Here is a 57671-nt window from a genome sequence, read left to right as displayed (position 1 = left end):
GCAGCGCGTCCGGGTCGTACCAGCCGCGCCGGGTGAAGAAGCCCAGCATCATCACGACCATCCACGGCGTGGTGCACGTGATGATCATGGTGGCGAACGTCGAGATCGACTGCACCAGATCCAGCCCGAACCGGCCGATGAAGATGAACGCGATCGACAGCACCCCGACCAGCACCGTGGCCTGCACCCGCGACAGCCGCGGGAACACGGATGAGAAGTCGAGCCCGGTGCCGTACAGCGAGGTCGTCCCCGTCGACATGCCGCCGATCACCGCGAGCAGACACACCGGCAGGAAGTACCAGGTCGGCGAGATCGCAAGCAGCCCGCCCACGAAGTCGGGGGCCGCCGGATCGACGTACTTGGGCGCCTTCGCGGCGATGATGCTCGCGGTCGCCAGGCCGAAGACGAACGGCAGCAGCGTCGCGAGCTGCGACAGGAACGCCGCGCCGACCACCCGGCGGCGCGGGGTGCTCGCCGGGATGTAGCGCGACCAGTCGCCCAGGAACGCCCCGAACGACACCGGGTTCGACAGCACGATCAGCGCCGCGCCGATGAAGGAGGGCCAGAACAGCGACTGCGTCGCCGCGTCCGCGGAGTCCGTGAAGACACCGGCGTACGACGGGTCGAAGTCGCCGCCGAAGGCGATCGCGCCGAGCAGGAAAAGCACGGTCGCCGACGTCACCGCGACCTTGTTGACGAACAGCATGAACCGGAAGCCGTACACGCACACCGCGAGGACCAGCCCGGCGAACAGCGCGTACGCGACGACGTAGGAGAGGTTCGAGCGTTCCAGGCCGAAGAGCCGGTGCGCGCCGCCGACCAGGGCGTCGCCGGAGCTCCACACCGAGATGGAGAAGAAGGCGATCGCGGTCAGCAGCGACAGGAACGAGCCGACCACACGGCCGTGCACCCCGAGGTGGGCGGACGAGGACACCGCGTTGTTGGTGCCGTTGACCGGGCCGAACACCGCCATCGGGCACAGGATCAGCGCACCTGCGACCACCCCGAGCAGCGTGGCCGCGAGGCCCTGCCAGAAGGAGAGCCCGAACAGGATCGGGAAGGCGCCCAGAACGCAGGTGGAGAAGGTGTTCGCGCCGCCGAAGGCGAGCCGGAACAGGTCGAGCGGGGTGGCGGTGCGGTCGGCGTCGGGAATCCGCTCGACGCCGTGCGCCTCGACCTCGGTCAGGGCCGGCGGCGGCGTGGCGGGGGAGGACTGCGGGGGTTGCGAGGACAAGGGGGCTCCAGCGGGGACAGGGCGGTGGAGCGCGGGGTGGCGCGGTGGCGGTGTCGACGGCCGGTCGTCGTCGCGGGGGTGTGCGGGCGGACCGGATGCCGTCCTCTTGCGGGTCTGCCGACGGTACGGCGCGATGCAAGACCCGCACCAGAGGACGGTTCATCCATATCTCGCGCCCTGGGTGTACGAATCCTCCATCACTCCTCGTCCGTCGGCGCATCCTCCGGCTCCGCGTCCGGGCCCTGCGCCCGCACCCGCTGGACGTGTTCGAGGGACTCCCGCAGTTCGGTGAGCCAGTCGTCGGTGTGGCGCTGGACCAGGCGCACGCACCAGGCGAGGGCGTCGCTGCGGCTGCGGGCCACACCGGCGGCGATGAGGGTGTCGAGGACCTGGCGCTCGGGCTGGCGCAGCCGGGTCATCACGGGCGCGGCGACATGCGTGTACAGGGCGCGCTCGCCGCCGCACACCACGCCCCAGGAGACCTTCCGGCGGAACCGGTGTTCGGCCTCGCGGGCCACCTCGATCCGTGCCTCCCGGGTGCGCTCCCGGAACTCCTGGACCCGGCCCTGTATCGCGGCCTCCCGCTCGGCGTCCGAGGCGCCCTCGGCGAGCCGCGGTTCGGGGATGCGGCCGATCACGGTGATCTCCTCGCGGTCCACCGTGAGTTCGACCAGTTCCTCGAAGAGGTCGTCGGGCAGCCGGCCCGAGAACCAGCCGCGCAGCTTCTCTTGTTGCTCTGTCGTAATCATGTAATGACGATTACTCGCCTGCATCATGAACACAAGGGGGTGCGGAGGAGTCAGCCGACAGCTCAACCGGAATGTTTCAGGCCTATTAACGAGGCGGGGAGAACCGGCCACTTGGCTGCTTCGAGCGATCAAGAACCGCTCAGTTCCGGGGTTCGGACGTTCGAACTCCGTAACTTCACGCCACTGATTCAATACGCAAGGTTACTGAAACGCATGGGGTCGAGGTGTGTTTCCGCAGCGGACTCGGCAGACTCGCGCTCGCCGGTCCGGCACCAACCCGTCACGGTCCGGTACACCCTCGATTCCTTGCGGAAGGATGCACACAATGCGGAACACCGCGCGCTGGGCAACCACCCTCGCCCTCACGGCCACCGCCGTCTGCGGACCCCTGACCGGGGCCGCCCTGGCCGGACCGGCGGGCGCCCCCGCCTCCCTCTACGCCCCCTCGGCCCTGGTGCTCACCCTCGGCCGCGGCGACAGCGCCGCCGTCGCGACCCCGCAACGCGCGGTCACCCTCAGCTGCGCTCCGACGGCCTCCGGCACGCACCCGGCGGCCGCCCTGGCCTGTGCGGAACTGCGGGGCGCCGGCGGCGACTTGGAGGCGCTGACGGCGAGAGACGACGTCTCGTGCACCAAGGAGTACGACCCCGTCGTCGTCACGGTCGACGGCGTCTGGCAGGGCAAGCGCGTCTCCTACGAGCGGACCTTCGGCAACGAGTGCGTGAAGAACTCCTACGGGATGAGCGTCTTCACGTTCTGAGGGACCGGGATCGCGCGGTCCCCGTGCGCATCTGGTGAGGCCCGCAGATGGGGAGTGCGAGCCCCTGTCGCGGGGTACCCGGCGATCTCGCACCAGGGGTCGGCAGGGCGGAGTGGGGCCGCCCGCCGACCCCTGGCATCACTGCCGCCCCTCCCCGGGAAGCCCGGGGAGGGGCGGAAAGCGGTTCAGCAGCCCCGCGCCGGTCAACAACCGGCGGATGGGCGGCCCGACGGAGACGATCCGAAGCCGCCCGCCGCGCTCCCTGGCCCGCGCCTCGGCCCGGCACAGGGCACGCAGGCCGGAGCAGTCGAAGAACTCGACCGACCGCAGATCGACCAGCACGTCCGGCCGCGCCGGCGCGGTCGCCGCGTCCAGGTGCTCCAGGAGGAACCCCACGGTGGCCAGGTCGATCTCGCCCGCGACCTCGACCACGGTGAACCCGCCGTCGGCCCGGGTGCGGGCGTGAGGGTTCGCCGCGGGTGGCTGCGTTGCGAGGTCCTCCGCATCCGGCGTCATGTCCGCTCCACCTCGGCAAGGGGCGCATTCGATCTCGGTAGTTACCCCGGCGCGCCGGGGAACATCCCCGACGCGCCGCGCACAAGATCTGATTCACCCGACCTGGTGAATTACGGGTCCAAGCCTTGACTTTCGTTCATGCTGGACCGCAAGCGCGGTCGCGGTGACTCGTGTCGCACCAGGGGAATCGGCGACTGCGGCGACAGGTGCACAGAGCGACGCGGAAGCGGTCGGAGGCGACCGTGGTGCCGTCCTCCAGCTCCACCTCCACGGGGCCCTCCACGAGCAGCGGGCCCCGGCGCTGCACCTTGATCCGCCGGGGTTCGTCAGACGGGGACTTCGGCACGGACGATCACCAGCTCTTCCTTGTCGTCGGTGGAGGCCAGCAGGCCCCGCTCCCGCAGCCAGCCCGCGCGCTCCCGCAGCACCGGACCGAACGCGATCCGGCGCCGCCGTGTCACGGCCGCCATCAGTCCGGCCGAGTGCAGATGGCCGAGTGTCCGGTCGGGCCCGCTGAGCGCGGAGTGGACCATCAGCAGGACACCGCCGGGGCGCAGCAGGGCAGGGGCCTCGCGGCAGATGCGGTCGAGGACCAACCGGCCGTCCCCGCCCGCGTCCCAGGCCCGGGCCGCCCCGGACGGCCGGGCGCCGCCGTCCGGCGTCGGCACGTAGGGCGGGTTGGAGAGGATCAGGTCGAAGCGCTGGCCGCGCACCGGCGCGAACAGGTTCCCCTGCCGGATCCGCAGCGGCAGTCCGGCCAGCCGGGCGTTCGCGCGTGCCGCGCACACCGCGCGCCACGACACGTCCACCGCCGTCACATGCGTACCGCGCCGGGCGGCCTCGAGTGCCAGCACGCCGGATCCGGTGCCCACGTCGAGGACGCGCGCACCCGGGGTGAGCGGCTCCTCGGACAGGGCTCCGGTCAGCAGGTCGGTGTCCTCCTGCGGGGCGTACACACCAGGTGGGGCCAGAGGGTTCACCCGCCTCAAGTACCCGGGCGTTCAGGAAATATGGGAGATTTCAGAAAGAACGGGCGTCCTGAGTGACGATCGGCCCGCTTGCCAGGCGCTCAGCAGACGGGCGGCGAGGCGGTCCTCGAGGTGGCCGGTGGCGTCGATGCCGAACACGACGTCGGGGGCCAGGTGCGGCTGCTCGGCCAGCAGACCGCCGATGACATCGTGGCGTACGACCTGTTCGTGTACGGCGTCGGCCTCGACGTGCTCGTCGTAGAAGTGCTCGGCGGCCGGCCCCGCCCCGGTGCGGCGCATCGCCTCGGCGAGCCGCCGGGAGCCGGGCGAGGAGGTGATCTCGACCGCGGCGAAGTGGCCGACCAGGGCGCCCCGCAGAGCGCGGTGCAGGCCGAAGAGGGACATCAGGTTGACGGTGGCGAGCACCTCGGCGGTCGCCGCGTCCAGGTAGCGGCCGTACGTCGTGTCCAGGCCGAGGTCCGTCATCAGGTCCGCGAACAGGCGCGCGTGCAGCCGATCGGGGCGGCCGCCGCCGTACTCGTCGAACTCCACCGCCGCCATGGCCGCCTTGGCCCGGCCGGCGAGCCGCGGCAGCACCCAGGCGTGCGGGTCGGCCTCCTTGAGGTGGTAGAGCGAGCGCTGGGCGGCGTACTCGCGCAGCTGCCACAACTCGCCCTCGGCGCACAGGAAATGGGTGACGCCGGTGCCGCCGACGGGCTCCACGAGCAGTTCGGCGAGCGCGTCGTCGACGGTGTCGTGGACCGGGGTGTCCGCCCGCAGCGCGATCAGGAAGCGGTGCTCCAGCGCCGCCCGGGTGCGCAGCAGGTCCGGGTCCCACTCGTGGTCCGCGGCCACGCCCGCGAAACCGCGGTAGTGCAGCTCGTAGCAGAGGTACAGGGCGAGCTGGAGATCGTCTCCGTACGCGTCCGCGCCCGCGACGACCTCGGGACGCGGAAGCGGGCCGGCACCGAGGAGGCGGCCCTTCACGGCGGCCGAGATCGGGCCCCGCGGGGAGGGGAGCCGCGGGCCCTCGTGGTCGTGCGTCATGGGTGCCGGGTACCCGGGCGGCGCTGGGTCACCCCCCCGGGCGGTTTTCCCAGGTCCGCCGCCTGCTCGCCGCCCGGCCGGGGCCCCGCGGGGGTCACTCGCCCTCGGACTCCTCCTGGGCGCGCGTGTTCGGGGTGATCGCGTCGGCGGCCTCGCCCTTGCGCCGCCGTTCGCCGGCCGGGTCCCCGGGGCGGCGCTCGGCGTCCTCGATCTCGCGCAGGACTTCGTCCAGGGCGGTTCGCGGCTCTTCCTCGGCGTGCTTCCTGTCGTCGGACACGGGGGCTCCTTCCTCCGTTCAGTTCGTCGCGGTCGCGATGTGCAGCGGCACCGGATCCGGGGCCGAGGGGGCTTCGTTGAGGCGGTTGACCTCCGCCCACCAGGACGCGCCGTCCTCGATGTGGCGCAGCAGGACGCCTTCGCGGATCGCCCACGGGCAGATCGTGACCGCCTTCAGGCCGGTCAGCTTCATCGCGGTGTGGGCGACGACCGCGCCGGCCAGGCTCTGCTCGGCGCGCGGCGCGGAGATACCGGGCAGCCGGGCGCGTTCGGCGGCCGGCAGGGCGGCCAGGCGGTCGATCGCCGCGCGCAGATCGCAGCGTTCCAACTGCCGCTGCACGAACGGGCCGTGGCGACCGGCTGCCGCCCCGCACAACCGCCCCAGCTGCTGGAACGTGCGCGAGGTGACCACCGCCGTACGCGGTCCCTCCCAGCGGATCCGGGCGGCGACGTCCCGCAGTTGGTGTCGGACCTTCCGCCGCAGCGCCCGCATCTGGTCCGTCGCGGGCGGGTCCACGCCCTGGAGGAACTCATGGGTCAGCCGTGCCGCACCGAGCGGCAGCGAGGCGACGAAGTCCGGCAACCGGCCGCGCCCGAAGGCCACTTCGAGCGAGCCGCCGCCGATGTCCATCAGGGCGAGCGGTCCCGAGCGCCAGCCCATCCAGCGCCGCGCCCCGAGGAAGGTGAGCTCGGCCTCGACCTCACCGGGCAGCGTGCACAGGGCCACCCCGGTCCGGGTCCGGACCGCGCGCAGCACCTCGAGACGGTTCGGGGCCCCGCGCACCACGGCGGTGGCGAAGGCCAGCGGACCGGCCGCCCCCCACCGCGTCGCGGTCCGGCTCGCCTCGGCGACCGCATCGACGAGCCGGTCGACGTCCTCCTCGGGAATGTTGCAGCCCGGCTTCACGTGCTCGGACAGCCGCAGCCGCCACTTGGCCGTGTGGACCGGCAGCGGCACCCCGTCCTCCGCGTCCGCCACCACGAGCCGGACCGTGTTCGACCCCACATCCACCACGCTGATTCGCATGGGCCCGTGGGTACCCACTTCCGGGCACATCGACCCCTCAGCCGCCGCGCCAGGGCCTCAGCCGCGGCCACCAGCCCGGCACCGCCTGCCGGTAACGGGTGTAGTCGGCACCGAACCGGCGGGTCAGCGCGGGCTCCTCGTACCACTTCGCGAAGGCCCACATCGCCGACCCGGCGCAGGCGGCGTACCCGAACAGGACCGGCCGGGCGAGCAGCAGGCCCTGACCCGCGATCGCCGCGACCACGGCGACGTACATCGGGTTGCGCACATACCGGTAGAGCCCGCCCACCACCAGGTGTTCGGGCGGCGCGACCGGCGCCGGGGTGCCCAGCCCCTCGACCACGAACCGCACATAGGCCGACAGCAGGACGACGGCCCCGGCGGCCAGCGGGACCAGACCGAGCGCGCGCAACGGTGGCCACCAGTCCCCGGCCCGCCATCCGGTCAGCCACCACGGCAGCAGGACGACCACGCTGCCGGGCGCGACGAGCAGGAAGACCGTGGTGCCGAGTGCCGCCGCCTCCTTGCGCATACGGCCACCATGGCAGCGCAGAGGGGCCGCCGTCTCCCTGCGGACGGCGGCCCCTCGGACCAGGTGCGGCTCAGGCCGGAATGATCACACGCGTAGGACTCGCGGCGATCACATGTGGACGACCGGTGCGGCCTCCGGGTCCTGCTCCGGCACCCCGCGGCGGAAGAGCAGGAAGGCGATCACCGCGCCCGCGGCGAACAGGCCCGCCGACCACCAGAAGGCGGTGGTGTAGCTCTCGATCGTCGCCTGCGCCTGGACCAGCTTGTTCCTGGCGTCCTTGCCGGCCAGGTAGTCGGTCGCGGCGCTCGCGGCGAGGGTGTTCAACAGCGCCGTACCGATCGAACCGCCCACCTGCTGCATGGCGTTGACCGTGGCGGAGGCGACGCCCGCGTCCTCGGCCGCCACCCCGCCGGTGGCCAGCTGCATGGCCGCCGGCATCACGAGGCCGAGGCCGACACCGGTCACGATCAGCTGCGGCAGCACCGCGCTCGCGTAGCTGGAGCCGACGCCGATCCCGGTCAGCCAGGCCATGCCGGCCGCGGAGATCGCGAAGCCCAGCGGGACGACGACCTTCGGCCCGATCCTCGGCACCAGGACCGTGGTGCCGACCTGTGCCGCCACCATCAGCGCACCGACCATCGGCAGGAAGGCCACACCGGTCTTGGTGGGGCTGAAGCCGAGGTTGAGCTGCAGGTAGTAGGTGAGGAAGAGGAACACGCCGAACATGCCGCCGCCGGAGATCAGCACGGCCAGGAAGGAGGCCGCCCGGTTGCGGTCCAGCAGGATGCGCAGCGGCAGCAGCGGGTGCGCGGCCTTGGTCTGCCACCAGGCGAAGGCCGCCAGGAGCACGCCGCCCGCGATCAGGAAGCCCCAGGTCAGGGCCGAATTCCAGTCGTGCGTCTCGGCGTTGGAGAAGCCGTAGACGAGGGAGAACAGACCGGCGGCGACGAGCAGCGTGCCCGGCACGTCCAGCTTGGAGTTCTCGGCGTCGCGGTGGTTCGTCAGCAGGAGCCAGCCGCCCGCGAAGGCGACGAAGGCGATGGCGACGTTGACGTACAGCGTCCAGCGCCAGTCGAACGCGTCGGTCAGCACGCCGCCGAGCAGCAGGCCCACCGCACCGCCGGCACCGGCGATGGCGCCGTAGACGCTGAACGCCTTGGCGCGTTCCTTGGCGTCGGTGAACGTCGTGTTCAGCAGCGACAGCGCGGCCGGTGCGAGCAGCGCGCCGAAGGCACCCTGCAGGGCGCGCGCGGTGACCAGCATGCCGAATCCGTTCGCGGCACCGCCGAGTGCGGAGACGCCGGCGAAGCCGACGACACCGACGAGGAAGGCCGTCTTGCGGCCGAAGAGGTCGGCTATCCGGCCGCCGAGCAGCAGCAGGGACGCGAAGGCCAGCGCGTAGGCCGTGACGATCCACTGCCGGTTGCCGTCGGAGAAGCCGAGGTCGGCCTGGGCCGAGGGCAGGGCGATGTTCACGATGGTGGCGTCCAGGACCACCATCAGCTGCGCGACGGCGACGACCGCGAGGATCCACCATCGCTTCGACGAGGCGGCGGGCGCTGCCTCGACGGCACCCTTGGAGGTGCTGTCGGTGAGGGTCTTCTGTGACATGCGAGAACCACTCCAGGGAAGTCGTTCGGGGCTGTGGAACGACGAAACCAGGAACGAAACGGTTTCGTACACCTGCAGACTAGACCCTCCGTGAGCGAAACGGCAACGTTTCGCTTGATGTGGTGTCCGTCTCTTATTCCTTGACTGGAATATAACCACTGAGGCATATTGAACCCATGTCCGACGCCGCGCTCTGGACCGCTCTCGCCGAGCCGCACCGGCGGGCCATCGTCGCGCTGCTCCTGGAGCGGCCGCGGCCCGTGGGGGAGATCGTGCAGGCGTGCGGTCTGAGTCAGCCGAGCACCTCCAAGCATCTGAAGGTGCTGCGGGAGGCGGGTCTGGTCCGGGTCCGGCAGGACGCGCAGCGCCGCGTCTACGCCCTCGACCCGGCCCCGATCGCCGAGCTCGACGCTTGGCTCGCCCCGTACCGCAGGCTGTGGAACCGCAGCCTGGACGCGCTGGGCCGCCGCCTCGACGAGACGGCGCCGGACGATCCCGAGGAACCCGCCCCGAAGGACTGATCCACCATGGCCGCTGATCTCACCGGCACCTATCTGACCCTGGACGACGGTCGCCCGGCCGTCCGCTTCAGCCGTACCTACGACCATCCCGTCGAGCGCGTGTGGCAGTTCGTGACCGACGCCGACGAACTCGCCCAGTGGTTCCCCTCCCGCGCCGAGATCGACCTGCGGCCCGGCGGTGCGATCGTCTTCAGCGGCGATCCGAACATGCCGGAGTCGACGGGACGGGTGATCGCCGTCGACGAGCCGCGGCACCTGTCCTTCAGCTGGGGCGGCGACGAGCTCCACTTCGATCTCGAGGCGCTCGACGAGAAGCGGACCCGCTTCACCCTCACCAATGTCCTCGAGGAGCAGAACACCGCGGCCCGCAACGGCGCCGGCTGGGAGGTCTGCCTGGCCGCCCTCGACGCGAAGGCCCGAGGGGAGGGCTTCGAGGGGCCGCACGCCGGTGCCGAGGCGCCCTGGAAGGAGATCTACCAGGCGTACATCGACGCCGGGATCCCCTCCGGGGCGCCCGTCCCCGGCATGGACTGAGTCACGCCATCTGCCGACGCACCAGCTCGTGCAGCCGCCCGTTCGTGTCCGCGAGCAGCTGTGCGGGCGGGCCCTGCTGGGCGACCTTGCCGTCCTCCATGACGATGACGCGGTCGGCGTCCAGGACCGTCGAGAGGCGGTGGGCGATGACGATGCGGGTGGCGTTGAGGGCCTTGGTGGACTCGATCACCGTGCGCTGTGTCTCGTTGTCGAGGGCGCTGGTCGCCTCGTCGAAGAAGAGGATCCGCGGCCGGCGGATCAACGCCTGGGCGATCATGAGGCGTTGACGCTGGCCGCCGGAGACGGCACCGCTGCCCTGGACGATCGTGTGCAGGCCCATGGGCATCCGCTTGATGTCCTCGGCGAGCCCTGCCATCTCGGCGGCCGCCATCGCCTCCTCCGGGGTGTACGGCTCGGTGCCGCAGATGACGTCCAGGATGGAGCCGGTGAACGGCTGCGCGTGCTGCAGCACGACACCGCACTGGCGGCGTACGGCCGACTGGTCGAGGGCGGCCAGGTCCTGGCCGTCGTACAGGACGCTGCCCGAGACCGCCTTGTCGAAGCCGATCAGCAGCCTGAGCAGCGTGGACTTGCCGCAGCCGCTGGGGCCGACGATCGCCACGAACTCGCCCGGGCGGATGTCGAACGACACGTCGTCCAGGACCAGGGGACCGTCCTCCGAGTACCGGAAGGACAGCCGCCGGGCCTCGATCGCACCGGACAGCGGGCCCGGCCGGGTGCTCGCCGTGCGTACCTCCGGCGTGGCCTCCAGCACCGGCTTGATCTCCTCGAACAGCGGCAGCGCCGCGACAGCCGACACGAACGCGCCGGTCAGCGAGGTGACCGAGGTCAGCAGCATCGTCACCGAGGTGTTGAAGGTGAGGAACGCGGCCGCCGACATCACCCCGCGCGCCGGGCCCGCAAGGAGCATGAACATCAGGAGCGTGCACAGGGGCAGGTACACCGCACCCATGACGGTCGTGAGGTTCTTGATGCGGCCGACCTTCTGCTGCAGTTCCCGGCTGCGCGCGAACTCCGAGGCCCAGGCCGCGTACGCGTAGTTCTCGGCCGCCGCCACCCTGAGCTTCGGCAGGCCGCGCAGGGTCTGGAAGGCCTGGTTGTTCAGCTTGTTGTTGAGCACGACCAGCTTGCGCTGCCAGCGCACCTGCCACAGCCCGAGCGCCAGGAAGGCACCTGCGATGACGACGAGCATGCCGATGGCCGCGAGAGCCATCGAGGGGCTGTACCAGAAGAGCAGGCCCAGGTTCATCGCGCCGACGGTCACCGACTGGGCGACGACGGGCCCGACTCCGGCCATCAGCCGGCGAATCGAGCTGATGCCCATGGCCGCGCTGGCGAGTTCGCCGGTGGAGCGCTCGGTGAAGAACTTGGTCGGAAGCCTCAACAGCCGGTCCCAGACGGCCGGTTGGAGCGTGGCTTCGATCCGGCCCTCCAGCCGGAGGATGGTGAGGTTCTCCAGCAGCATGAAGGCCGCCGCCACGATGCTGGTGAGCATCACGGCCAGACAGACCTGGGCGATCAGCCCCGTCTGCGCCTTCGGGACGAACTCACCCAGCACCTTGCCGGTCGCGATGGGCACGAGCGCACCGATCGCGACCGTCACCAGGCCGCTGATCAGCAGGCTGCTGAGATCGCCGCCGGTTCCCTGCATGCTGAACCGCAGCAGCCGCAGCGGGCTCAACGTCCGTTCGGGCAGCGGTCGGTAGAACATCACCGCGCGCGGCTCGAACTCCTCCGCGTTGGCCTTCTCGATCGGCGTCTCGCGCCCGGTCGCCGGATGCACGGCCACATATCCGCCCCGCCGCCACAGCAGCGCGACCGGCGCACCCGACAGAGCCCGGTGGCCGACCAGGGGGCCGATGTTGTCCCGCCACCAGCGGCCGTCGAGGCGTACGGCCCGGGTGCGGACGCGGGAGGCGATGGCCACCAGCTCCACCGGGTCGAGACGGTCGCTCTCGGTGCCGCTCTGCGCGGGCTCCGCCAGCGTGATCCCGGCCGCCTCGGCGACCAGCCTGCACGCGGCGTACGAGGCGTCCGCGTCGGCGGCCGTGGTGCTCTTCGAGGAGGACTTGCCGATGGAGGCCAGCAGCGTGCGGTCGGCCTGGGCACGGACCGCCTCACCCGCCTTGATACCCGCGGCGGTTCGCGTCTCGTGGGTGCGCTCCAGCTGCTCGATCCAGCGGTCCAGCGTGGTCAGCAGCCGGTACTGCTGGTCGACCATGCTCTGCCAGACCGCCGGGTCCATCAGCAGGTCGGCGGCCGCCTCGGCGCCGTAGAGCGAGCCGTACTGCACGCTGCCCGGCGGCACCTGCATCCAGAAGACATCGTCGTCGGTGACCTCGGCGGACCGCTCGGTCGCCATCGGCGCCTGGAAGAGGATGGACATGCTGCGGCCGACGCCGAGAGCGAGGGCGTACTCCAGGGGGCTCGTCGTCGGCGGGACGTACTGCGCGTTGCCGTACTCGTCGTAGGACCAGGTCTGGGTGTCGGCGGTCTGGTACAGCTCGCGCAGGCCGATGCGGTGCACGACGCAGTCGCGCAACGGGCGGGCCACCAGCGTGTGTTGGGGGCCGGGGACGGGTCCGAGGATCAGCGTGCCCGCCTCCAGCCGGCCGAGGTGGTGCCAGTGGCCCTGCTGTGCGGCGTCCACCGCGAACAGGTCCAGGCTGCCGGCCGCGACCAGCCACAGCACCTGCGGGCCCTCCAGGTCGAGCCGGGTCAGGCCCGAGCAGTCGACGTAGGTGCCCATGGAGCCGAGGGCGCCGAGAACGAGGTCGCCTTCGTGTGCGGTCGTCATCTCATCGCTCCCTGACCAGCGCCGCGTACGCGCCGCCGCGCGTCACCAGGTCCTCGTGCCGCCCGCGTTCCACGATCGTGCCGTGTTGCAGTACGACGATCTCGTCGCTGTCGCGCACGGTGCTGAGCCGGTGCGCGATCACCACGCAGGCACAGCCGCGCCTGCGGAGGTTGTCCATCACGACCTGCTCGGTCTCCGCGTCCAGCGCGCTCGTCACCTCGTCCAGGACGAGGATGCTGGGCCTGCGCACCAACGCCCGTGCGATCTCCAGGCGTTGGCGCTGCCCGCCGGAGAAGTTACGGCCGTCCTGCTCGACCTTGCTCTGGATGCCACCGGGGCGGCGCATCACGACGTCGTACAGCGCCGCGTCCCGCAGCGCGTCGACCACGGCGTCGTCCGGGATCGACGGGTCCCACAGCGCCACGTTGTCGCGCACCGAGCCCTCGAAGAGGAAGACCTCCTGGTCGACGAAGGAGACCGAGGCGGCGAGGGCGCCGCGCGGGATGTCGTCCAGGCGCTGGTCGTCGATGCGGATCACGCCCTCCCAGGGCGTGTACAGGCCCGAGATCAGACGGGAGACCGTCGACTTGCCGCTGCCGGAGCCGCCGACCAACGCCACCTGCTGGCCGGGGCCGACGGTCAGGTCGAACCCGGTGAGCAGCGGCTTGTCGAGCGGGTTGTAGCCGAAGGTGATGTTCTGCAGTTCGACGTGGCCGTGCAGGCGACGCGTGGAGTCGCCAGCGCCGGGGCGGCCGTAGAGCGGGTCGGCCTGGAAGTTCTCGACGTCCTTGAGGCGGGCCACGTCGGCGGCGAAGTCCTGGATGCGGCCCGCGACGCCGTTGAGGCGGGTGATGGGTGCGGTGAAGCGGGTGACCAGGGACTGGAAGGCGACCAGCAGGCCCACCGAGATGCCGCCCTCGACCGCGCGCATGCCGCCGATCCACAGGATCACCGCGCTGTTCAGCGAGGCGAGTGTCGGCGCGACCACGCCCAGCCAGGCGCTCGGCACACCGAGGCGCTGCTGCTCCTCCAGGGTGGTGGCGTGCTGTCCGGCCCACTTGCGGAAGTAGCCGTCCTCGCCGCCGGTCGCCTTCATCGTCTCGATCAACTGCAGGCCGGTGTAGGCCGTGTTGGTGAGGCGGGCGCTGTCGGCGCGCAGCTTCGCCGTCCGGGTGGCGCGCAGCCGGATGACCACACGCATGGCGACGATGTTCAGCAGCGCGACGCCGATGCCGACGAACGTGAGCTGCGGGTCGTAGGTGTAGAGCAGGACGGCGTAGAGGACGACGACCACGGTGTCCACGCCAGCCGCCGCGAGATCGCGGGCGAGGGTCTCGGCCACGGCGTCGTTCGACTGGAGGCGCTGCACCAGGTCGGCCGGGCTGCGCTGGGCGAAGAACGTCACCGGCAGCCGCAGCAGATGCCGTAGGAAGCGGGCACTGGAGAGGGTGGAGGAGATGATGCGCCCGCGCAGCAGGTTCGCCTGCTGCAGCCAGGTCAGCAGGACCGTGAGCAGCACGCACGCGCCCATCGACGCGAACAGCACGGCGAGCAGCGAGGTCTGCCCGCCGATCAGGAACTCGTCGATGTACGTCCGGCTGAGCGCGGGCACCGCCGCGCCGACCGCGACCAGCAGCAGGCTCGCCAGCACCGCGGCGGGCATGGTGCCCGCGGTGCCGCGCAGCCGGGCCGGCATCGCGCCCAGGATCCCGGGCCGGCGACCGCCCTTGGTGAAACCGTCGCCGGGCTCCATCACCAGCACGACACCGGTGAAGCTGCCGTCGAAGTCCTCCATCGGCACGAAGCGGCGGCCCTTGCCGGGGTCGTTGATGTACACGCCGCGGCGGCCGAAGCGGCGCCCCATGCCGTCGTAGACGACGTAGTGGTTGAACTCCCAGAACAGGACGGCCGGCGTCTTCACCTCCGCCAGGGCGGCCGTGTCCATCTGCATGCCCTTGGCCGTGAGGCCGTAACTGCGCGCCGCCTTCAGCAGGTTGCTGGCGCGCGAGCCGTCGCGGGAGACGCCGCAGGCGATGCGCAGCTCCTCCAGCGGGACGTGCTTGCCGTAGTGGCCCAGCACCATCGCGAGCGAGGCGGCGCCGCACTCGACGGCCTCCATCTGCAGGACGGTCGGGGTGCGGACGGTCTTCGCCCTGCCCTTGGGGACGGGGCGCTTGGGCGGAGCGGCGCGGCGCCTGCTCCGCGTCTCCTGTGCGGTGCTCACGGCAGCAGCCAATCGACGGGACGCTGATCGGCCAGCCGGATCGAACCCGAGGCCAGGGTCATGGAGGTGAGAGCGAACGGCGGCCCGTCCTTGGACGACCACTTGTAGCCGCTCTTCGTGCCCGACGACTTGTCCAGCTTCACCAGTACGGCCACCGGGCGGCCCTTCTTGGAGAACTGCTCGCCCAGCTGGCTGTCCCCGAGGAACGCGGCGATCTCCTGGGCCGACTGCGCCGAGCGGTCCACCGACTTCACATGGCCGCGCAGCACGCCGTACGTCTGGGTCGGCACCGACGAGACGGTCAGGTCCACGGTGGCGTCGGCGGGGATGGAGGCCGCGTTCTCGGCGGGGACGTAGACGGTGGCGTACAGCGGGTCGGAGGCCTTGGCGACCTTCTCCACGGCCGCGACGTTCGCGCCGGTCTGGATGATCTGCCCGATGGTGGCGGCGAGTCCGGTGATCCGGCCCGCGGCGACGGTGCGGACCACGGTGTCGCCCTGGGTCGTACGGACCTTCAGGACCGGGGAGTTGGCCGGCAGCCGCTGGCCCTGCTCGGCCAGCACCGCGGTGACCTGGCCCGCGACCGGGCTCTGCAGGATGTAACTGCCCTCACCGTGCGTGAGGATGGCGGGCGCGGAGACCGTGGAGGTCACCGAGCCGGTCACCGCCCACACGGAGGCGGCTGCCATCGCGACCACCGTCACGGACAGCACGAGCCAGCCCTGGGGGCGGGCGAAGCGCACCGGAAGGTCGAGCTCCTCCGGCGACTGGAGCTTGGCGAGGGCCTGTTGGCGGAACTGCACGGAACTTTCCCTCACCTGAAAACGAGAGAGGACCGGCTCGCGCGAGCCGGCTGGTTTACGACAACCGAAGGCCCCGGAGCCAGGAAGCGGCTCCGGGACTCAACGATCACAAAAGGTGCGATCAGAGACCGGCGACCAGGTTCGTGACCGGGGCGGTGTTCAGGCCGGTGACACCCTCGACCAGGCTGACGCCGGTGTCGACGAGGCCGGAAACGGGGGCAACGCCGTCCAGCGCACCGGTGACGGTGTTGACAGCGTTGACCGACAGGCCGCCGGAGACGTTGTCGAGCTCAGCGTCCGAGATCTCAACGGTCTCAACACGGGGGGTGGAGTTCATGATGGAACTTCCCTTCGTATGGGTATTTCACAAGGGGGAGCGGCTTCCCCTCTGGGGACAGAGCGACGGCCGCGGCCGCAGGCGCCGGGCGCCTGTTTCCAGGAACCCTTCACGGCCCCTGCGGTGCGATGGATCAAAGCACGCGGCAGGTACGCGCTTCCAATCAACCAACCGTCTCACCAGGCAACTTGAGCCCCAGGGGTACCCATCCGTGCAGGCTTGCGCACGGCTCGATGGCGAGTTCTTCACATGCGTCACGGCATCGGCTCGTCCGATGGCTTGCTGATCGCTCGGCGAATCCGACACTCCCGCACCAATGTCGTGATGGCGGCGGCGAGCCTGTGCAGAACCTCCGCGCGCGGTGACTTCGTTGCGTATTCAATGTGCAGATTCTCTGGAGCCGGGATTCAAGCCGGAGTTCAGAACGGACCGTTGCTGACCGACTGCGGACCGTGTCAGCCCAGAAGTGCGTAGACCGTGCCGGCGCGTGCGGCGATTTCGCCCGAATCGGCGTCGGTCATCGTGATGTCCGCAAATGCCATACGGCGGCCCAGCTTGGTGAGCACCGCTTCGATCAGGACATCCGAACCGGTCACCGCGCGCTGGAACGACGTGGACTGCTGAACCGTCGTCATGGGCCCGTAGCCGCCGCGCGCCGCCGATACCGCGATCACGGTGGCCGTGTCGGCGGCGGCCATCAGCGCCTGCCCGGACAGGGCGCCGCCCTCCCGGGAGAGCCGGTCCGACCAGGGAAGACGCAGCGTCGCGCGGTCGTCGCCCACCGCCTCGACGCGCAGGCCCAGTTCGAGGACCCAAGGGGCGAAGTTGGCGGAGAGGATCTTGTCGGCTTCGGCGGTGGTCATCGTCATATGGGTGATTGTTCCCCGCCGCGGTTCGTCAGACGCGGGTCATGGCCGATTCGCCATCTGGCAAAGCGAGTTGGCAAACGGAATTGAACGCACCGTGCGGCCCGTGCGTACCAACAGCCATCCAGGCGCCCAGAACAGAACAGCTGCCGAACGGCGGCACAGACTCCGGTCCCCCCAGGAGGTCGAGAAGTTTGAGTCACAAGCGAATTCCGAAGCGCAAGGCCGCTATCGCGGCGGGCAGCGTCGTGGCGCTCGGCGCAGCCGCAATCCTGCTGCCGAACGCCAACGCTTCGCAGGACGGCTCGTCGACCGACGCCGCCCCCAAGACCCTGAAGGCGACCGACGCCTCGGATCTCGCCGCGCAGCTCCAGGACCTGCTCGGCCAGGCCTTCGCCGGTTCCTACTACGACTCCGACAGCCAGCAGCTGGTCGTCAACGTCATATCCGGCGACAACAACAACGTCATCGTGCAGGCGAAGAAGGCGGGCGCGAAGGTCCGCGAGGTCGCCAACAGCCTGGCCAGCCTGAAGGCGGGCGCGAAGACCCTGGCCGCCAAGGCGACCATCCCGGGCACGGCCTGGGCCATCGACCCCAAGACGAACAAGCTCCAGGTGACGGCCGACTCCACGGTCACCGGCGCCAACTGGGACCAACTGACGTCGACGGTCGACAGCCTCGGCTCGAACATGGCGACGGTGAAGAAGTCCTCCGGCACCTTCAAGACCTTCGTGTCGGGCGGCGACGCCATCTTCGCCCAGGCGGAGGGCGGCACGGTCCGCTGCTCCCTCGGCTTCAACGTCACCGCCAGCGACGGCTCCCCGGCCTTCCTGACCGCCGGTCACTGCGGTGTGGCCGCCAAGCAGTGGTCCGACTCCGAGACGGGGCAGCCGATCGCCACCGTCGACCAGGCCACCTTCCCCGGCGACGGCGACTTCTCGCTGGTGAAGTATGACGACCCCGCCACGCAGGCCCCGAGCGAAGTCAACACCGGCGACGGCCAGACCGTGCAGATCACCCAGGCCGCGGAGGCCACGGTCGGCGAGCAGGTCTTCCGGATGGGCAGCACCACCGGTCTGCACGACGGCCAGGTCACCGGCCTGGACGCCACGGTCAACTTCCAGAGCGAGACCGACCCCAACGGCGTCGACACCGTCACCGGGCTCATCCAGACCAACGTCTGCGCGGAGGCCGGCGACAGTGGCGGTTCGCTGTTCACGCAGGACGGCGGCGCGGTCGGCCTCACCTCCGGCGGCAGCGGCGACTGCACCAGCGGCGGCGAGACCTTCTTCCAGCCGGTGACCACGGCCCTGCAGGCCACGGGCGCGACGCTCGGCGACGCGGGCGCGGGTGCGGGCGACGCGGGTGCGGGCGCGGGTGACGAGGGCGGCGCGGTCGACCCGTCGGCCTCGGCGACCGACGGTGCCGGCGCCGGCGACCAGGCCGGCGGTGACGCGGTGGGCGGCGGCGACGAGGCCGGCACCGCCGACCCGTCCGCGACGGCCGGCGACCAGAGCGGTGCCGGTGACCAGTCCGGCGCCGGTGTCGGCGACGACCAGTCCGGAGCGGGCACGGGCGACCAGGCGGGCAACGGCGCGGACGACGGTTCGCTCACCGAGACCCACTGATCGGCCCAACCAGCGGTTCCGGTCGACAGTGGACGGTCCGGCCCTCCGGCGGGAGGGCCGGACCGTGTCGTGTCCGGGGCCGTACGCGCCTGACGCTCACCCGTCTGCATGCGCCCTGAGCAGCAGCAACGCCACGTCGTCCAGGCGTTCCCGGGCGGCCGGGCTGTGCCGTACGAGATGGTCGGCGAGCTCGTCCAGGGGCAGCTCCCCGGCTTCCGTGAGCCGTTGTCCGAGGTCGGCGAGCGCGTCCTCGATGTCGACGCCGGGGGACTCGATCAACCCGTCGGTGTACAGGGCGAGTACCGAACCCGGCGCGAGGTCGACCTCCGTCGTCGGGTAGACGGCCGAGCCGTCGATGCCCAGCAGCGGACCGCCGGCCAGGTCGAGCACCCGCACCTTTCCGTCGGGGCGGCGCAGCAGCGGCGGCGGGTGCCCCGCCCGGGCCATCACGGCCCGCCCGCGTGCCGGATCCAGCCGCAGATACAGACAGCTGGCGAACAGGTCGGCGCCCAGGTCGATCAGCAGCCGGTTGGTGCTGCGCATGACCTCCTCGGGCGGCTGTCCGACGGTCGTGTACGCGCGCACGGCCGTGCGGAGCTGTCCCATCAGCCCGGCCGCGGTCACGTTGTGGCCCTGTACGTCCCCGATCACCGCCGCCGCCACGCCCTGCAACGGCACCAGGTCGTAGAAGTCGCCGCCGATGTCCATGCCCTGTGTGGCGGGCAGATAGCGGGAGGCCACGTCGATGCCGGGCAGCGGCGCCAGTGAGTGCGGCAGCAGGGCCTCCTGCAGACCGTGCGCCAGCCGGTGCTTGGCGTCGTAGAGCAGGGCCCGCTCCAGAGCCTGCGCGATCAGCCCGCCGAGGCTGGTCAGCACCGCCCGCTCGTCCGCCGGGAACGGATGCGGTTCGGCGTAGGCGAGCACACAGGTGCCCACCGGCCGCCCGGAGGCGATCAGCGGCAGATAGGCCCAGGCCGCGAAGCCGTCCGGGGTGGCGAGCCGCGACGGATAGAGCCGCTCCAGCTCCTGCCGGGAGTCGAAGAACGCCGGCACCCCGGTGTTCAGGGCGTGTGTGCCGGGGGTCGGTTCGGCCAGCGGCAGCCCGTCGAACCGCTCCACCACTTGCGCGTCCGGATAACCGCGGTGCCCCAGCACGTGCAGCCGCCCCGCCCGCGACCCGAGCACGACCAGCGCCTGGCTGCCCACGGCCGGGGCGATCTCGTCCGCGACCAGCTGCACCACGTCCTGCACCCCCACCGCCTCGGTCAGCGCACCGGCCAGCGTCAGCACCTGCGAGATGGTGACCAGACGGGACGGGGCGTCGTGGGACTGCGGCGCGGCCCGGTGCATCTCCGCCACCGCCCGCGCCCTGGTCACCCGGACGCTCAGCCCGGTCGTGCTCGGATACAGCCGGAACGACAGCCAGTCGCCGGGCGGGCGCAGCGCCACGAACGACGTCGTCTGCTGACTGAGCAGCGCGGCCCGGTAACGGTCCTCGTACACCGGGTCGTTGAGCCACGGCACCGACGCCCACAGCTGGGTGCCGAGCAGCTTGTTGACCGGGGCGCCGATCAGTTCGGCCGCGGCCGCGTTGGCGAAGCTGATCCGGCCGTGCAGATCCAGCGAGCACAGCCCGTACGGCAGCCGCGCCACCATCCGCGCCGCCTCCACCGTGCCGAGTGTGCCGGCCACCCCGCCCATCGTCGGTGCCGCGAGCAGATCGGGCTCCGGGAGCAGCGGACGGCTCTCCTCGAGGGCGCGCTCCAGCCGCAGCGCAAGCCGGTCGCAGGCCGCGGTGAGATGCTCCCGCTCCCGGTCGGACAGCTCCGGCGGATGGGATCCGGGCCAGGTCACGAAGACCGCGCCGTACGCCGTCGAGGCGGTCGCCACCGGCACCGCGGCCAGCGCGAAGGGATACGGCAGCACCACGGCGATCCGCGGATAGCGGGCCGCCATGTCCTCCTCGCCGCCCACCCACACCAGCTGCCGCTCCCGCACCGCCTCGGCGACCGGGATCGGCGCGCTCAGCCCCACCCGCTCCCAGGGCGCGGCGAAGGCCCGGGGCAGCCCCGCCATCACGGCCATCTCCAGTACGCGTTCGCCGGGCGCCAGCAGATACACCGCGCCGGAGTGCGCCTGGACCTCGTCCATCATGGAGGCCAGCGCCAGGGACAGCAGGGGGCGCCCCACCCGCGTCCTCGCGGCCGCCGGCGCCTGTGCGGACGTATGCCCGTCGGACACGCCGACCACCTCCTCGCACGGCCGGGCGAGGTGTCCTAAGGACCAAATCTGCCCCTTGGCGCTCGCTCCCGCACGGCGAGCGGTGACCGGGAGGGTGCCGACCGCTCCGTATCTGGGCACAGAAACGCCCGCGGCACGGTGAAGAGCCCTCGCGTACCCCCTCGGCGCCGACCCATGCCACCTCAGTCGATGCGCGCGGTGGCGTACGGGCGCCGCGCGTGCGCCCCCGCGCAACCTCGTGGCCGATTCTTCGCGCCCATGAACGGTCAGGGCCGCCAACAATGGGGCACGCGCTCAAGACCACACGGAACCGGCGTACGCGAGCTGAGGGGGAGGCGGCAGTGATCCGGGTGCTACTGGTGCACGACGAGTGTCTGGTGCGATCTGTGCTGGCGGAGTGGCTGCGACGAGAACCCGACCTGGGCGTGGACGACACCCCATGGCGCAACGCACTCGGCCGCGCACGGTCCTTACGGCCCGACGTCTGCGCGGCGGACATGGAGTGTGCGGACGCGTACGGCATCCCGCCGCTCGGCGAGCTGTGTCCGAGGATCCCTGATCCGGCGCCGCCCAGACTTCTCGTCCTTGCCAGTGCGAACAGGCCCGGCCTGCTGAAACGGGCGATCGAGGCGGGCGCGCTCGGCTACGTCGACAAGGAGGGCTCGCCCGAGCATCTGGTGCGCGGGATCCGGCGCGTCGCCCAGGGGGAACGTTTCGTCGACGACTCGCTGGGCTTCGGCTTCCTCAAGGCCGCCGAAATGCCGCTGACCCGGCGGGAGTTGAGTGTGTTGTCACTCGCCGCCGAGGGCGCGTCCGTCGCGGAGATCGCGGGAAGCCTGCACCTGTCCCACGGGACGGTGCGCAACTACATGGCGGCCATCACCCGCAAGACCGGGGCCCGCAACCGCATCGACGCGATCCGCATCTCGCAGGGTGAGGGCTGGCTCTGACGGCCCGGGCGACCAGCTGCCGACCAGATCCCGGTACAGCGGCGAGTCCTCCAGGAGCGCGTCGTGCGTTCCGTACGCCGTGCCGCGCCCGTCCATCACGAGCACCCGGTCCGCGCGCCGGGCCGAGCTGATGCGGTGGGCGACGACCACGAGGGTGCCGCCCGGCCGCCGCGCGAAGGCACGCTCGGCGCGTGCCTCGGCCTGCGGGTCCAGATGGCAGGTCGCCTCGTCGAGAAGGGCGAGCGGGGCGTACGACAGGTAGGCGCGGGCCAGCGCGATCAGCTGCCGTTCGCCCGTGGAGAGCGCCGCGGGATCGACCCGGGCGCCGGGCCCGCCGAGCGCCTCGACCAGCGGGCCGAGCCCGACCGCCTCGACCGCCGCGAGCAGCTCCGCCTCGGGCACGGGGTCCGCCCGGAGGTGGGCCAGGTTCTCGGCGACGGTGCCGGTGAAGACGTACGCCTCCTGCGGGATGAGCACGCGCCGCGCCGCGGCAGCAGCCGACGGCACGGGCTCCCCGCAGACCCGGATCGTTCCGCCACGGGGTTCCAGCAGCCCCGCGACCAGAGCGGTGAGCGTGGACTTGCCGATGCCGCTCGGGCCGACGACGGCCAGGTGGGTGCCGGGCGGGAGCTCGAGGTCGAGGTTCTCGAGGACGGGGGCGGCGGTGGGGCCGTAGGCGAAGGTGACGGAGGAGAGGGTGAGGGCGGGGGCGGGGATCGAGCGGTCGTGGTGGGCGGAGAGTGGCTGGAGCACATGGATTCCTTGGCGCTCGGGTTCTGCCGCATGACCTGTCTGCCGCCCGGGCGCGAGCCTCCGCAGGACCACCGTGAGTCGTGCGCCGCTGATACCCAGGCCGTGGACCAGGTTGCGCAGGGCCGGCAGGAGCGACTGGGTGACGTAGGCGAGGGCGCCGACCAGCGCGCCGGTGGTGACGCCGTGGGTCAGGAGCCAGGGGGCGGCGGCGAGCAGCAGCACGATCGGGAGCCGGCCGCCGATCGCGAGGGCCGCCACGCGCAGCACGCCCCAGCGGGCGAGGGAACGGGCGGCCCGCAGCTCGGCGTCGACGCGTTCCGCGGTGTCGTCGGCGATCCGTTCCTCGGCACCGGTCGCGGTGATGTCCCGCAGCCCCGGGCAGACGGCACCGAGCTGGTCGGCCAGCGCCTCGTCGGCGACCAGGAAGGCCTCCTGCCGGCGGGCGAGCGGCCGTAGCGTGGCGGCGAACAGCGCGACCCCGGCCAGGAGCGGGGGCCCGACGACGAGCAGGAGCAGCGGGGCGAGCGAGAACAGTCCCACGAGCGCGCCGACCGCGGTGAACACGAACGACCGGGAGACCATGACCAGCCCGGCGAAGGTGTCCCGGGCGATCTCCACCTGCTGGGTGAGCCCGGACAGCGCCCCGCCGTCGGCCTCCCGCACCCCGCGCTCGACGACCCGCCCGACGAGCCGGTCGCGAAGGGGTTCGACCAGTGCTGCCACGGCAGCGTAGACGCGGGCGGTCCCGTAGGCGCCCAGGAGGACCCCGAGCCCGGCCACCGCGAGCCAGCCGAGCCCGATGCCGGCCCGCCCGTGCAGAAACCCGGCGTCGAGGGCTCGCGCCGGGGCGTACCCGGTCAGAAAGGTCTGTCCCGTCTCCAGCACGGACCAGCCCGCGAGCCGCACCACGACCCGCCACCGCTCCCGGAGGAACCGGAGGCCACGCACGCACACCCCGCCGCCCACTCCGGGCACCGGCCCGTCACCGCCGAACGGACGGCCGTGCCGCACCCCGACCCGCTCCGCCACGTCCACGCCCTGCTTCGGAGGACTGGCGTCGCTCATGGGCACGCTCCGACCCTCGGCGCCGCCGGACCGTCGGCGATCCGCAGCACTTCCGGGTGCCGGTGGGCTGCCCGTACGGGGTTCCGACGGCTGCGGAGGGCGTGTCGGCGGGTCCGGACGGTCTGTGTCTGCGTCGGGTCTTCGCGCGGCGCTCGGCTGCCGGTGATCCGCCCCGGAGTCGGGTGCGGCCGCGCCGCCCGCACCCGGCCGTGCCGATGGACCCCGCCGGTCCACGTGCCCCGCATACGGTCATCGGGCACCGCCCGACAACCTCCAAGGCGCCGAAGTCCCACTCTCCGTACGTCGCCCCACCGCGAGCAGAGCCGCCGTCGGTGCACCCCGTCACTCATGCCCGCCCCCGCCCCCGAACACCGCCCGGTACTCGCCGATCCGCCACAACTCCCCGTGCGTGCCCACCGCCCGCACCCTCCCGCCGTCCAGCCATGCCACCGCGTCGGCCCGTGCCGCGGTGACCGCGCGGTGGGCGATGAGCAGCCGGGTGTTGTGCGATCCGTGGGCCAGGACGGCGTTTGTGATCTGGACCTCCGTCACCGTGTCGAGGCTGGAGAGGGCGTCGTCCAGGATGAGCAGGCGCCCGTCGTGGGCGAACGCCCTTGCCAGGCCGAGGCGTTGGGACTCTCCGCCGGAGCGGGGTGCGTCGGCGGTACGGGTGGCGTAGCCGGACGGGAGGCGTCGTACGAAGTCGTCGGCGCACGCGGTGCGGGCCGCCTCGCGGATGCGCGCGGGGGAGGGGGACGGGGATCCGAGGGCGATGGCGTCCTCCACGGTCGTGCCGAGCAGGGCCGGGCGTTCGAAGGCGTAGCCGACGGCTCGCCGCAGTTCGTCGTGGGGCAGGTCGCGCAGCGGGACGCCGTCCAGCAGGATCTCGCCCGCGTCCGGGTCCGCCAGGCGGCCGGCCAGCGCAGCGAGGAGCGACTTGCCCGTGCCGGAACGGCCGACCACCGCAAGGGTCGTGCCGCCGGGGACGACCAGGTCGACGCCGTCGAGCACGGTGCGGTCGCCGCGCCGGGCCGTCACGCCGCGCAGCTCCACGCGGCCGGGACCATCCACGGGCAGTCGCCGTGAACCGTAGGCGGGCGCCTGTTCCGCCAGTACCTCGCTCAGCCGCCCGGCGGCCGCACGCGCCCGGGCCAGACCCGCGAACTGGCCCACCAGCACGCCCACTCCGGTGGCGAGCACCGCGTACCGGGAGGCCGCGAGGACCTCGCCGACCGACAGCCGGTGGCGGGTGAGCAGCACCCCGGCCACGGCCACGACACCGAGCTGCAGCAGCGGCGCCACGGCGGTCGCCCGCCCGGCCGCCCGCCCCTGCACCCGCCACATGCGGTAGCCCGCGCGGGACAGTTCGGGCAGCGGCCGCAGGATCCGCGCCGTCTCCCTGTCGGCCGTACCCGCCGCTTCGATCGTGCGGTGGCCCTCGACGGCCTCCGCGAGTGCGCCCGCGATCCGGCCCTGCACCTGCTGGTAGTCCGCCACGCAGCGGGTCGTGTCACGGCTGAAGGCGCGCAGCAGCAGGGTGAGTACCGGTGCTCCGACGAGGAACACGGCCGCGAGCCACGGGTCGATGAGGCCGAGCGCCACCATGCCCCCGACGGGACCGGCCAGCGCGGCGAGCAGCGCGGCGCGTGCGGTCGGCGCCGTCCCGGCCTGGGCCGCGTTGCCCACCAGGCGGGCGACGAGATCGCCCGGCCCGAAGCGGGCGGCGGCCCGCGGGCCCACCGCGAGCACATGCCCGGTCAGCCTGCGCCGCAGCCACGCCGTCGTCCGGGCGTCGACGGTCCCGCCGAGCACGGTCTCGCAGGCGTCGAGCAGGGCCAGCAGCAGCACGATCCCGGCGCAGCACAGCACCCAGCGGGTCGCCGGGGCGTGGGCCAGGAGGAGGTCGAGGGTGCGGCCGAGCGCGGCCGGCAGCAGCAGACCGAGCCCCGTGGCCGCCGTGCTCACCAGACACAGCACCACACAGCGCGAACCGCTGTGCCGCGTGGCGGAGTTCAGCAACGCGGAGGGCTGTGCGGCGTCGGCACGGCTCGTCATACGGCTGCGGCCTCACATCCGGGGTGGGAGCGACGATGTGCAGGACCCCGGGCGGCCCCTCCCTCGCGGGAGTGGACCGCCCGGAGCCGTGGGCGCACGCTGCTCGTCAGAGACAGAGCAGAACGCTGGCCGCGCTGATGCAGGAGAGCAGGCTGACGGTGCTCGCGCCGCCGCCGTCGGTGTGCTCTTCGGACTCCATCGTCTGCAGGTCGAGCAGTGCCATCTCGTTTCCTTTCATCGATGTCCACCCGTGGGGACGGGGTTGTGTCACGACTCCGTCAGATCGCGGAGCCGCGTCATGAGGGCCGCCTCAGCGGCGGCAGGAACGGCAGTTGAGCGGTGGAGCCGGCGTCCAGGGCCGCGCCGAGCGCGAGCAGGCACCCTGCCGTTCCGGTGCCGAGGTCCATGGACAGCCGCATCATCTGGTGCCCGGGGAAGGCCAGTTGGCCCTGGTAGGCCATCGCGAACCAGCCCAGCCCGTCGAGCTGTTCGGGCAGGCGGTCGGTGGCGCCGGTGCGGGCGAGGTGCAGGATCATGCCGGCGCGGCCCTGGAAGAGCCCGGGCTGCGCGTAGAAGCGGCAGGTCGCGGCGGTCAGTATGCCCTGGCGGACCAGCTCGAACTCCCCGGTTCCGGGGGCGGCTCGGGCGAGGTAGTCGTCGAGGACCATCCCCACTCCCGCACTGCCGTCGCCGAGGTACGGCAGCGTCCGCCACCCCTCGTCGACCTCCAGCGACCCGCCCTCGCGCACCACACAGCACTCCAGGTCCCGGCGCAGTGCCACGGCGGCCGCCTCCAACAGCCTTGCGTCGCCGGTCCATTCGTACTGCCGCAGCAGGAACAGCGCGGGCCCGGCGGCGCCCCGCAGCAGTCCGGCCCGCCGCCGCGTCCTCGTCTCGGGGAGCGGCTCCGCCAGACGTCGTACGAGAATGTCCGCCGCCTCGGCGGCCCGCTCGCGCAGCTCCGACTCGCCTGTCGTGCAAGCCATTTGGCCGAGCACGAGGCCCAGGCCGGCGAGGCCGCCGAGCAGGTCTGAGGAGAGGTTCTGCCACTTCTCGGCGAGGATGCCCTCGACCAGGTCCAGCGCCCGCTGCCGGTGGCCGAGCCGGTCCAGGACATGGGCGACGCCCGCGAGCCCGTCGTACAGGCCGAGCGGTGTGCCGGCCGGCGCCGGGTCCGTGCGGGCGAGCAGCCAGCGCTCGCCCTCCTCGTACCGCTCGGCGCCGGTCTCCGCCAGCGCGTACAGCACCCCGGCCGCGCCATGGGCGAGCCCGAGCCCGCCGCCGTCGGAGAACTGGTCGATGTCGCCGGGGAAGAGCCGGTCGTCGCGTTCCGGGGTGGCCGAGGCGAGGATCGCCTTGACCATCGAGTCACGGCTGTGCGGCCAGTCGCCGGGCCGCACGAACGCCGGGACACCGACCCCCGCGCCCCGCGTGATCTCCGTGACCGCCTCGTCCAGGAACTCCCGCGGTACGTCGGGGAATTGCTCCGCGATCACCTCGGCCAGATGCGCCGCCTTGCCCCGGTCGACCACGAACAGCGTGGTGACGGGCAGGAACAGCGCGAGCCGTAAGCAGGCCAGCGCATAGCGGTCGACGTCGATGCCGGTCCGGTCGGGCGGGGCGAAGAAGCCGGGATGCGCGACGACTTGGCGGCCGTTCTCCGTCACCGGCGCCGCCGCCTCGAAGTCGAGCAGGGACACCGACTCCTCGTCGGGCGCGACCATGATGTTGAAGACGTGCAGGTCGTTGAAGACGATCCCGCGCGCGTGCACCGCCTCCACCGCACGCTCGACGGCGCCATGGATGCGTACCGCCCACTCCGCGTAGGCCCGTACGGCATCCGGGTCGGGGTCCGGCGTCAGCAGCGGATGGCGTTGCGCGAAGAAGGAGTTGAGCGGGCGTCCCTCGAGGAAGTCCATGACCAGGAACCGGTGGTCGCCCAGCGTGAACCAGTCCCGCACCTCGGGCACCACGCCCGTCCCGGCCACCTGCTCCAGCGCCCACTTCTCGCGCTCCAGCCGGGCGATCGCGTCCGCGCCGTCGGAGGCCAGCCCCGCATGCGGCCGCCCCTCCTTCAACACCACCTTGCGTCCGTCGCGGGTGTCGGTGCCCACGTAGACCCCGCCGCCGTTGGAGAAGTGCAGCGCCTTCTCGATGCGGTACGGCAGGTCGCCCACCGTCGTGGTGTTGCGGGCCGCCAGATGCGGTTCGAGGAACGCCGGCAGTGTCACCCACTCGGGCACCTGGAACGACGGCGCCCGCCGGTCCGGCACCGGCGTCCCCGCGCCGTCCCGCACCGCCGGCACGAGCGAGCCCCGCTCGTCGACGACGAAAGTCCGCGCGAAGGCGCCGTAGCGGACATAGAGCGGCCCGTCGTACCAGCGCAGGTCGGTGAGGATGTACGGCCCCTCGAAGCCCTCGAGGAGCCGGCCCAGCTCGCGCAGCACCTGGTGGAGCTGCTCCTCGTCGGCCGGGTAGACGGTGACGAACTTGCCGCTGGTGTCGCGGCCCGCGTACTTGGTGTTGCGCAGGTGCAGCAGATGCGGGCCCGGCACGAACTTGAACGGGATGCGGCGCGGCACGCAGTAGTCCCACACGATCGCGGCGATCCGCTCGGCGTTCGCCCGGGTGGCCGATGCGTGGATCTTCCAGCCCTGGGACGGGCCCCGCACCGGGTTCCCGTCCGCCTCCAGCGGAGTGAGCGTCAGCCAGTCGCCGATCCGCGCCGCCTGCCAGCCCTCGGGCACCTCGCGACGGGCGGTCTCGAACTCGGGCGCGGCCTGCTGTCCGGCCGCGGCGAGCCGGTCCGGCGTCTCGTAGAAGTGTCTGTCCGCGAGCGCGTACACCTCGTACCGCTTGTCCATGGATCCCCCTCCGTGGCCCGGCATCGAGACTTCCAGCCGGTCCGCGGCACCGGACAGTCACGCCTGTCACGAGATCACCGTGCGGTACGCATGCGTTAAGACATGTTCGGCGCCTTTCGATCGGACACGCCTGCTGACCTCCATGGAACGCTCACAGGGGCTGCGCAGACGGCTCATACGCGCTGTAATTGCGGACGTGGTCAGTGAGGGCGCGGAGGGACGCAGAACGAGAACTTTGCGTGCCGAAGGTGCCCTGAGAGCGCTCACCTCCGGTCCGCCCTCGCCCGAACGGCTGCGCCGCGTCCTGGAACAGGCCCTGGTCTTCGCCGGCGCCTCGTTCGCCGGTCTCTACACGCCGGGGGAGGACGGCGACCTGCTGTGCCTGGCCGAGTCGGCCGGTGTGCCGAGGACCCAGTTCGGGCTGCGCGACAGCTATCCCGGCGCCGGACGCTCCCCGGTCGCCGACGGCCACCGCTCCGGCAGCCCGCTGTGGCTCGGTCCCAAGGAACTCGCCGAGGCGGCCGAGTCGCGGCGCACGCCCTCGCGGGAGTTCTTCGTCGCGGTGCTGCCCGCGCGCGGGGACGGCGGCGGCGGTTGTCTGCTGGCCGTCAGCGAGCGGCCCGACGGCTTCGACACCGAGGACCGCAAGTGCCTGGAGCTGATCGCCGACGCCGTCGGCGGCCCCGCCCCGGCCCGGGCCGCCGAGGGCGGCGAGCTGCGGTCCAACGCCTTCAGCCTCGCCATGGACAGCGGCCGGGTCGAGGTCGGCGAGGACATCCTGGAGCTGTTCGCCCTCACCCGCGCCGAGTTCGACGGCAAGGTCGAGACCCTCCTGGGCCTGACCGTCCCGGAGGACCTGCCCTCGCTGATGTCGGTGACCGAGGCCGACCACATGTCCATCGGCGAGCGCGAGTTGGAGTTCCGGGTGCTGCAGCCCTCGGGCCCGCCGAAGTGGCTCAGGCTGCGCGGGCGCCTGGTGCCCGGCGGCGAGGGCCGGCCGGCGCAGCTGGTCGGCACGGTCGCCGACGCCTCCAAGCTGCGCTCCGACGTCACCGACGTGGCGCGCGTCCAGCGGCTCGCCGCCGCCCTGGCCACCGCGGGCACCGTCCGCGACGTCAGCCAGGCCGTGGTCTCCGCACTGCGCAAGCCGCTGCAGGCCGACCGGATCGCGCTCGCCGAACTCGAGGGCGACCGGCTCGTCGTGACGGTCCTGGAACCGCCGGAACCGGAGTCCTGGCCCGAGCTGTGGCGCCTGGAGTGGCGCACCGAGTGGCCCGACGCACCTGTGCGCGCGATGCCCACGCTGGCCGCCGCCCTGCGCGAGGGCCGCGCCCACATCTGGCCCGCCGGCACCCCGCTGGAACCCGCCCTCGCCGAGGTCGGCCCCGGCGGCCTCGCCGTGCTGCCACTGCCCGCCGGAACCCGCATGGCCGGCGCCTGCCTGATCGGCTGGGACACCCCGCACGACTTCGGCCCCGACGAACGCGCCCTGCTCACCGCCTCGGCCGGCCTCGCAGGCCAGGCCCTGATGCGCGCCCACGCCTTCGACGCCGAACACGAACTCGTCGGCATGCTCCAGCGCCAGCTGCTGCCGCGCCGCCTGCCCAAGCTGCCCGGCGCGGTCGCCGTCGCCCGCTACCTGCCTGCGACCGCCGGTCTCGAGGTCGGCGGCGACTGGTACGACGTGATCCCGCTGCCCGACAACCACGTCGCCCTCGTCATCGGCGACGTCCAGGGCCACAGCACGGCCGCCGCCACCCTCATGGGCCAGATGCGCACCGCCCTGCGCGCCTACGCCGTCGAGGGACACCCGCCGGACGTGGTCGTCTCCCACGCCAACCGCCTGCTGCTGGACATCGAGACCGACCTCTTCGCCACCTGCTGCTACGTCGACGTCGACATGGAGGAGGGCTCCGCCTGGTACGTGCGCGCCGGACATCTGCCGCCGGTGCTGCGCCTCCCGGACGGCAGCACCGAGATCCCCGAGTCGGACGGCGGGCCGCCGCTCGGCGTGGTCACGCAGGCCGAGTTCCCGATGAGCGTGCTCCGGCTGCAGCCCGGCACGGTGGTCGCGCTCACCACGGACGGGCTCGTCGAGTCCGCCGAGGCCGACATCGACGACGGCATGGACCGGCTCGCCCATGAACTGTCCGACGCCGACCCCGCCCACCTCGGCCTCGTGGCCGACGCCCTGCTCGGCAGCGCCCAGCGCGCGGACGACGTCGCCCTGCTCCTGCTGCGCTACGACGGCATGGCGCTGCGCCCGCTGCGCGAGAGCTGGACGGTGTGGCGCGTCCCCGAGGCCGTCGGGCACACCCGCCGCTTCACGCGGCGCACCCTGCGCGCCTGGAGCGTGTCCCGGGACGACGCGGACACGGTCCTGCTCGTCGTCTCCGAGCTCGTCACCAACGCCCTGGTGCACACCGACGGCCAGGTCCGCCTCGACCTCACCCTGCTCGACAACCGGCTGCGGGTCTCGGTCGCCGACTCCTCGCCGCGCACCCCCGTCAAGCCCACCAGCATCGGCTGGGAGGCCACCGGCGGCCGCGGCATCCTCCTCGTCGAGGCCATGTCGGAGACATGGGGAACCGTGCCGGTCAGCGGCGGCAAGCAGGTGTGGGCGGAGATCGTGCTCAGCCGTCCGTGACGTTGGCGGTGATCAGACGCAGGAGCTGCTTGGCGGCGGCGTCCTGCTCGGGGGTCAGACCCATGGCGTCGCCGATGGCGAGCGGGACTTCGCCCGCCCGGTCCCGGAGCCTGGCCCCGGCCTCGGTCAGCCGGATGGCCACCGACCGCTCGTCCTCCGCCCGCCGTTCCCGGCGCAGCAGCCCGCCCGCCTCCAGCCGCTTGAGCAGCGGCGACAGCGTGCTGGACTCCAGCTGGAGCGAGGCGCCCAGGTCCCGTACGGAGATCGAGTCCTGCTCCCACAGCACGAGCATGACCAGGTACTGCGGGTACGTCAGGCCGAGCTCGTCCAGCAGCGGGCGGTAGCGCGCGGTGACGGCGCGGGAGGCGGCATAGAGGGCGAAGCAGAGCTGGTCGTCCAGGAGGAGCGACCCCTCGCTCGGCTCGGCTGCGGCTGGGCTCACGGCACGGCTCCCGGTTGCTGTCCTGTTCACGGCGATCACCACTCTAACGTTCGGGTCCGTCCTATTCTATCGGGCACAAATAAATCTCAAGCAAATAAGTTGTGCACGACTTAATCGCACGCTACTGTCTCTGGTGTGCCGCAGCGGCGGCCCGGCATCCCGCCGGAGCCCGTTCGCGGCACCCCGATCCGAGGAGGCCGTTCATGACCGGCACCACCGCACCCCGCCCCGTCCTCGAGCCCGCCGCCCAGGCCTTCGTCGAGGCCACCGCCAACCCGCCCTACCTGTTCGACCTCGGCCCGGCCGACGGCCGCAAGACCGTCGACGAGGTGCAGTCCGGCGACATCGCCAAGCCCGCCGTCGACGAGGAGTGGATCACCGTGCCGGGTGGCCCCACCGGCCAGGTCCGCGCCCGCATCGTCCGCCCGGCCGGCCTAACCGGCACCCTCCCGGCGATCGTCTACATCCACGGCGCGGGCTGGGTGTTCGGCAACGCCCACACCCACGACCGTCTGGTGCGCGAACTGGCCGTCGGCACCGGCGCCGCGGTCGTCTTCCCCGAGTACGACCTGTCGCCCGAGGCCCGCTACCCGGTCGCGATCGAGCAGAACTACGCGGTCGCGAAGTGGGTCGTCGAGCAGGGCGCAGCCAAGAACCTGGACGGCTCCCGGGTGGCCGTGGCCGGCGACTCCGTCGGCGGCAACATGACCGCCGCCCTGACCCTGATGGCCAAGCAGCGCGGCGACGTCCCGCTGGTGCAGCAGGTGCTCTTCTACCCGGTCACCGACGCGAGCTTCGACACCGGCTCCTACCACCGGTTCGCCGAGGGCTACTTCCTGCGCCGGGACGCCATGCAGTGGTTCTGGGACCAGTACACGACCGACGAGGCCGAGCGCACCCAGATCACCGCGTCCCCGCTGCGGGCCTCCGCCGACCAGCTCACCGGACTCCCGCCGGCCCTGGTCATCACCGCCGAGGCCGACGTCCTGCGCGACGAGGGCGAGGCGTACGCCAACAAGCTGCGCGAGGCCGGCGTCCCGGTCACCGCGGTCCGCTACCAGGGCATCATCCACGACTTCGTGATGCTCAACGCCCTGCGCGAAACCCACGCCGCCGAGGCCGCCATCAGCCAGGCGATCACCACCCTGCGCACGGCCCTCGGCACCGTCTGACCGCCGGCCCGGCGGGCTGCCCGACGTCCGGACGGCGACGACCCGCGCCGCCGTCCTTGTCCTCGACGGTGACCGGCTGCACGGCCTGGTCACCGACCGCGGCCGGGTTCGTGCGGTCCCTCGCCGAGGGCGGCGACCCCGAGCAGACCACCGTGGCCGGCGCGTGCAGCGACGATCTGTGACCGTAGGCCCCGACGATGACCCGGACCGCGCGATACGGCTGATGCGTGCGCCGTACGCCGGATCCTGGTCGTCGACCGCGGCCACCCGGTCGGCAGGGTCTCCCTCGACGACCTGGCCATGGAGCGCGCCCCCGGAGTTGACGCTCGGCGGCATCAGCGCCGCGCGGCCCAACACCTGAGCACGCGAAACTGCGCCCCGGGGCAGGACAGTTGGGTCCGACGGCGGCAGGCGCGGCATCGGGGGCGGGCGGGCCGGCGGCGCGTCGCGGCGTTTGACCGGGCCGCCGCCGGGGACCCGGTCCGCGAGTACTGATGCAGAAGGAAGATGAACCGCCGTGACGACGCACATTGATGACAAGCTCGTGATCCGTCGCCCCGAGAGCGGCTGGTCGAAGGCCCGTCGCCTGCGAGGCAAGGGCGTCGTGCGGACCTGCATTCCGGCCGTCCTCGACGAGGGCGCCACCCGAACGGAGCAGGCGGGCCCCGAGGGCAACATCGTGCGGGGCGAGGACTGACCGGCGCCGCAGCCCGGCCGCCTGCGCAGCACGGCCGTAACGCGCAAGTCATCCCGACAACGGTCGTCATACGACGATCGACGCTAGGGTGAACCAAATGAAGGCTCTCGTGCTGTCCGGTGGCGCCGGTACACGACTGAGGCCGATCACGCACACATCGGCCAAGCAGCTCGTGCCCGTTGCCAACAAGGCCGTGCTCTTCTACGGACTGGAATCCATCGCCGCCGCCGGTATCACCGAGGTCGGCGTCATCGTCGGAGACACCGCCGCCGAGATCCAGGAAGCAGTCGGCGACGGTTCCAAGTTCGGTCTGGAGATCACCTACATTCCCCAGGAGCGGCCCCTCGGGCTGGCCCACGCGGTGCTGATAGCGCGGGACTGGCTCGGCGACGACGACTTCGTCATGTACCTGGGCGACAACTTCATCGTCGGCGGCATCACCGCCCTCGTCGACGAGTTCCAGAGACATCGCCCCGACGCCCAGATCCTGCTCACCAGGGTGGCCGACCCCCGTTCGTTCGGCGTCGCCGAACTCGACGCCGCCGGCCAGGTCATCGGCCTGGAGGAGAAACCCGAGCACCCCAAGAGCGACTTCGCCCTGGTGGGCGTCTACCTGTTCACGCCCCTCATCCACGACGCGGTGCGCGCCATCCGCCCGTCCTGGCGCGGCGAACTGGAGATCACCCACGCCATCCAACACCTGATCGACAGCCACGCCGACGTGCGCTGCACCGTCATCAAGGGCTACTGGAAGGACACCGGGAACGTCGTCGACATGCTCGAGGTCAACCGGAGCGTCCTGGAAGGCCTCGACCGCCGGATCGACGGCGAGGTGGACGAGGCCTCCGAGACCATCGGGCGGGTCGTCGTGGAGGAGGGCGCGCGGGTCGTGAACTCGCGCATCGTCGGCCCGGTCGTGATCGGTGCCGGCACCGTCGTCCAGGACTCCTACGTCGGCCCGTTCACCTCCGTCGCGGAGAACTGCCGGATCACCGACAGCGAGGTGGAGTTCTCCATCGTGCTGCGCGACTCCTCGATCCTCGGGGTGGGCCGGATCGAGAACTCCCTCATCGGCCGCCATGTCGAGGTGACCCCGGCTCCCAGCGTGCCCAGCGCCCACCGCCTAGTCCTCGGAGACCACAGCAAGGTGCAGATCCATACATGAATCTCCTCGTCACCGGCGCCGCCGGATTCATCGGCTCCAGTTACGTCCGCACTCTGCTGGCCTCCGAGGCGCCCGACGCGCCCCGGGTCACCGTGCTGGACAAGCTCACCTACGCCGGCAACCTCGACAACCTCGATCTCGACCACCCCGGGCTGGAGTTCGTCCAGGGCGACATCCGCGACGCCGAGCTGGTCGACAAGCTGATGGCGGAGGCGGACCAGGTGGTGCACTTCGCCGCCGAGTCCCATGTGGACCGCTCGATCGCCGGCGCGACCGACTTCGTCCTGACCAACGTGGTGGGCACCCAGGTTCTGCTGGACGCGGCCCTGCGCTACCGCGTCGGGCCCTTCGTGCACATCTCCACCGACGAGGTCTACGGCTCCATCGAGTCGGGCTCCTGGCCCGAGGACCACCCGCTGCAGCCCAACTCCCCCTACTCCGCCTCCAAGGCCTCCTCCGACCTCCTCGCCCTCGCCTACCACCGCACCCACGGCCTGGACGTCCGCGTCACCCGCTGCTCCAACAACTACGGCCCGCACCAGTACCCCGAGAAGGTCATCCCGCTCTTCGTCACCAACCTCCTCGACGGGAAGAACGTCCCTCTGTACGGCGAGGGGCTCAACGTCCGCGACTGGCTGCACGTCGAAGACCACTGCCAGGGCGTGGAGTTGGTACGCACCCAGGGCCGGCCGGGGGAGGTGTACAACATCGGCGGCGGCACCGAACTGAGCAACCGGGAACTCACCGGCCTGCTGCTGGAGGCCTGCGGCGCCGACTGGGACCGGGTCGAGTACGTCGAGGACCGCAAGGGACACGACCTGCGCTACTCGGTGGACTGGAGCAAGGCCCGCGACGAGCTCGGCTACCGCCCGCGCCACGACTTCACCACCGGCCTCGCCGAGACCGTCGCCTGGTACCGCGACAACCGCGCCTGGTGGGAACCCCTGAAGCGGCGGACGCCATGAGGTGGCTGGTCACCGGCGCCGGCGGCATGCTCGGCCGTGACACGGTCGACGAACTGGCCCGGCGCGGCGAGGACGTGACGGGCCTGGACCACACGGCCCTGGACATCACCCGGCACGAGGCGATCGAGCGGGCGTTCACGGAGTGCCGCCCCGAACTGGTCGTCAACTGCGCGGCGTACACCGCCGTCGACGACGCCGAGACCGACGAGGACCGCGCCCTGCGCATCAACGGCGACGGACCCCGCCTCCTCGCTCGCGCCTGCGCGGCCACCGGCGCCCGCCTCGTCCACGTCTCCACCGACTACGTCTTCGCAGGCGACGCCAGTACCCCGTACCCGGAGGACCACCCTCCCGCCCCGCGCACCGCCTACGGCCGCACCAAGCTCGCCGGCGAGCGAGCGGTGCTCGAGGAACTGCCCGAGGCGAGCGCGATCGTGCGAACGGCTTGGCTCTACGGCGTCCACGGGCGTAGCTTCGTCCGCACGATGATCGACCTGGAGTCCCGCCGGGACACCCTGGACGTCGTCGACGACCAGCGTGGACAGCCGACCTGGAGCGCCGACGTCGCCGCACGCCTCGCCGACCTCGGCCCCCGCCTCGGCCGGGGCGCCTGCGGTGTCTTCCATGCCACCAGCTCCGGCGAGACCACCTGGTACGAGCTGGCCCGCGAGGTCTTCCGCGACCTCGGCGCCGACCCGGACCGGGTGCGCCCCGTCGGCAGCGCGGCCTTCCCGAGGCCCGCGCCCCGCCCCGCGTACAGCGCCCTCGCCCACGACCGCTGGCAGGAGCTCGGCCTGCCGCCGCTGCGCGACTGGCGCACCGCCCTGCACGAAGCACTTCCCCGAATCCGCAAGGAGTCCCCTTCGTGAAACGCCATGAGTTCCTGCGGGACCTGCACAAGGTCACCGCCAACCGCAACTACCTGGAGATCGGGGTCAACGACGGCCGCAGCCTGAAGCTGTCGCGCGTCCCGAGTATCGCGGTCGACCCCGCGTTCAAGGTGGTCACGGAGATCCGGTGCGACGTCCACCTGGTCAAGGCCACCAGCGACGACTTCTTCGCCCGCGACAACCCCCTCGCCCACCTCAAGGGCGGCCGCCACCCCGTGCGCAACCTGCGCCGTGGCCGCGCACCGTTCGGCTACTGGCGGCGCACCACGCTCGACCTGGCGTTCATCGACGGTATGCACCTGTTCGAGTACGCGCTGCGGGACTTCATCAACATCGAGAAGCACTCCGACTGGTCGAGCGTGATCGTCTTCGACGACATGCTGCCGCGCAGCATCGACGAGGCGGCCCGCGACCGGCACACCACCGCCTGGACCGGCGACGTCTACAAGGTCATCGAGATCCTGAACCGCTACCGGCCCGACCTGGTGACCGTCCTGGTCGACACCCAGCCCACCGGCCAGCTGGTCGTCTTCGGCGCCGACCCCAAGAGCACCGTGCTCAAGGACAAGTACGACGAGATCATCGCCGAGTTCGAGGTGCCCGACCCGCAGAAGGTGCCCGAGGCCGTCCTGGAGCGGGTCAAGGCGGTCAAGCCCGAGACGCTGCTGGGAGCGGACTTCTGGCGCCCCTTGGTGCGCGCCCGCAACCGCGGTCTGAAGCGCTCCCGCGGCTGGGAGGCGCTGCGCACCTCCCTGGACGCCTTCGCCGTCAGCCGCTGAACGGCGGCCTGCGCAGCTCCTCGTAGCGGGCTGCGCAGGCCTCGTACGTCGGCAGCAGTCCGGACTCCACGGCCTCGGCCAGCGACGGCGACTCGGCGTCCTTCGGCGACAGGACCGGCGGGATGTCCTCGGGCCAGGTGATGCCCAGGTCCGGGTCGAGCGGGTGCACGCCGTGCTCCCGCTCGGGCGCGTAGCCGGTCGAGGTCATGTACACCATCGTGGCGTCGTCGGTGAGCGACATGAAGGCGTGCCCGAGGCCCTCCGCGAGGAACAGGGCGTGCCGGCTGTCGTCGTCGAGCCGTACCGCCTCCCACTGCGCGAAGGTGGGCGAGCCGACGCGCAGGTCGACCACCACGTCCAGGACGGCCCCGCGCACACAGGTCACGTACTTGGCCTGCCCGGGCGGCACGTCCGCGAAGTGCACCCCGCGCAGCACGCCCCAGCGGGAGACCGAGCAGTTGGCCTGCGCGAGCGACAGGTCGTAGCCGGTCGCCTCGCGGAACTCCTCGCCGCGGTACCACTCGTGGAAGGTGCCCCGCTCGTCCGGGAAGACCTTCGGTTCGAGCGTCCAGGCGCCCTCTATCCCCAGTGATCGCACGCTGTCACGCCTTTCGCTTGGTCCGGGCCGCCGTCCGCCGGCCGAGCACCGCGGCGAGCGCGCGGCGCGCCCTGCGGGCCAGCCGCCGTACGTTGCCGGGCCTGGGAGTCCGTACCACCTTGACCGAGTTCGAGTCCCCGCGCAGCGTGAGCGGCAGCGGGAGGAAGCGCCGCTCGTCCGCGTCGGGCGCCGGACACAGCGCTGTCCGCCAGGTCGCCCGAGCGAGGTCGGCGACGGGCAGAGCGGCCTCCAGCACCGCCCCGTCCCCGGCCGGGGACAGCGTGCCGGGCGCTTCCACCGTCCGGTCCGACGAGGTGAGCCGCAGCAGCACGCCCGTCTCGGCGGGGACGTGCAGCGGCAGCGCCGTGCGCAGTCGCTCCCCGGAGACATCGACATCCTGGAGACGGCCGAGGCCCAGCCGCTTGGTAGCACGGTCGACGTCCAGGGACAGATTGCCGTGCTGGTCGGTCCAGTACGGCAGCACCACGCGCCCGCCGACGACAGCCGCGGGCGCGGCGGGCCGGGCCTTGCGCGGGCCCGGCCCGATGCGGGACTGCTTGCTCCAGCCACCCAGCCTGACCCGGGCGTACGTGTCCCACAGCCCGTCCCGCAGCGCGGTGCCGTCCATGGCGCCGGACGGGTCGACGGTGGCCGTCGCCTTCAGCACCAGCCGGACCGCGCCGCTGTCCTCGACCGGCACGATCTCCCGGGTGAGCTCGACCGGCTGGAAGTACTGGGCGGCGCTTGCGCGTTCGCGCACCAGCAGGTCCAGGCCGGCGGTGCCGAACCGGGCGACGGTGTCGGCGCCCACCCACGCCACCGCCTCGGCGACGTTCGGCGGCGGCCCGTCCAGCGGGGCACGCACCCCGCCGCCGGGGAAGCTGAGCGGCGTACCGCCCGCCGTGAACTCCGCGGCGAACTCGATCCGCAGCCTGCCCTCCCGCCACTCGACGGTCCCCGGCCGGGCCGACAGGGCGAGCCCTGCCTCCCACTCGGCGAACGCCACGATGTCGTCGTACCGGTCGGCGGCGATCAGCGCGGCCACGACCTGCTGCGTCGGCGGAAGACCGGCCGCGACACCCGGGCCGAAACGCTCGGCGGCGACCTGGTGGATCTCCTCGAACTGCTTGCGCCGGTAGTCGTCCGGCTTGGTGAGGAGCCGCTTGCCGCGCAGCCGCTCCACCATCTCCACGCGCAGCCAGCGCCGGTGCAGCGAGTCGCGCACCTTGCCCGGCTCGGTGTACTGGTCGACGACGTCCAGGGCCTCGCGCAGGTTCTTGAAGTACCCGACCGGGTCGAAGCGTTGGAAGCCCGCGTTGGAGGCGTCGTCCCGGCGGATGTGGTAGTAGCAGACGTAGTCGCCGATCACGGAGACGTTGGCCGCGCGCAGATACGCCTCCGTCACGAAGACGTGGTCCTCCAGCCGGCGTCTGCCCTCCGGGAAGCGCAGGCCGATCTCGTCGAGGAACGCCTTGCGGAACATCTTGTGCGGGGTGAGGCTGTCGATGAGCGGGGCGTTCTCGACGGAGGCGCGCGGGCGGTTGCGGCGGAACAACTCCACCGGCACCGACCGGCCCTGACCGGCCATCTTGCCGACGACGACGTCCGCGCCGTTCTCGACGCCGTAGCCGTACATCCGCTCCAGGGCCTCGTCGCCCAGATGGTCGTCGTTGTCGACGAACATGACGTACTCGCCCTGCGCGGCGGCGATGCCCACGTTGCGGGGCTTGCCCGACCAGCCGGAGTTCTCCTGGTGGAACACCCGGACCCGGGGCTCCTCGGCGGCGAGCGCGTCGAGCCGGGCCGGGGTCTGGTCGGTGGAGCCGTCGTCGACGAAGATCACCTCGTACTCGTCGGGCGGTAGGGACTGCTTGAGCAGCGAGGCGATGCAGTCCTCGATGTAGGGCCCCGGGTTGTAGACGGGGACGATGACGCTGACCTTGACCGGCATCGGGCTCCGAGCCCCCTCGGGTCGCTCGCCGTGTTGTGTTGGGTGCGGTGGCCAGATGCTAACCCGGCGGGGGTCTTTGTCCCACTCGCAGCCCCCTTTTTTGATCACTTTCGGGGTTCGGCTCACCCGTGTGTCTTGGCCGGCACATCCAGAATCCCGGCCGTGGTGCCGGTCTCGCCCAGACGCGGGAAGATCCGCTCGACACCGTTCCGGTGGGCCTCGGGCGCCAGGTCGCTCATGGCGTCGGTGGCGAGCGTGACGTGGTAGCCGTGCTCATGGGCGGCGCGGGCGGTCGACTCCACGCCGATGCTGGTGGCGATGCCGGTCAGCACGATCTGCGTGACTGCGCGACGGCGCAGCCGGACGTCGAGATCGGTCCCGTGGAAGGCACCCCGGTTGCGCTTGGTGACGGTGATGTCGCCGGGGTGACCGGCCAGTTCACCGACGACCGTGTCCCACCCCTCGGCGCGGGCGCCCCCGGGGCGGGGCGTCTCGGTGCGGCCGGGCACGAGGTCCGCGCCGTCGGCGGCCGGACCAGGACCACCGGCAGCCCGCGGTTGCGGAAGGCGTCGGCGAGTTCAGCGGAACGGGTGACGACCTCTGTGCCGGTGTACGACTGCGTGGGCGCGGCGGCGACACCGCCCTGGAGGCCGACCTGCGCGAGGTCGACCGCATCCTGACGGCGGCCCAGGAGACGCTGGACCTCGCACAGCCCGTGGGCCTGATGCTGGTCGCGATCCTGCAGTACGTCCCCGACGCCGAGGACCCCTACGCCCTCACCCGCCGGCTCCTCGACGCCCTCGCACCGGGCAGCCACCTCGTCCTGTCCCACCCCGCAGCGGACATCGGGGCGGAGGAGGTCGCCGAGTCGATGCGCGTGTACAACGAACGAGCCGCCGACCACGCCGGCGCGACACCCCGAACCCACGTCGAGATCAGCCGCTTCTTCACCGGTACGGAACTCCTCGCGCCGGGCGTCGTGGAACTCCCCGAGTGGCATGCGCACGCCCCGGACACCCCGACGCCCGGCCGGCTGCCGATGTGGTGCGGGGCCGGCCGCAAGCCCTGAACGACGCACCGGGCGGCCCGCTCACCCGGCGACGCGGGGGTTCTCTCTAGGCTGCCCGTGTGCGCCTCCTCCTGACGACCGACACCCACCTCCCCAAGCGCGCCAAGGAGCTACCCGCCCGGCTCCTCGCCGAACTGCCGCACGCCGACGTCGTGTTCCACGCCGGGGACTGGGTCGACACCGCCACCCTCGACCTGCTGGAGAGCCGCTGCCGCAGGCTCGTCGGCGTGTACGGCAACAACGACGGACCGGCGCTGCGGGCCAGACTGCCCGAAGTCGCGTACGCCGAGATCGGCGGCCTGCGCTTCGGTGTCGTGCACGAGACGGGTCCCGCACAGGGACGCGAGGCACGCTGTGCCGCCCGCTTCCCGGACCTCGACGTGCTGGTGTTCGGGCACAGCCACATCCCGTGGGACACCACCGCCCCCGGCGGACTGCGCCTGCTCAACCCCGGATCCCCGACCGACCGCCGCCGCCAGCCACACTGCACCTACATGACCGCCACCGCCGACCACGGGCTGCTCACGGACGTACAGCTGCACCGCCTGCCTCCGAGGTAGCCGCCGGTTTCGGAGCAGTGGGGCGGGGCACCCGGGACGGCCGCGACCACGGTGCGACGGCAGTGTCAGACCCGGCTGTTACCAATGAATCATGACTGGATCACCGGCAACGCTTCTGCGGCGTGCGGTGAGCCCCGCACGGCACGCGGGCTCGCCGCGCACCGTCCTGTTCGTGATGTGCACCGGCTACTTCCTGGTGCTCCTCGACGTCACCATCGTCAACGTCGCCCTGCCGAGCATCGGCTCAGGCCTGGGCACCGACGTCGGCGGCCTCCAGTGGGTCGTCGACGGCTACGCCCTGGCCCTCGCGTCCCTCATGCTGACCAGCGGCACGGCCGGAGACCTGTACGGGCACCGGCGCGTGGTGCTCGCCGGGCTCGTCGTCTTCGGCCTCGGCTCACTCGCCTGCGGGCTCGCCCCGGACGTGCCCACCCTGGTGGCCGCCCGGGTCGCGCAGGGAGTCGGCGCGGCGCTGCTGCTGCCGGGCACGCTGGCCATCATCAGCCGCGCGTTCCGCGACCAGGGGGCTCGGGCGCGGGCGATAGGCGTCTGGGCCGGCATCGGCAGCCTGGCACTGCCCGCGGGCCCGCTGCTCGGCGGCGCGCTCACCGACTCTCTCGGCTGGCGGGCCATCTTCCTGCTGAACGTGCCGATCGTGCTGGTCGCCCTGGTGTGGTCCGCCGCCATCGTGCGGGAAAGCAGGGAGGAGCAGGCCCGGCGCCTGGACGTGCCCGGACTGCTGCTCGGCAGCCTGCTGTTGCTGACGACGACCTACACCTTCATCGAGGGCGGACGGGCGGGCGCCGGATCCCCGCAGGTGCTCGCGGCCGTCGTGCTCGCCCTCCTCGCCGTACCGGCGCTCACCATGGCCGAAATACGCCGCGGCGACGACGCGATGCTGCCCGTATCGCTGCTGCGCCGCCCCGCATTCGACGCGGCGAACGTGGCGGCCGGGATCATGAACCTGGGCACGCTCGGCACGCTGTTCGCGCTGATGCTGTTCCTGCAGTCCGTCCAGCACCGCTCGGCGCTGCTCGCGGGCGCCGCGGTCATCCCCCTCTTCGCCCCGCTCGCGATCCTCGCGCCCCTCGGCGGACGCATCACCAGCCGCACAGGGTCGCGCCTTCCGGCCGCCGCGGGCCTGCTGGTCGCCACGGCAGGGCTCGCGCTGCTGGCCCTGGCCGAGCCGCACTCCTCGTACCTGGTCCTGCTCCCCGCGTTCCTGCTGTGGGGTATCGGGATGGGCTTCCTTACCCCGGCGGTCGTCGCCGCGGCCATCGCCGCCGTCCCCGCCGAGCGCTCAGGGCTGGCCTCCGCGATGAACAACACCGCACGTCAGACGGGCGGTGCGATAGGTATCGCGGTGGCCGGCGCGGTCGCCGGACAGCCTGCCGACGAGACGCGCTTCGTACGGGGCTTCCATGCCGTCGCGCTCGGAGCCGCGGGCCTCTACGCGGCCGCCGCGATGCTCGTGCTGATGCTGCTGCCGGGCGCCCTGATACCTGGCGGCGAGCGGTGACCTGCGGGCGGTGAAAGGTGGCTCGGGCGGCGCCGTGCAACAGGATTAGGGGCCGCTCAACAAGATCCGGGCCGCTGCATGCATCTGCGAGCGGCCCGGGCGCTGCGAGTGTGCGCTGTCACGGACCTCCTTCCCGCAGAGGTGCTGTGTCAGGGGGCATAGATGCCTCCGTTGTGCGGCGCTTACCCCTCCGGGAACCACCTCACACACCGAATTTCGGTCGGCTCCTAAAGGGCGCGGAAGGAAGATGCGCTGAGAGAGATCAATGGCGCCGCGATCGCCGCAGTCGCAACACCACCACCGCCACCACGACCACTGCGGCAACTCCGACCGCGGCCCGTTTGGCCACCGGAACCCCGGCCGTGCGGAACAGATCCAGCGGCTCGGTCTCCTCCGGTGGCTCCACGACCGCAGCCGCGGGTTCGACGATCCGCTCCGACAGGCACTGCGCGAACTGGCCGACGAGCCGGTCGCCCACCTCCGCCATCACCCCGCGCCCGAACTGCGCCGGCCGCCCGGTGATCGTCAGATCGGTGCGCACCGACACCGCCGTGCTCCCGTCCTGCTCGGTGAGCGTGCCGGTCACCGTGGCCCGCGCGGTGCCCTGGCCGCGGGTCTCCCGGCCGCTCGCGATCAGCACCATGCGGTGCGCCGACTCGTCCTGTTCCTCGAAGACGGCGGTGCCCTTGTACGTCACGGTGATCGGGCCCACCTTGACCTTCACCGAGCCGGTGACGGTCTTGCCGTCGTACTCCTCGACGGCCGCCCCGGGCATGCAGGGCGCGATCCGTTCGATGTCCAGGAGCGTCTGCCAGGCGTCGTCGACCGGCACGGGCACGGTGAATTCGTGGTTCAGTTCCATGGCTTCCTCCTATGCGCGGTTACGTCGACGGGTGGATCGCGCCTCCGGTGGCCGTCAGCGGGGTGCCGGTGCCGCCCCAGCGCAGGGCGACGATCTCGGCGGCGACGGACACGGCGACCTCCTCGGGCGTACGGGCCCCGAGGTCGAGGCCGACCGGGGAGCGCAGCCGGGACAGTTCGGTTTCGGTGAGCCCGGCATCGAGCAGGCGTTTCATGCGGTCGTCGTGGGTGCGGCGGCTGCCCATCGCCCCGATGTAGGCGGCCGGCCGGCGCAGCGCCTCCTCCAGCAGCGGTACGTCGAACTTGGGGTCGTGGGTGAGGACGCAGATGACGGTGCGCTCGTCGGTGTCGGTGCTCTGCAGGTAGCGGTGCGGCCAGTCGACGATCACCTCCACGGCGTCCGGGAAGCGCTTCGGGGTGGCGAAGACCGGGCGGGCGTCGCACACGGTGACCCGGTAGCCGAGGAAGCTGCCGATGCGGGCGACCGCGGCCGCGTAGTCGATGGCGCCGAAGACGAGCATGCGCGGCGGCGGGGCGAAGGAGTGCAGGAAGACGGTGACCGCGTCCTCGCGGCGCTCGCCGTGCGGGCCGTAATGGCGCAACCCCGTGGCGCCCTGGGCGAGTTCGCCGCGCGCGTCGGCGGTGACGGCCACGTCCAGGCCGGTGGAGCCCAGCGTGCCGGACACCTCGTCCGGCCAGACGGCGAGGGTGGCCCCGATCCTCGCCGGCCCGTCCGTCACCGTCGCCACGGTCACCGGGCGGCCGGCGGCGACGGACTCCGCTACGGCGGCGAAGCCCGGATCGGTCTCCTGGGTGACGGGCCGGACCAGCAGGGTGATCTCGCCGCCGCAGGTGAGCCCGACGGCGAAGGCGTCCTCGTCGCTGTACCCGAAGGTCTCCAGGCGTGCCTCGCCGGTCTCGACGACCTCCTGGGCGAGCTCGAACACCGCCCCTTCCACGCAGCCGCCGGACACACTGCCCACGGCCTCGTCGCCCGGGCCGACCGCCATGGCCGCACCGGGATCGCGCGGGGCGCTGCGGCTCACGGCGACGACGGTCGCCAGGCCGAACGGGACCCGGGCCGTGTACCACTCGCTCAGCGTCGGAAGAATCTCACGCACGATCCGCTCCTTCCACGGGGGCCACAGCCTCGGCCCCTCGCACCACCGCCGCCAACTGTTCCAGCGCCGCCAGGCTGTGTCCCTCGACGAACGCGTCCACGCTCGGCAGCGCGGCTGCCATCCCGGCGGCCAGTGGAGCGTAACCGGGGCGTGCCTTGCGGGGGTTGGCCCAGATCACCCGGTGCGCCAGCCGGTGCAGTCGGCGCATCTGGGCGCCGAGCAGCTCCGGATCGCCGCGCTCCCAGCCGTCCGACAGCAGTACGACCACCGCGCCGCGCGCCATGCCCCGTTGCCCCCAGCGGTTCAGGAACTCGCGCAGCAGCTCGCCGAGCCGGGTGCCGCCGCGCCAGTCGGGCACGGCCGCCGCGAGCGCGGTCATCGCCAAGTCGGGGTCGCGGTGGGACAGTTCGCGGGTCACCCGGGTGAGCCGGGTGCCGATGGTGAACACCTCGGTACGGGCCCCGCGGGCGGCCGCGTGCGCGAAGCGCAGCAGCGCGTCCGCATACGGCGCCATCGAGCCGCTGACGTCCACCAGCAGCACGACCCGCCGCGGCCGCTCGGCGCGCGCGTGCCGCCGCAGCCGTGCGGGCTCGCCGCCGCGCCGCAGCAACTCCCGCACCGTCCGGTGCGGATCGACCTCCCCGCGCCGGGCCGGCCGCCGCCGTGCGCTGCGCCGGGCCTCGCCCCGCAGCGCGAACGCGGCCAGCAGACGCCGCAGTTGCTCGCGCTCGACGGCGTCCAGTTCGGCGACGTCGCGATGGCGCAGCACCTCGGTGGAGCTCGCGAGGGCGGCGGTGGGCGGGGCCTGATGGTGCTCGTCGCGGGCGTTCGCGCGGGGCACGGGACCGTCCCGCAGGACCAGCCGGAGCCGGGGCGGGGGAGCGGCGGCAACGGCCCGACCGGCGGACGGCCCGCCCCCGAAGTAGGCGGCGAACACCCGCTCGTAGCGCTCCAGGTCGTCCCGCCCGCCGCACAACGTCAGCCGCCCCGCCCAGTACACGTCCGCCCGCATCCCGGCCCGCAGCTCGTCCACCGCCCGCAGAAAGGCGTGCACGCGCTCGGCGCTCGCATCGACGCCGGCGGCCCGCAGGGCACGGGCGAAGCCGAGGAGGACGGCGTCGGCGCGGGGCGCTGCGGGCGGATCGCCGTTACCGGACAGGGGGAGGTCCACGCCGCTCACGCCCCCCGCGCCGCGAGCACCGCCGCCAGATCCAGCCCCCGTGCCCGTTCCGCGTCCTCGCGATACTTCAGCACCGAACCCAGCGTCGCCACCGCCAGCTCCGCGTCCACCTCGCTGGCACCCAGCGCGTCCAGGGCCTCGGCCCAGTCGATGGTCTCCGCCACGCCCGGCGGCTTGAGCAGGTCCTGGGAGCGCAGTGCCTGCGCCAGCGCGGTGACCTGCTCCGCCAGCCGCTCGGAGACACCTGGCAACCGCCGCCGTACGATGGCCAGTTCGCGGGCGAAGCCCGGGTGGTCGAACCAGTGGTACAGGCACCGCCGCTTCAGCGCGTCGTGTACCTCGCGCGTGCGGTTGGAGGTCAGGACCACCACGGGCGGCACCTCGGCGCGCAGCGTGCCCAGCTCCGGGATCGTCACCGAGAACTCCGACAGCAGTTCCAGCAGGAACGCCTCGAACTCGTCGTCCGCCCGGTCGATCTCGTCGACCAGCAGCACCGACGGCTGTGTCTCCAGGGCTTGCAGCAGCGGCCGGGAGACCAGGAAGCGGCGGTCGTACAGCTCGCCCTCCAGCCGGTCGGCGTCTTTCACCCCGGCTGCCTCCGCGGCGCGCAGATGCAGCAGTTGGCGGGGGAAGTCCCAGTCGTACAGGGCCTGTGAGGCGTCGATGCCCTCGTGGCACTGCAACCGGATCAGCGGTGCGCCGAGCGCCTCGGCGAGGGCGGAGGCGAGCGCGGTCTTGCCGACGCCCGCGTCGCCCTCGCAGAAGATCGGCCGATGCAGCCTGAGGGCCAGGAAGCAGGCGATGGCCAGTCCGTCGTCGACGAGGTATCCCGTCTCCTCGAGTCTGGCCCGCACCTGTTCCGGGCCGCCCATGCCGTGCGTGTGCGTGATCGGTCCTCACCCCATTCCGGCGGCCACCAGCACCGCCCGCCGGGTGAGCACCCGCGCCAGATGCTCGCGGTACTCCGGCGAGGCGGAGGTGTCCTGCGACGGCCTGGTGCCCTCCGCCGCCGACTCCGCGGCCCGCGCCACGGCCTCGGTGTCGCCGGCGCCCGGCAGGGCCGCCTCCATCGCCGAGGCCCGCAGCGGCGTCGAGCCCATGTTGGTCAGGCCGACGCGCGCCTCGGCGATGTGCCCGTCGTCGCGCCGTACCAGCGCGGCCACGCCGACCATCGCCCAGGACTGCGCCACCTGGTGGAACTTCTCGTAGTGGAAGCCCCAGCCGTCCGCCTTGGGCACCCGTACCTCCACGAGGAGCTCGTCGGGTTCCAGCGCGGACTGGAGGTAGTCCACGAAGAACTCGCGCGCCGGGATCGTGCGCCGCCCGCGCGGGCCCTGGGCCACCAGTTCTGCGTCGAGCGCCAGCACCACCGCGGGCAGGTCCGAGGCCGGATCGGCGTGCGCGAGCGAGCCGCCGAGTGTGCCCCGGTGCCGTACGGCGGGATCCGCGACCGTCGCCGTGGCGGACGCCAGCAGGCCCGCGTGCCGGCGCACCAGTGGATCGTGGACGACGTCGTGGTGGGTGGTCATGGCGCCGATGACGAGCGTGCCGCCGTCCTCGCGCACCCCGCGCAGCTCGGGGATGCGGCCGACGTCCACGACCAGCTCCGGGAAGGCCAGCCGCAGCTTCAGCAGCGGCAGCAGGCTCTGCCCGCCGGCCAGTACCTTCGCCTCCTCGCCGGCGTCGGCGAGGGTGCGCACCGCCTCGTCGACGCTGACCGGACGGGCGTAGTCGAATGCCGGAGGAATCATGACCGGACCTCCTTGCCGGACTGAACCGCTCGCCAGATCCGCTCCGGCGTACAGGGCATCCGAACGTCCTGCACCCCCAGCGGCCGCAGTGCGTCCACGATCGCGTTGACCACGGCCGGCGTGGACGCGATCGTGCCCGCCTCGCCGACTCCCTTGACTCCCAGGGGATTCGAGGTGGCCGGTGTCTCCGTCCGCTCGGTCACGAAGTCCGGCAGGTCCGCCGCGGACGGCACCAGGTAGTCGGCCATCGTGCCGGTGACCAGGTTGCCCTCGTCGTCGTACACGGCCTCCTCGTACAGCGCCTGCGCGATGCCCTGCGCGAGCCCGCCGTGCACCTGGCCCTCGACGATCGTCGGGTTGATGACCTTGCCGACGTCGTCGACACAGACGTACGACCTGATCCGTGTCTGCCCGGTCTCGGTGTCGACCTCGACCGCGCACAGGTGGGTGCCGTGCGGGTAGGAGAAGTTGTCCGGGTCGATCAGGTGCTCGGCGTTGATGCTGGGCTCGAGGCCGTCCGGCAGGTCGTGCGAGGTGAACGTCTCGAAGGCGACCTCCTGGATGGTCTTGCGGGCGTCCGGGGAGCCCTTGACGGAGAACACGCCGTTCGTGAACTCCAGGTCGTTCTCGCTGGCCTCGAGCAGGTGCGCGGCGATCTTCCGGGCTTTCTCGACCACCTTCAGCGCCGCATGGTGCACGGCCGTCCCGCCCACGACGAGCGAGCGCGACCCGTAGGTGTCCATGCCCTGCGGGGCCGCCCTGGTGTCGCCGTGCACCACTTCGACGTCCTCGAACGGCACGCCCAGCACATCGGCGGCGATCTGGCTCCAGCAGGTCACATGGCCCTGCCCGTGCGGGCTGGTGCCGGTGACCACCTCGACCTTGCCGGTCGGCAGCATCCGGATGGTCGCCGCCTCCCAGCCGCCGGCCGCGTACCGCAGGTCCCGCAGCACCCGGCTCGGCGCGAGCCCGCACATCTCGGTGTACGTCGACACACCGATGCCGAGCCGTACGGTGTCGCCCCGGTGATTGCGGTCCGCCTGCTCGGCACGCAGCTTGTCGTAGTCGAACAGCGCGAGCGCCTTCTCGGTCGCGGCCTCGTAGTTGCCGCTGTCGTACGTCAGACCCGCGATCGACGTGTACGGGAACTCCTCGTGCCTGATCCAGTTCCGCCGCCGCAACTCGACCGGATCCAGGCCGAGTTCGACGGCCAGCTCGTCCATGATCCGTTCGATGGCGAACGTCGCCTCCGGGCGCCCGGCACCCCGGTACGCGTCGGTCGGTGTCCTGGTCGTGAAGACTCCGGTGCACGTGAAGTCGTAGGAGTCCATCTTGTAGATCGCCGGGTACATGAAGGCGCCCAGGATCGGGATGCCGGGTGTGACCAGCATCAGATACGCGCCCATGTCGACCAGCAGTTCGACCTTGAGGCCGAGCAGCTTGCCGTCCCGGTTCGCGGCGATCTCGATGTCCTGGATCATGCCGCGGCCGTGGTGGGTGGCCAGGTAGCCCTCGGAGCGGGACTCCGTCCACTTCACGGGCCGGCCGGTCTTCCGGGCCACCGCGAGCGCGAGCGCTTCCTCGCCGTACACCTGGAGCTTGGAGCCGAAACCGCCGCCCACGTCGGGGGCGACCACCCGGATCTTGTGCTCGGGGATGCCGGTGACCACCGCCATCATGACGCGCACGATGTGCGGGATCTGCGTGGACGAGTACAGCGTGTACTCGCCGGAGGCGGCGAGCGGGGTGACGACGACCGCGCGCGGTTCCATCGCGTTGGGGATGAGCCGCTGGTGGTGGTAGCGGCGCTTGACCGTCACCTCGGCGCGCTGCCGTACGGAGTCGAAGTCCTCGCCGGTCTTCAGCGGCCAGACGTAGCAGCGGTTGGTGCCCTTGTCGGAGTGGACCAGCGGGGAGTCGTCGGTGAGCGCGGCCTCCAGGTCCAGGACCGGTGGCAGCGGCTCGTAGTCGACCTCGATCGCCTCCAGGGCGTCGGCGGCCGCGTAGCGGTCGCGGGCCACCACGAGCGCCACCGGGTCACCGGCGTGGCGCACCTCGTCGACGGCGATCGGCGGGTGGTCGGGCAGCACGATGTCCTCGGTGACCGGCCAGGCGCACGGGAGGGAGCCCAGTCCCTCGGCGAGGTCGGCGCCGCTGAACGCGGCGATGACACCGGGGCGTTCACGGGCCGGCGAGACGTCGACGCGGGTGATGCGGGCGTGCGCCATGGGGCTGCGCAGGATCGCCATGTGCAGCAGTCCGTTGACGCTGATGTTGTCGGTCCAGTTGGTCTGCCCGGTGATCAGCCGGGCGTCCTCCTTGCGCGGCCGGGCACGCCCGACCTCGCCTTCCACGGCCTGGTCGGTCATGCCGGGACCTCCTGTTCGGAGGCGGCCTGTACGGCCCGCACGATGTTCTGGTAGCCGGTGCAGCGGCACAGGTTCCCCTCGAGGGCGTGCCGGATCTCCTCCGTGGTGGGGTGCGGGTGCTCGCGCAGCAGGTCCCGCGCGGCCATCAGCATGCCCGGCGTGCAGTAGCCGCACTGCAGGGCGTGCTTCTCGTGGAAGGCGCGCTGCAGGGCGCTCAGCTCCCCGTCCTGGGCCAGCCCCTCGACCGTCGTCAGCTCACCTCCGTCCGCCTGGACGGCGAGCACGGAGCAGCTCTTGACGCTGACGCCGTCCAGTTCGACCGTGCAGGCCCCGCAGTTCGAGGTGTCGCAGCCGATGGGGGTGCCGGTCAGACCGAGACGGTCGCGCAGGTAGTGGACGAGGAGGAGACGGGGTTCCACGTCGTCCTCGTACGTCGTGCCGTCCACCTTCACCGAGATGTGGGTCATGTGCCCTCCAGAGACCGAGCGGGCGGAAGTGAGGGGAACAGGGGAAAGCAACGCCCGGGCGTGATGTACGTCACTCTATGACCGCGCACGGGAGGCGGCGAGTGCTGTGGCCGGGTTCGTTGAGCGTTAATGCATTGCCGCCGTCGAGCCCGTTCTGCTGCACTGCTCGGGAAGCGACGTAGAAGACTCAAGGAGCAGCAATGCGCACTGCGTGCATGTCCACCCAGGAAGGAACGACCCCCTCTGCTAAGGACATGACGCTTCGTGCACTTGCTCAACCTCGGCATTCTCGCCCACGTAGACGCAGGTAAGACCAGCCTCACCGAGAGGCTGCTGCACACGGCCGGAGTCATCGACGAGATCGGCAGCGTCGACGACGGCAGCACCCGGACCGACACCCTCGCGCTGGAGCGCCGGCGCGGTATCACCATCAAGTCCGCGGTCGTCTCGTTCCCGGTCGACGACGTCACGGTCAACCTCATCGACACCCCCGGCCACCCCGACTTCATCGCCGAGGTGGAACGGGTGCTCGGCGTGCTCGACGGCGCCGTACTCGTCGTCTCGGCCGTCGAGGGCGTCCAGGCGCAGACCCGCGTCCTGATGCGGACACTCCAGCGGCTGCGCATCCCGACGCTGATCTTCGTCAACAAGATCGACCGCCGCGGGGCACGCCACGAGGGCGTCCTGCGCGCGATCTCCCGGCGGCTCACGCCGGCGATCGTGCCGATGGGGACCGCCGACGGGCTGGGTACACCGGACGCCCGTTTCGCTCCCGGACTCGCGCCGACGGCACTCGACGTTCTGGCCGATCATGACGACGACCTGCTCGCCGCCTATGTGTCGGGCAGTGGTATGTCACATGACACACTGCGTGCCGCCCTCACCGCCCAGACCCGCCAGGCCGTCGCCCACCCCGTCTACTTCGGCTCCGCCATCACCGGCGCGGGCGTGGACGCCCTGCTCACCGGCGTCAAGCAGCTCCTGCCCCCGGCCGGCGGCGACCCGGACGGGCCGGTCTCCGGCACCGTCTTCAAGGTCGAGCGCGGCCCGGCGGGGGAGAAGGTGGCGTACGCCCGGATGTTCTCCGGCACCCTGCGCACCCGCGACCGCATCCCCTTCGGCGAGGCCCGCCAGGCGGGCAGGGTCACCGCGATCAGCGTCTTCGGCCACGGCACCGAACTGCGCGAGGACGCCGTGCCCGCCGGACGCATCGCCAGGCTGTGGGGTCTGGCCGACGTCAGGATCGGCGACCCGATCGGCGAACCGCACACGGCGTACGAGCGCTTCTTCGCGCCGCCGACCCTGGAGACGGTCGTTGTCCCGGGCCCCGGCGTGGACGGCAGGGAGCTGCATCTCGCCCTGGCCCGGCTCGCCGAACAGGACCCGCTGATCGACCTGCGCCACGACGAGGTGCGCCGGGAGACCTCCGTGTCCCTCTACGGCGAGGTGCAGAAGGAGGTCGTCCAGGCCACCCTCGCCGAGGAGTTCGGGCTCGACGTGACCTTCCGCGAGACCACGACCATCTGCATCGAATGGCCCGTCGGCTCCGGGGCGGCGGTCGAGTTCAACAAGAAGTCCCCGAACCCCTTCCTGGCCACCGTCGGCCTGCGCGTCGACCCCTCGCCCACCGGCTCGGGAGTGGACTTCCGGCTGGAGGTGGAGCTCGGGTCCATGCCGTACGCCTTCTTCAAGGCCGTCGAGGACACCGTCCGCGAAACCCTCGGCCAGGGTCTGCACGGCTGGCAGGTCGCCGACTGCACGGTCACCATGACCCACTGCGGCTACTCGCCCCGCCAGAGCCACGCCCACCAGGGCTTCGACAAGAGCATGTCGAGCACCGGCGCCGACTTCCGCGGGGTGACGCCGCTGGTCCTGATCGAGGCGCTGCGGCGCGCCGGCACCCAGGTGTACGAGCCCATGCACCGCTTCCGCGTCGAGGCCCCGGCCGACACCCTCGGCGCCCTGCTGCCGGTGCTGGCCGCGCTGCGGGCCGTACCGCACACGACCGAGACGCGGGATGCCGTCTGCGCCCTGGAGGGCGCGGTCCCGGCCGGCCGGGTGCACGAGCTGGGGCAGCGGCTGCCCGGACTCACGCGCGGCGAGGGCGAGTTGGAGAGCGCCTTCGACCACTACGCACCGATCACGTACGGAACGGTTCCCGAACGTCCGCGCACTGATCACAACCCCCTCAACCGCAAGGGGTACCTGTTGAACGTGACGCGTCGGGTGGGGAGTTGAGGTGGCCGGGAAAGAACGTCATCGGAAATCCTGATACTTACTCAAGAGTCAGAAGTATTGACGGTGTCCGGAAATCACCGGACTGTAGTGAACATGCCGAATATCCGGACACGTCTGCTCCTTGTGCTGGTTGTCCTCTTCGGATCTCTGACGGTGGCGGGTGCGCCGTCCGCCTCCGCCGCCACCCTCCCCGGCTCCCTCTGGTTCGACGAGTCACCGCTGACCGTGCAGAACGGCAGATTCGTCGACGCCAACGGCCGCGAGGTCGTGCTGCGCGGCTACAACGTCTCCGGCGAGACCAAACTGGAGGAGAACAGCGGCCTGCCCTTCGCCTCGGTCTCCGACGCGAAGAAGTCCGCGACCGCGCTGCGCGCCCTCGGCGGCGGCAACTCGGTCCGCTTCCTGCTCTCCTGGGCCCACGCCGAACCCACCCGCGGCACCGTCGACACCACCTACTTGTCCGCCGTGACCGACCAGATGCGCGCCTTCCTCGACGCCGGCATCCGCGTCTACCCCGACTTCCACCAGGACCTCTACTCCCGCTACCTGTTCAACTCCGGCAGCTGGTACACGGGCGACGGAGCCCCCAAGTGGGCGGTGGCGCTGGGGGGTTACCCGCAGGAGTCGTGCGGCATCTGCCTCTTCTGGGGCCAGAACATCACCCAGAACCAGGCGGTGACGAAGGCCCAGTACGACTTCTGGCACAACAACTACGGCCTCCAGGACAGCTTCCTGGACACCGCCCAGAAGACCATGGCGTATGTCGAACAGCACCTGAGCGACGCGGAGTTCGCGGGAGTGGTCGGCTTCGACCCCTACAACGAGCCGTACGCGGGCAGCTACGACTCGGGCCAGACCAGCCGCACTTGGGAACAGAACGTGCTGTGGCCCTTCTACCAGAAGTTCCGGGCCCGGATGGACGCGGCCGGCTGGCAGGACAAGCCCGCCTTCGTCGAACCGAACCTCTTCTGGAACGCCAACATCGACTCCCAGAAGCAGGTGGGCGGACTGCTCGACGCGGGCACGCTGGGCCCGCGCTACGTGTTCAACACGCACTTCTACGACCAGAAGGCCATCTCCGGGATCCTGATGTGGGGCAACGCCTCCGACGGGCAGTACTCGACGGACTTCGGGACGATCCGCGACCGGGCGTCGGCCGCGGGGACGGCCGCCGTGGTCAGCGAGTTCGGCCATCCGCTGTCCGGGACGGTGTCCGGCAAGGCGCCGACGGTCGACAAGGCGATGTACCAGGCCCTCGACTCCCGTCTGCCGGGTTCCGGTTGGTGGTCCAACCCGGCCTCCTCGGGCCCGGTGCTGTCCGGCAACCAGTGGCAGTGGGACGTCTACAACGGCCGCCACCACGAACTGATGAACGACAACGCCGACAAGGTGCAGACCTCCGGTGACGCCTGGAACGACGAGGACCTCTCCGCCGTGAAGCTCGACGACTCGGGTGTGGTGACGCTCCGTCAGGACGCCCGGCTCCTCGACCGCGTCTACCCGAGCGCCACCGCGGGCGCCACCCTCGCCTTCACCTACGAGGACCGCTCCCGCGACGGTTCCACGACCCTGACCTGGAACCCGGTGCCGAGTTCGCTGCCGAGCGTGTCCCAGTTGGTCGGCTCCGGCCAGTACGGGCTGCTGGTGTGGAAGTCGGGCAGCGGCTCGGCACCCACCGAACTGCACCTGCCCGCGTCCTTCCCCACGGCCACGACCACGGTCGTCTCCGACCTCGGTACGGTCTACGGCCCGCCCGCGTACACGTCCTCGACACCGGTCGGCGCGGCCCTCGAGCCGGGCGGCACGGGCAGCCGCCGACTGCTGCTCACCGACGCGGACTCCGGCGTCCTGCACTACGCGCTGGTGACCAACGGAGCGACGTCACCGTCGGCGAGCCTGCTCAGCGCGGCCAGGTCGGAGCTCGCGGCATGGGCGGCGGCGCACTTCTGACCGGGTGACTCGGGCGGGCGGCTGGCCGGGGATCTTCTCCGACACGTCCGCCCGAGGTTCGACGGCGGCCGTGCGACCCGCGTCCCGCATGCGGCCGTACGCGTAGACGCAACCGGCGAGCGTCAGGTCTTCACCGGGATGAGGAGCAGTACCGGCACAATCGTCAGGGCGCTGACCAGCGGGAACATCAGCCGGGCGCCGTAGCGGTCGGTGAGGGCGCCGGCCGGGACCCGGCCCAGTGAGCCGACCAGGACCGGCACGGCGACCAGCAGGGACTGGTCGGAGGAGCTCATGTGCAGCCGGTCGTCCAAGCTGCCGGCCAAGGGGGCGAGGAGGTTCCAGGCTCGGAAGGTGAGGATGAAGCCGAGCGTCGCCACCACCAGGTTGCGCCAGGCCGCGGCGGAGGGTCTGTCCCTGACGGACGGCTGATGGCTGGAGGGACCGGTCATGGGCGCGCTCCCGGCTTCGACGTGCGGACCCCGGGGCCGGCGGTGACTCGGACACGTCGCACCTCCGGCAACGACTCTCATGATCGGCCGCAGCCGTGGCATCCGCATCTCGGAACCCGCCCGGCCGGCACCGGACGGCAACGACGGCGCCGGACTTCGTCGTCCGGCGCCGTCGACGTCCATAGGGAGGTCAGCTCGTGGGCGTACCCGACCAGTCGGCCTGGACATGTCCGAGCCGCACCCGCTGCGGATGGTCACCGACGGAGACGGACGTGACCTTCTGCCCGGTCGCGAAGTCGATCGCCGTGACCTGGTCGGCGCCGCTCTCGGAGATGATGCAGTCCTTGCCGTCGCCGCTGACCGTGGCCCAGTACGGCTTGGACGCGGTGACCAGCGGTCCCTCCTGGAGGGTGGTGCGGTCGACGACCGTCGCGTAGTCGTCCATCGTGCCCGCGACGCACAGCTTGGTGCCCGCCGGGTTCATCGAAATCCCGTGGTGGCGCGAGTCGTTGACCCAGGTGGTGCGGTCCTCGCTGGTCGCCGGGTTCTTCGGCAGCGTCTTCACCCGGGTGATCTTGTCCGAGGCGACGTCGTACTCCAGGAAGCCGTTGAAGAAGGACACCTGGAAGTAGAGCTTGGACTCGTCCGGTGAGAAGACGGCCGGGCGGACGGCGTCGGAGAAGTTGGTCAGCCCGATGGCGTCCAGCCGGTCCCGCATGTCGATGATCTTCACTTGTTTGTACGTCGTCGCGTCCACGACCGTGATGTGCCGGTCGCCCTTCGTCCAGTCCCAGGCCGGGTCGTCGAGGGAGGTGTTGACGTCCCCGATGGCCATGTTCCAGATGTACTTGCCGTCCTTGGTGAAGATGTTCTCGTGCGGCTTGTCGCCGGTCGCGAACGAGCCCAGCTGCTTGCCGGTGTTGATGTCCAGCACATGCACGGTGTTCGCGGTCGAGGCGGACACCGCGACCCGGGTGCCGTCGGGGGAGACCGCCATGTGGTCGGAGCGGTAACCCGACACCGGGAAGCGCCAGTTGATGCTGCCGGTGGCGAGGTCGATCGAGACCACGTCGGCGAAGCTCGGCCGGGAGACCACCACCGACTTGCCGTCCGGGGTGGAGTACATGTCGTCCACGAACTGGTCGTGACCCTCGCCGACGCCGTTGCGGATCGCCATGAAGTAGATCCACTTGATCGGGTCCGCGTTGATCTCCGCCATCCGTGCGTCCTTGTCCGGGATGACGTTGATCCGGCCGACCTTCGCGAAGTCTCCGGTGGACTTGATGACGTCCGCGGTGCCGTCCCAGTTGTTGCCGACGAACATCACCTCGCGCAGGGCGGCGGCGGAGGAGGAGTCCGTGGCGGCGCCGGCTGCGGTCGCGGCGGTGACGGTCAGGATGAGGGCGGCGGCTGCGGAGCAAAGGTGCCTGGGTCTGAAGGCAGGCATGAGTGCTCTCTCCTCTGCGGGTGGTGGCGTGGGCATGCCAAGGCGGAAGGCTGAATCCGAATCACTGAATCTGAACAGGAGCACGTTCAGACTGTTACTTACTGGAAAGTAAGGAAGAGGCGCCCTTCTCCACAAGACTGCGTACACGACAAAATTGACGGATCAGGCGACGGAGGAGGGTCAGTGGCGGGCAGGCTCAGGGCGCCGACCGGCCGGTACGGCGGCAAGACCGCTGCTCAGCGGCAGGCGGAGCGGCGCAGCAGATTCCTCGACGCCGCGCTCGAGCTGTTCGGCGCCGACCCCGGCTACCGGGCCACCACGGTCGCGGCCCTGAGCGAGGCCGCGGGTCTGTCCACCCGTCAGTTCTACGAGGAGTTCCGCACCCTCGAGGACGTGCTGGCCGCCCTGCATCTGCAGGTCAACGACTGGGCCGAGGAAGCCGTGTTGACCGCGTTCGCGGAGGCGCAGGGGCTGCCGCTCGCCGAGCGTGTCACGGCGATCTTCCGGGCCTACGCCGCGAACGTCACCGGCGATCCGCGCCGGATCAGGATCACCTTCGTCGAGATCATCGGCGTCAGCGCCAGGCTGGAGGAGCAGCGCCTGGCCCGCCGCTCCCGCTGGGTGGACCTCATCTGCGCCGAGGCCGAGTCGGCCGCCGCCAACGGAGAGGCGGCCTCCCGCGACTACCGCATCGCCGCGACCGCTTTCATCGGCAGCGTGAACGGCCTGCTCCACGACTGGAGCGCGGGCTGGGTGAACGCGACGCTGGACGAGGTGGTGGACGAACTGGTCCGGCAACTGCTGGCGATTCTGCGACCGCCGGGGTGGGCTGTGCCGGGCGAATGACGGGCGGGTGCGGTGCTTTCGGGGGAGCCGTCGCGATGTGGCCCGCCGTTCCCGCTCTGTGTCGCCTAGGGCGTTTCGTTTAGATCATCGGATCGTTGGTCTGGTGTGTCGTTGAGTGATGCGCAGTGGGCGCGGATCGAGCCGTTGCTCCCGGACCGG

General features: G+C 71.7%; 47 protein-coding genes and 5 pseudogenes (1 of these 52 running past the window's edge). 19 read left to right on the top strand and 33 right to left on the bottom strand.

The features are described from left to right. Positions 1-1234, bottom strand: the 5' portion of a protein-coding gene (locus ABZ880_RS37780; protein ID WP_361272809.1) for a cytosine permease. 368 nt of this gene lie to the left of the window's left edge; 1234 of the gene's 1602 nt are visible here — the first part of the coding sequence; the start codon lies at positions 1232-1234; the stop codon falls past the left edge of the window. 197 nt (positions 1235-1431) lie between these two features. Then, a complete protein-coding gene (locus ABZ880_RS37775) occupies positions 1432-1983 on the bottom strand; it encodes a hypothetical protein (RefSeq protein ID WP_361272807.1) in 552 nt (183 codons plus the stop codon). A gap of 325 nt (positions 1984-2308) precedes the next feature. Between ABZ880_RS37775 and ABZ880_RS37770 the strand changes: the two genes are divergently transcribed. Next, the gene (locus tag ABZ880_RS37770; RefSeq protein ID WP_361272804.1) at positions 2309-2743 is read left to right on the top strand and encodes a protease inhibitor; all 435 of its coding nucleotides are present in this window, start codon (positions 2309-2311) and stop codon (positions 2741-2743) included. 138 nt (positions 2744-2881) lie between these two features. Here the strand turns inward: ABZ880_RS37770 and ABZ880_RS37765 are convergent, their stop codons facing one another. From ABZ880_RS37765 to ABZ880_RS37730, 8 genes are all read right to left on the bottom strand, one after another. Beyond that, entirely contained in the window at positions 2882-3259 is a 378-nt protein-coding gene (locus ABZ880_RS37765) for an STAS domain-containing protein (RefSeq protein ID WP_361272802.1), read from the bottom strand. A 136-nt stretch (positions 3260-3395) separates the two neighbouring features. Continuing rightward, positions 3396-3605: a CDGSH iron-sulfur domain-containing protein gene (locus ABZ880_RS37760; protein WP_361272800.1), complete on the bottom strand. Its 210-nt coding sequence runs from the start codon at positions 3603-3605 to the stop codon at positions 3396-3398. Next, positions 3586-4239 (bottom strand): HemK2/MTQ2 family protein methyltransferase, encoded by a 654-nt coding sequence (locus ABZ880_RS37755; protein WP_361272798.1) that lies wholly within the window; start codon positions 4237-4239, stop codon positions 3586-3588. The genes ABZ880_RS37760 and ABZ880_RS37755 overlap by 20 nt, the downstream gene beginning before the upstream one ends. A gap of 21 nt (positions 4240-4260) precedes the next feature. Beyond that, positions 4261-5274 (bottom strand): iron-containing redox enzyme family protein, encoded by a 1014-nt coding sequence (locus ABZ880_RS37750; protein ID WP_361272795.1) that lies wholly within the window; start codon positions 5272-5274, stop codon positions 4261-4263. Between the two features lie 94 nt (positions 5275-5368). After that, complete coding sequence (locus ABZ880_RS37745; RefSeq protein WP_361272792.1) at positions 5369-5551, bottom strand: hypothetical protein; 183 nt, start codon at positions 5549-5551, stop codon at positions 5369-5371. A gap of 18 nt (positions 5552-5569) precedes the next feature. Continuing rightward, entirely contained in the window at positions 5570-6577 is a 1008-nt protein-coding gene (locus ABZ880_RS37740; protein WP_361272790.1) for a Ppx/GppA family phosphatase, read from the bottom strand. A 37-nt stretch (positions 6578-6614) separates the two neighbouring features. Further along, positions 6615-7109, bottom strand: coding sequence for an isoprenylcysteine carboxylmethyltransferase family protein (locus tag ABZ880_RS37735; RefSeq protein ID WP_361272787.1), 495 nt, complete (start codon positions 7107-7109; stop codon positions 6615-6617). A 108-nt stretch (positions 7110-7217) separates the two neighbouring features. Beyond that, positions 7218-8720 (bottom strand): MFS transporter, encoded by a 1503-nt coding sequence (locus ABZ880_RS37730; protein ID WP_361272785.1) that lies wholly within the window; start codon positions 8718-8720, stop codon positions 7218-7220. Positions 8721-8896: 176 nt separating this feature from the next. Here ABZ880_RS37730 and ABZ880_RS37725 point away from each other — a divergent pair, with 176 nt between their 5' ends. Both ABZ880_RS37725 and ABZ880_RS37720 read left to right on the top strand, forming a co-directional pair. Further along, entirely contained in the window at positions 8897-9241 is a 345-nt protein-coding gene (locus ABZ880_RS37725) for a metalloregulator ArsR/SmtB family transcription factor (protein WP_361272782.1), read from the top strand. Between the two features lie 6 nt (positions 9242-9247). Further along, positions 9248-9775: an SRPBCC family protein gene (locus ABZ880_RS37720; RefSeq protein ID WP_361272779.1), complete on the top strand. Its 528-nt coding sequence runs from the start codon at positions 9248-9250 to the stop codon at positions 9773-9775. Position 9776: 1 nt separating this feature from the next. Here the strand turns inward: ABZ880_RS37720 and ABZ880_RS37715 are convergent, their stop codons facing one another. The 5 genes from ABZ880_RS37715 to ABZ880_RS37695 form a co-directional block, all read right to left on the bottom strand. Then, positions 9777-12593, bottom strand: coding sequence for an NHLP bacteriocin export ABC transporter permease/ATPase subunit (locus tag ABZ880_RS37715; protein WP_361272777.1), 2817 nt, complete (start codon positions 12591-12593; stop codon positions 9777-9779). A 1-nt stretch (position 12594) separates the two neighbouring features. Then, positions 12595-14817 (bottom strand): NHLP family bacteriocin export ABC transporter peptidase/permease/ATPase subunit, encoded by a 2223-nt coding sequence (locus ABZ880_RS37710; RefSeq protein WP_361272775.1) that lies wholly within the window; start codon positions 14815-14817, stop codon positions 12595-12597. Further along, positions 14814-15620, bottom strand: a complete 807-nt coding sequence (locus tag ABZ880_RS37705; RefSeq protein WP_361272772.1) for an HlyD family efflux transporter periplasmic adaptor subunit — start codon at positions 15618-15620, stop codon at positions 14814-14816. Before ABZ880_RS37705 ends, ABZ880_RS37710 begins: the two co-directional genes overlap by 4 nt. A gap of 121 nt (positions 15621-15741) precedes the next feature. Further along, complete coding sequence (locus ABZ880_RS37700; RefSeq protein ID WP_361272770.1) at positions 15742-15957, bottom strand: type A2 lantipeptide; 216 nt, start codon at positions 15955-15957, stop codon at positions 15742-15744. A gap of 455 nt (positions 15958-16412) precedes the next feature. Further along, positions 16413-16826, bottom strand: a complete 414-nt coding sequence (locus ABZ880_RS37695) for a PaaI family thioesterase (RefSeq protein WP_361272767.1) — start codon at positions 16824-16826, stop codon at positions 16413-16415. A gap of 191 nt (positions 16827-17017) precedes the next feature. Between ABZ880_RS37695 and ABZ880_RS37690 the strand changes: the two genes are divergently transcribed. Further along, the gene (locus ABZ880_RS37690; RefSeq protein ID WP_361272764.1) at positions 17018-18451 is read left to right on the top strand and encodes a S1 family peptidase; all 1434 of its coding nucleotides are present in this window, start codon (positions 17018-17020) and stop codon (positions 18449-18451) included. Positions 18452-18547: 96 nt separating this feature from the next. On the opposite strand, the gene ABZ880_RS37685 is transcribed toward ABZ880_RS37690, so the two are convergent. Beyond that, a complete protein-coding gene (locus tag ABZ880_RS37685) occupies positions 18548-20701 on the bottom strand; it encodes a SpoIIE family protein phosphatase (RefSeq protein ID WP_361273113.1) in 2154 nt (717 codons plus the stop codon). 272 nt (positions 20702-20973) lie between these two features. Here ABZ880_RS37685 and ABZ880_RS37680 point away from each other — a divergent pair. Then, a pseudogene (locus ABZ880_RS37680) lies at positions 20974-21558 on the top strand (response regulator transcription factor); the annotation flags it as partial. Here the strand turns inward: ABZ880_RS37680 and ABZ880_RS37675 are convergent. The 4 genes from ABZ880_RS37675 to lanKC all read right to left on the bottom strand — a co-directional run bounded on the left by ABZ880_RS37675 (position 21484) and on the right by lanKC (position 28379). Continuing rightward, positions 21484-23460 (bottom strand): ABC transporter ATP-binding protein, encoded by a 1977-nt coding sequence (locus ABZ880_RS37675; RefSeq protein WP_361272761.1) that lies wholly within the window; start codon positions 23458-23460, stop codon positions 21484-21486. The pseudogene ABZ880_RS37680 and the gene ABZ880_RS37675 sit on opposite strands and share 75 nt — an antisense overlap. Positions 23461-23802: 342 nt before the next feature. Further along, positions 23803-25515 carry an ABC transporter ATP-binding protein gene (locus tag ABZ880_RS37670; protein WP_361272758.1) on the bottom strand — a complete coding sequence of 571 codons (1713 nt, stop codon included), beginning with the start codon at positions 25513-25515 and terminating at the stop codon, positions 23803-23805. A gap of 106 nt (positions 25516-25621) precedes the next feature. Then, a complete protein-coding gene (locus ABZ880_RS37665; RefSeq protein WP_361272755.1) occupies positions 25622-25738 on the bottom strand; it encodes a SapB/AmfS family lanthipeptide in 117 nt (38 codons plus the stop codon). Between the two features lie 73 nt (positions 25739-25811). After that, on the bottom strand, positions 25812-28379 hold the full coding sequence (gene lanKC, locus ABZ880_RS37660; RefSeq protein ID WP_361272752.1) for a class III lanthionine synthetase LanKC: 2568 nt from the start codon (positions 28377-28379) through the stop codon (positions 25812-25814). A 142-nt stretch (positions 28380-28521) separates the two neighbouring features. On the opposite strand from lanKC, the gene ABZ880_RS37655 reads away from it, so the two are divergent. Then, positions 28522-31026: a SpoIIE family protein phosphatase gene (locus tag ABZ880_RS37655; protein ID WP_361272749.1), complete on the top strand. Its 2505-nt coding sequence runs from the start codon at positions 28522-28524 to the stop codon at positions 31024-31026. Here ABZ880_RS37655 and ABZ880_RS37650 read toward each other — a convergent pair. After that, on the bottom strand, positions 31013-31468 hold the full coding sequence (locus ABZ880_RS37650; protein ID WP_361272747.1) for a MarR family transcriptional regulator: 456 nt from the start codon (positions 31466-31468) through the stop codon (positions 31013-31015). The genes ABZ880_RS37655 and ABZ880_RS37650 overlap by 14 nt on opposite strands. Positions 31469-31671: 203 nt before the next feature. Between ABZ880_RS37650 and ABZ880_RS37645 the strand changes: the two genes are divergently transcribed. From ABZ880_RS37645 to ABZ880_RS37615, 7 genes and pseudogenes are all read left to right on the top strand, one after another. Beyond that, the gene (locus tag ABZ880_RS37645) at positions 31672-32640 is read left to right on the top strand and encodes an alpha/beta hydrolase (RefSeq protein ID WP_361272744.1); all 969 of its coding nucleotides are present in this window, start codon (positions 31672-31674) and stop codon (positions 32638-32640) included. A gap of 49 nt (positions 32641-32689) precedes the next feature. Further along, positions 32690-33001: pseudogene (locus tag ABZ880_RS37640) on the top strand (CBS domain-containing protein); the annotation flags it as partial. 156 nt (positions 33002-33157) lie between these two features. Further along, positions 33158-33337, top strand: a complete 180-nt coding sequence (locus ABZ880_RS37635) for a hypothetical protein (protein ID WP_361272741.1) — start codon at positions 33158-33160, stop codon at positions 33335-33337. A 97-nt stretch (positions 33338-33434) separates the two neighbouring features. Then, positions 33435-34502, top strand: a complete 1068-nt coding sequence (locus ABZ880_RS37630) for a glucose-1-phosphate thymidylyltransferase (protein ID WP_361272739.1) — start codon at positions 33435-33437, stop codon at positions 34500-34502. Beyond that, complete coding sequence (gene rfbB, locus ABZ880_RS37625) at positions 34499-35467, top strand: dTDP-glucose 4,6-dehydratase (RefSeq protein ID WP_361272736.1); 969 nt, start codon at positions 34499-34501, stop codon at positions 35465-35467. The genes ABZ880_RS37630 and rfbB overlap by 4 nt, the downstream gene beginning before the upstream one ends. Then, positions 35464-36336, top strand: coding sequence for a dTDP-4-dehydrorhamnose reductase (gene rfbD / locus ABZ880_RS37620; RefSeq protein WP_361272733.1), 873 nt, complete (start codon positions 35464-35466; stop codon positions 36334-36336). Before rfbB ends, rfbD begins: the two co-directional genes overlap by 4 nt. Next, positions 36333-37136: a class I SAM-dependent methyltransferase gene (locus ABZ880_RS37615; RefSeq protein ID WP_361272731.1), complete on the top strand. Its 804-nt coding sequence runs from the start codon at positions 36333-36335 to the stop codon at positions 37134-37136. Before rfbD ends, ABZ880_RS37615 begins: the two co-directional genes overlap by 4 nt. Here ABZ880_RS37615 and rfbC read toward each other — a convergent pair. The 3 genes and pseudogenes from rfbC to ABZ880_RS37600 all read right to left on the bottom strand — a co-directional run bounded on the left by rfbC (position 37126) and on the right by ABZ880_RS37600 (position 40376). After that, positions 37126-37734, bottom strand: a complete 609-nt coding sequence (gene rfbC / locus ABZ880_RS37610) for a dTDP-4-dehydrorhamnose 3,5-epimerase (RefSeq protein WP_361272728.1) — start codon at positions 37732-37734, stop codon at positions 37126-37128. The two genes, ABZ880_RS37615 and rfbC, sit on opposite strands and share 11 nt — an antisense overlap. A 4-nt stretch (positions 37735-37738) precedes the next feature. Beyond that, the gene (locus tag ABZ880_RS37605) at positions 37739-39685 is read right to left on the bottom strand and encodes a glycosyltransferase (RefSeq protein ID WP_361272725.1); all 1947 of its coding nucleotides are present in this window, start codon (positions 39683-39685) and stop codon (positions 37739-37741) included. Between the two features lie 122 nt (positions 39686-39807). Beyond that, positions 39808-40376: pseudogene (locus tag ABZ880_RS37600) on the bottom strand (isochorismatase family protein). On the opposite strand from ABZ880_RS37600, the pseudogene ABZ880_RS37595 reads away from it, so the two are divergent. The 3 genes and pseudogenes from ABZ880_RS37595 to ABZ880_RS37585 all read left to right on the top strand — a co-directional run. Next, positions 40329-40754, top strand: a pseudogene (locus ABZ880_RS37595) (SAM-dependent methyltransferase); the annotation flags it as partial. The pseudogenes ABZ880_RS37600 and ABZ880_RS37595 sit on opposite strands and share 48 nt — an antisense overlap. A gap of 59 nt (positions 40755-40813) precedes the next feature. Then, complete coding sequence (locus ABZ880_RS37590; protein WP_361272722.1) at positions 40814-41314, top strand: metallophosphoesterase; 501 nt, start codon at positions 40814-40816, stop codon at positions 41312-41314. A gap of 91 nt (positions 41315-41405) precedes the next feature. Next, positions 41406-42833, top strand: coding sequence for an MFS transporter (locus ABZ880_RS37585; RefSeq protein WP_361272720.1), 1428 nt, complete (start codon positions 41406-41408; stop codon positions 42831-42833). A gap of 262 nt (positions 42834-43095) precedes the next feature. On the opposite strand, the gene ABZ880_RS37580 is transcribed toward ABZ880_RS37585, so the two are convergent. Genes ABZ880_RS37580 through ABZ880_RS37550 form a run of 7 tightly spaced genes read right to left on the bottom strand, consistent with a single transcriptional unit; the run spans position 43096 to position 50582 of the window. Further along, positions 43096-43695 (bottom strand): SRPBCC family protein, encoded by a 600-nt coding sequence (locus ABZ880_RS37580; RefSeq protein WP_361272717.1) that lies wholly within the window; start codon positions 43693-43695, stop codon positions 43096-43098. A gap of 19 nt (positions 43696-43714) precedes the next feature. After that, positions 43715-44815, bottom strand: coding sequence for an XdhC/CoxI family protein (locus ABZ880_RS37575; RefSeq protein ID WP_361272714.1), 1101 nt, complete (start codon positions 44813-44815; stop codon positions 43715-43717). Further along, complete coding sequence (locus ABZ880_RS37570) at positions 44808-45986, bottom strand: VWA domain-containing protein (RefSeq protein WP_361272712.1); 1179 nt, start codon at positions 45984-45986, stop codon at positions 44808-44810. Before ABZ880_RS37570 ends, ABZ880_RS37575 begins: the two co-directional genes overlap by 8 nt. 5 nt (positions 45987-45991) lie before the next feature. Next, a complete protein-coding gene (locus ABZ880_RS37565; RefSeq protein WP_361272710.1) occupies positions 45992-46867 on the bottom strand; it encodes a MoxR family ATPase in 876 nt (291 codons plus the stop codon). Between the two features lie 24 nt (positions 46868-46891). Next, a complete protein-coding gene (locus tag ABZ880_RS37560) occupies positions 46892-47746 on the bottom strand; it encodes a xanthine dehydrogenase family protein subunit M (RefSeq protein ID WP_361272707.1) in 855 nt (284 codons plus the stop codon). Continuing rightward, positions 47743-50115, bottom strand: a complete 2373-nt coding sequence (locus ABZ880_RS37555; RefSeq protein ID WP_361272705.1) for a molybdopterin cofactor-binding domain-containing protein — start codon at positions 50113-50115, stop codon at positions 47743-47745. Before ABZ880_RS37555 ends, ABZ880_RS37560 begins: the two co-directional genes overlap by 4 nt. Further along, the gene (locus ABZ880_RS37550) at positions 50112-50582 is read right to left on the bottom strand and encodes a (2Fe-2S)-binding protein (protein ID WP_361272702.1); all 471 of its coding nucleotides are present in this window, start codon (positions 50580-50582) and stop codon (positions 50112-50114) included. The genes ABZ880_RS37555 and ABZ880_RS37550 overlap by 4 nt, the downstream gene beginning before the upstream one ends. 264 nt (positions 50583-50846) lie before the next feature. Here ABZ880_RS37550 and ABZ880_RS37545 point away from each other — a divergent pair, with 264 nt between their 5' ends. Both ABZ880_RS37545 and ABZ880_RS37540 read left to right on the top strand, forming a co-directional pair. After that, positions 50847-52820 (top strand): translation factor GTPase family protein, encoded by a 1974-nt coding sequence (locus ABZ880_RS37545; RefSeq protein WP_361272700.1) that lies wholly within the window; start codon positions 50847-50849, stop codon positions 52818-52820. Positions 52821-52913: 93 nt separating this feature from the next. Continuing rightward, a complete protein-coding gene (locus tag ABZ880_RS37540; protein WP_361272697.1) occupies positions 52914-54770 on the top strand; it encodes a cellulase family glycosylhydrolase in 1857 nt (618 codons plus the stop codon). A gap of 134 nt (positions 54771-54904) precedes the next feature. Here ABZ880_RS37540 and ABZ880_RS37535 read toward each other — a convergent pair. Beyond that, positions 54905-55219: pseudogene (locus tag ABZ880_RS37535) on the bottom strand (MFS transporter); the annotation flags it as partial. A gap of 190 nt (positions 55220-55409) precedes the next feature. Continuing rightward, positions 55410-56666 (bottom strand): YncE family protein, encoded by a 1257-nt coding sequence (locus tag ABZ880_RS37530; RefSeq protein ID WP_361272695.1) that lies wholly within the window; start codon positions 56664-56666, stop codon positions 55410-55412. A 183-nt stretch (positions 56667-56849) separates the two neighbouring features. On the opposite strand from ABZ880_RS37530, the gene ABZ880_RS37525 reads away from it, so the two are divergent. Further along, complete coding sequence (locus ABZ880_RS37525) at positions 56850-57512, top strand: TetR/AcrR family transcriptional regulator (RefSeq protein ID WP_361272693.1); 663 nt, start codon at positions 56850-56852, stop codon at positions 57510-57512. Positions 57513-57671 lie beyond the last annotated feature (159 nt).

Source organism: Streptomyces sp. NPDC047043, assembly GCF_040644055.1.
Classification (GTDB): Bacteria; Actinomycetota; Actinomycetes; order Streptomycetales; family Streptomycetaceae; genus Streptomyces.
This window is presented reverse-complemented; position numbering and strand designations above follow the sequence as displayed.

Coding starts and splice junctions, on each gene's coding strand:
- ABZ880_RS37630 (WP_361272739.1), top strand. CDS start 33,435: ATGAAGGCTCTCGTGCTGTCCGGTGGCGCCGGTACACGACTGAGGCCG.
- ABZ880_RS37715 (WP_361272777.1), bottom strand. CDS start 12,593: ATGACGACCGCACACGAAGGCGACCTCGTTCTCGGCGCCCTCGGCTCC.
- ABZ880_RS37700 (WP_361272770.1), bottom strand. CDS start 15,957: ATGAACTCCACCCCCCGTGTTGAGACCGTTGAGATCTCGGACGCTGAG.
- ABZ880_RS37665 (WP_361272755.1), bottom strand. CDS start 25,738: ATGGCACTGCTCGACCTGCAGACGATGGAGTCCGAAGAGCACACCGAC.
- ABZ880_RS37530 (WP_361272695.1), bottom strand. CDS start 56,666: ATGCCTGCCTTCAGACCCAGGCACCTTTGCTCCGCAGCCGCCGCCCTC.
- ABZ880_RS37555 (WP_361272705.1), bottom strand. CDS start 50,115: ATGACCGACCAGGCCGTGGAAGGCGAGGTCGGGCGTGCCCGGCCGCGC.
- ABZ880_RS37605 (WP_361272725.1), bottom strand. CDS start 39,685: ATGCCGGTCAAGGTCAGCGTCATCGTCCCCGTCTACAACCCGGGGCCC.
- ABZ880_RS37565 (WP_361272710.1), bottom strand. CDS start 46,867: ATGGGCGGCCCGGAACAGGTGCGGGCCAGACTCGAGGAGACGGGATAC.
- ABZ880_RS37725 (WP_361272782.1), top strand. CDS start 8,897: ATGTCCGACGCCGCGCTCTGGACCGCTCTCGCCGAGCCGCACCGGCGG.
- ABZ880_RS37750 (WP_361272795.1), bottom strand. CDS start 5,274: ATGACGCACGACCACGAGGGCCCGCGGCTCCCCTCCCCGCGGGGCCCG.
- ABZ880_RS37730 (WP_361272785.1), bottom strand. CDS start 8,720: ATGTCACAGAAGACCCTCACCGACAGCACCTCCAAGGGTGCCGTCGAG.
- ABZ880_RS37585 (WP_361272720.1), top strand. CDS start 41,406: ATGACTGGATCACCGGCAACGCTTCTGCGGCGTGCGGTGAGCCCCGCA.
- ABZ880_RS37670 (WP_361272758.1), bottom strand. CDS start 25,515: ATGACGAGCCGTGCCGACGCCGCACAGCCCTCCGCGTTGCTGAACTCC.
- ABZ880_RS37695 (WP_361272767.1), bottom strand. CDS start 16,826: ATGACGATGACCACCGCCGAAGCCGACAAGATCCTCTCCGCCAACTTC.
- ABZ880_RS37735 (WP_361272787.1), bottom strand. CDS start 7,109: ATGCGCAAGGAGGCGGCGGCACTCGGCACCACGGTCTTCCTGCTCGTC.
- ABZ880_RS37655 (WP_361272749.1), top strand. CDS start 28,522: ATGGAACGCTCACAGGGGCTGCGCAGACGGCTCATACGCGCTGTAATT.
- ABZ880_RS37720 (WP_361272779.1), top strand. CDS start 9,248: ATGGCCGCTGATCTCACCGGCACCTATCTGACCCTGGACGACGGTCGC.
- ABZ880_RS37765 (WP_361272802.1), bottom strand. CDS start 3,259: ATGACGCCGGATGCGGAGGACCTCGCAACGCAGCCACCCGCGGCGAAC.
- ABZ880_RS37580 (WP_361272717.1), bottom strand. CDS start 43,695: ATGGAACTGAACCACGAATTCACCGTGCCCGTGCCGGTCGACGACGCC.
- ABZ880_RS37645 (WP_361272744.1), top strand. CDS start 31,672: ATGACCGGCACCACCGCACCCCGCCCCGTCCTCGAGCCCGCCGCCCAG.
- ABZ880_RS37770 (WP_361272804.1), top strand. CDS start 2,309: ATGCGGAACACCGCGCGCTGGGCAACCACCCTCGCCCTCACGGCCACC.
- rfbB (WP_361272736.1), top strand. CDS start 34,499: ATGAATCTCCTCGTCACCGGCGCCGCCGGATTCATCGGCTCCAGTTAC.
- ABZ880_RS37775 (WP_361272807.1), bottom strand. CDS start 1,983: ATGATTACGACAGAGCAACAAGAGAAGCTGCGCGGCTGGTTCTCGGGC.
- rfbD (WP_361272733.1), top strand. CDS start 35,464: ATGAGGTGGCTGGTCACCGGCGCCGGCGGCATGCTCGGCCGTGACACG.
- ABZ880_RS37540 (WP_361272697.1), top strand. CDS start 52,914: ATGCCGAATATCCGGACACGTCTGCTCCTTGTGCTGGTTGTCCTCTTC.
- ABZ880_RS37675 (WP_361272761.1), bottom strand. CDS start 23,460: ATGAGCGACGCCAGTCCTCCGAAGCAGGGCGTGGACGTGGCGGAGCGG.
- ABZ880_RS37740 (WP_361272790.1), bottom strand. CDS start 6,577: ATGCGAATCAGCGTGGTGGATGTGGGGTCGAACACGGTCCGGCTCGTG.
- lanKC (WP_361272752.1), bottom strand. CDS start 28,379: ATGGACAAGCGGTACGAGGTGTACGCGCTCGCGGACAGACACTTCTAC.
- ABZ880_RS37560 (WP_361272707.1), bottom strand. CDS start 47,746: ATGATTCCTCCGGCATTCGACTACGCCCGTCCGGTCAGCGTCGACGAG.
- ABZ880_RS37550 (WP_361272702.1), bottom strand. CDS start 50,582: ATGACCCACATCTCGGTGAAGGTGGACGGCACGACGTACGAGGACGAC.